The organism is Verrucomicrobiota bacterium, from assembly GCA_027622555.1.
Taxonomy (GTDB): domain Bacteria; phylum Verrucomicrobiota; class Verrucomicrobiia; order Opitutales; family UBA2995; genus UBA2995.
In genome coordinates this window covers 1-57,671 of the sequence record JAQBYJ010000013.1, presented here as the reverse complement: position 1 = coordinate 57,671, position 57,671 = coordinate 1, and the positions used below count along the sequence as shown (strand labels likewise).

General features: G+C 47.3%; 50 protein-coding genes and 1 pseudogene (1 of these 51 running past the window's edge). 17 read left to right on the top strand and 34 right to left on the bottom strand.

The genetic code is table 11. The features are described from left to right. Together O3C43_05645 and O3C43_05640 are read right to left on the bottom strand one after the other, a co-directional pair. Positions 1–406 carry the beginning of a carboxypeptidase regulatory-like domain-containing protein gene (locus O3C43_05645; GenBank protein MDA1065967.1) on the bottom strand. Its footprint begins 947 nt before the window's first position, so 406 of the gene's 1,353 nt are visible here — the first part of the coding sequence; the start codon lies at positions 404–406; its stop codon lies beyond the left edge, outside the window. Positions 407–687: 281 nt separating this feature from the next. Next, the gene (locus tag O3C43_05640) at positions 688–1,554 is read right to left on the bottom strand and encodes a hypothetical protein (protein MDA1065966.1); all 867 of its coding nucleotides are present in this window, start codon (positions 1,552–1,554) and stop codon (positions 688–690) included. A gap of 179 nt (positions 1,555–1,733) precedes the next feature. Between O3C43_05640 and O3C43_05635 the strand changes: the two genes are divergently transcribed. The 4 genes from O3C43_05635 (at position 1,734) to O3C43_05620 (ending at position 4,555) form a co-directional block, all read left to right on the top strand. After that, complete coding sequence (locus tag O3C43_05635; GenBank protein MDA1065965.1) at positions 1,734–2,240, top strand: peptidylprolyl isomerase; 507 nt, start codon at positions 1,734–1,736, stop codon at positions 2,238–2,240. A 68-nt stretch (positions 2,241–2,308) separates the two neighbouring features. Beyond that, the gene (locus tag O3C43_05630) at positions 2,309–3,154 is read left to right on the top strand and encodes a DUF547 domain-containing protein (GenBank protein MDA1065964.1); all 846 of its coding nucleotides are present in this window, start codon (positions 2,309–2,311) and stop codon (positions 3,152–3,154) included. Beyond that, positions 3,147–3,767 carry a hypothetical protein gene (locus tag O3C43_05625; protein ID MDA1065963.1) on the top strand — a complete coding sequence of 207 codons (621 nt, stop codon included), beginning with the start codon at positions 3,147–3,149 and terminating at the stop codon, positions 3,765–3,767. Before O3C43_05630 ends, O3C43_05625 begins: the two co-directional genes overlap by 8 nt. Continuing rightward, a complete protein-coding gene (locus O3C43_05620; protein MDA1065962.1) occupies positions 3,764–4,555 on the top strand; it encodes a TIGR04283 family arsenosugar biosynthesis glycosyltransferase in 792 nt (263 codons plus the stop codon). The genes O3C43_05625 and O3C43_05620 overlap by 4 nt, the downstream gene beginning before the upstream one ends. Here the strand turns inward: O3C43_05620 and O3C43_05615 are convergent. Next, positions 4,447–4,800, bottom strand: a complete 354-nt coding sequence (locus O3C43_05615) for an arsenate reductase family protein (GenBank protein ID MDA1065961.1) — start codon at positions 4,798–4,800, stop codon at positions 4,447–4,449. The genes O3C43_05620 and O3C43_05615 overlap by 109 nt on opposite strands. Positions 4,801–4,862: 62 nt before the next feature. Here O3C43_05615 and O3C43_05610 point away from each other — a divergent pair, with 62 nt between their 5' ends. The 3 genes from O3C43_05610 (at position 4,863) to O3C43_05600 (ending at position 7,106) form a co-directional block, all read left to right on the top strand. After that, positions 4,863–5,540 (top strand): DUF2161 family putative PD-(D/E)XK-type phosphodiesterase, encoded by a 678-nt coding sequence (locus O3C43_05610; GenBank protein ID MDA1065960.1) that lies wholly within the window; start codon positions 4,863–4,865, stop codon positions 5,538–5,540. A 231-nt stretch (positions 5,541–5,771) separates the two neighbouring features. Next, positions 5,772–6,737 carry a glycosyl hydrolase gene (locus tag O3C43_05605; protein ID MDA1065959.1) on the top strand — a complete coding sequence of 322 codons (966 nt, stop codon included), beginning with the start codon at positions 5,772–5,774 and terminating at the stop codon, positions 6,735–6,737. A 51-nt stretch (positions 6,738–6,788) separates the two neighbouring features. Continuing rightward, a complete protein-coding gene (locus O3C43_05600) occupies positions 6,789–7,106 on the top strand; it encodes a hypothetical protein (protein ID MDA1065958.1) in 318 nt (105 codons plus the stop codon). A 44-nt stretch (positions 7,107–7,150) separates the two neighbouring features. On the opposite strand, the gene O3C43_05595 is transcribed toward O3C43_05600, so the two are convergent. From O3C43_05595 to O3C43_05540, 12 genes are all read right to left on the bottom strand, one after another. Beyond that, a complete protein-coding gene (locus O3C43_05595) occupies positions 7,151–7,639 on the bottom strand; it encodes a cell wall hydrolase (protein ID MDA1065957.1) in 489 nt (162 codons plus the stop codon). 206 nt (positions 7,640–7,845) lie between these two features. Beyond that, on the bottom strand, positions 7,846–9,111 hold the full coding sequence (locus O3C43_05590) for a heterodisulfide reductase-related iron-sulfur binding cluster (protein MDA1065956.1): 1,266 nt from the start codon (positions 9,109–9,111) through the stop codon (positions 7,846–7,848). A 5-nt stretch (positions 9,112–9,116) separates the two neighbouring features. Next, positions 9,117–10,226 (bottom strand): FAD-binding protein, encoded by a 1,110-nt coding sequence (locus O3C43_05585; GenBank protein MDA1065955.1) that lies wholly within the window; start codon positions 10,224–10,226, stop codon positions 9,117–9,119. 2 nt (positions 10,227–10,228) lie between these two features. Further along, positions 10,229–11,668, bottom strand: a complete 1,440-nt coding sequence (locus O3C43_05580) for an FAD-binding protein (GenBank protein ID MDA1065954.1) — start codon at positions 11,666–11,668, stop codon at positions 10,229–10,231. Positions 11,669–11,791: 123 nt separating this feature from the next. Further along, the gene (locus tag O3C43_05575) at positions 11,792–12,181 is read right to left on the bottom strand and encodes an RNA-binding protein (GenBank protein ID MDA1065953.1); all 390 of its coding nucleotides are present in this window, start codon (positions 12,179–12,181) and stop codon (positions 11,792–11,794) included. A gap of 186 nt (positions 12,182–12,367) precedes the next feature. Further along, on the bottom strand, positions 12,368–14,704 hold the full coding sequence (locus O3C43_05570; GenBank protein MDA1065952.1) for a PD-(D/E)XK nuclease family protein: 2,337 nt from the start codon (positions 14,702–14,704) through the stop codon (positions 12,368–12,370). Positions 14,705–14,720: 16 nt separating this feature from the next. After that, positions 14,721–15,332 carry a recombination protein O N-terminal domain-containing protein gene (locus O3C43_05565; protein ID MDA1065951.1) on the bottom strand — a complete coding sequence of 204 codons (612 nt, stop codon included), beginning with the start codon at positions 15,330–15,332 and terminating at the stop codon, positions 14,721–14,723. Between the two features lie 3 nt (positions 15,333–15,335). Beyond that, positions 15,336–16,040 carry a DUF502 domain-containing protein gene (locus O3C43_05560; protein MDA1065950.1) on the bottom strand — a complete coding sequence of 235 codons (705 nt, stop codon included), beginning with the start codon at positions 16,038–16,040 and terminating at the stop codon, positions 15,336–15,338. Continuing rightward, positions 16,033–16,419, bottom strand: a complete 387-nt coding sequence (gene ybeY, locus O3C43_05555; protein ID MDA1065949.1) for an rRNA maturation RNase YbeY — start codon at positions 16,417–16,419, stop codon at positions 16,033–16,035. Before ybeY ends, O3C43_05560 begins: the two co-directional genes overlap by 8 nt. A gap of 37 nt (positions 16,420–16,456) precedes the next feature. After that, the gene (locus O3C43_05550; GenBank protein ID MDA1065948.1) at positions 16,457–18,823 is read right to left on the bottom strand and encodes an HDIG domain-containing protein; all 2,367 of its coding nucleotides are present in this window, start codon (positions 18,821–18,823) and stop codon (positions 16,457–16,459) included. A gap of 24 nt (positions 18,824–18,847) precedes the next feature. After that, positions 18,848–19,819 carry a PhoH family protein gene (locus O3C43_05545; protein MDA1065947.1) on the bottom strand — a complete coding sequence of 324 codons (972 nt, stop codon included), beginning with the start codon at positions 19,817–19,819 and terminating at the stop codon, positions 18,848–18,850. 2 nt (positions 19,820–19,821) lie between these two features. Further along, positions 19,822–20,328 (bottom strand): HIT domain-containing protein, encoded by a 507-nt coding sequence (locus O3C43_05540; protein ID MDA1065946.1) that lies wholly within the window; start codon positions 20,326–20,328, stop codon positions 19,822–19,824. A 245-nt stretch (positions 20,329–20,573) separates the two neighbouring features. On the opposite strand from O3C43_05540, the gene O3C43_05535 reads away from it, so the two are divergent. Beyond that, positions 20,574–21,659 (top strand): exosortase/archaeosortase family protein, encoded by a 1,086-nt coding sequence (locus O3C43_05535; protein ID MDA1065945.1) that lies wholly within the window; start codon positions 20,574–20,576, stop codon positions 21,657–21,659. Between the two features lie 72 nt (positions 21,660–21,731). Here the strand turns inward: O3C43_05535 and O3C43_05530 are convergent, their stop codons facing one another. The 6 genes and pseudogenes from O3C43_05530 to O3C43_05505 all read right to left on the bottom strand — a co-directional run bounded on the left by O3C43_05530 (position 21,732) and on the right by O3C43_05505 (position 27,944). Then, complete coding sequence (locus O3C43_05530) at positions 21,732–23,612, bottom strand: FAD-dependent oxidoreductase (GenBank protein MDA1065944.1); 1,881 nt, start codon at positions 23,610–23,612, stop codon at positions 21,732–21,734. A gap of 2 nt (positions 23,613–23,614) precedes the next feature. Continuing rightward, entirely contained in the window at positions 23,615–25,171 is a 1,557-nt protein-coding gene (locus tag O3C43_05525) for a nitrite/sulfite reductase (protein ID MDA1065943.1), read from the bottom strand. Between the two features lie 42 nt (positions 25,172–25,213). Continuing rightward, entirely contained in the window at positions 25,214–26,140 is a 927-nt protein-coding gene (gene cysK, locus O3C43_05520; GenBank protein ID MDA1065942.1) for a cysteine synthase A, read from the bottom strand. 141 nt (positions 26,141–26,281) lie between these two features. Next, complete coding sequence (locus O3C43_05515) at positions 26,282–26,548, bottom strand: hypothetical protein (protein ID MDA1065941.1); 267 nt, start codon at positions 26,546–26,548, stop codon at positions 26,282–26,284. A gap of 46 nt (positions 26,549–26,594) precedes the next feature. Beyond that, positions 26,595–27,623, bottom strand: a complete 1,029-nt coding sequence (locus tag O3C43_05510) for a DUF3500 domain-containing protein (protein ID MDA1065940.1) — start codon at positions 27,621–27,623, stop codon at positions 26,595–26,597. Between the two features lie 114 nt (positions 27,624–27,737). Next, a pseudogene (locus tag O3C43_05505) lies at positions 27,738–27,944 on the bottom strand (YHYH protein). A gap of 192 nt (positions 27,945–28,136) precedes the next feature. Here O3C43_05505 and O3C43_05500 point away from each other — a divergent pair. Next, on the top strand, positions 28,137–30,680 hold the full coding sequence (locus O3C43_05500) for a PQQ-dependent sugar dehydrogenase (GenBank protein MDA1065939.1): 2,544 nt from the start codon (positions 28,137–28,139) through the stop codon (positions 30,678–30,680). Here the strand turns inward: O3C43_05500 and O3C43_05495 are convergent. Beyond that, on the bottom strand, positions 30,662–31,129 hold the full coding sequence (locus O3C43_05495; GenBank protein ID MDA1065938.1) for a hypothetical protein: 468 nt from the start codon (positions 31,127–31,129) through the stop codon (positions 30,662–30,664). The genes O3C43_05500 and O3C43_05495 overlap by 19 nt on opposite strands. Before the next feature lie 119 nt (positions 31,130–31,248). Between O3C43_05495 and O3C43_05490 the strand changes: the two genes are divergently transcribed. Together O3C43_05490 and O3C43_05485 are read left to right on the top strand one after the other, a co-directional pair. Next, on the top strand, positions 31,249–31,617 hold the full coding sequence (locus O3C43_05490) for a VOC family protein (protein MDA1065937.1): 369 nt from the start codon (positions 31,249–31,251) through the stop codon (positions 31,615–31,617). Then, positions 31,610–32,749, top strand: coding sequence for a galactose mutarotase (locus tag O3C43_05485; protein ID MDA1065936.1), 1,140 nt, complete (start codon positions 31,610–31,612; stop codon positions 32,747–32,749). The genes O3C43_05490 and O3C43_05485 overlap by 8 nt, the downstream gene beginning before the upstream one ends. Before the next feature lie 45 nt (positions 32,750–32,794). Here O3C43_05485 and O3C43_05480 read toward each other — a convergent pair whose 3' ends face one another. The 4 genes from O3C43_05480 to O3C43_05465 form a co-directional block, all read right to left on the bottom strand. Further along, positions 32,795–33,748 (bottom strand): sugar phosphate isomerase/epimerase, encoded by a 954-nt coding sequence (locus O3C43_05480; GenBank protein ID MDA1065935.1) that lies wholly within the window; start codon positions 33,746–33,748, stop codon positions 32,795–32,797. A 140-nt stretch (positions 33,749–33,888) separates the two neighbouring features. Further along, complete coding sequence (locus O3C43_05475) at positions 33,889–35,178, bottom strand: Gfo/Idh/MocA family oxidoreductase (GenBank protein ID MDA1065934.1); 1,290 nt, start codon at positions 35,176–35,178, stop codon at positions 33,889–33,891. 128 nt (positions 35,179–35,306) lie between these two features. Next, complete coding sequence (locus tag O3C43_05470) at positions 35,307–36,380, bottom strand: hypothetical protein (protein MDA1065933.1); 1,074 nt, start codon at positions 36,378–36,380, stop codon at positions 35,307–35,309. A gap of 49 nt (positions 36,381–36,429) precedes the next feature. Further along, positions 36,430–39,342, bottom strand: a complete 2,913-nt coding sequence (locus tag O3C43_05465; protein MDA1065932.1) for a plastocyanin/azurin family copper-binding protein — start codon at positions 39,340–39,342, stop codon at positions 36,430–36,432. Between the two features lie 150 nt (positions 39,343–39,492). On the opposite strand from O3C43_05465, the gene O3C43_05460 reads away from it, so the two are divergent. Continuing rightward, positions 39,493–41,997 carry a DEAD/DEAH box helicase gene (locus tag O3C43_05460; GenBank protein MDA1065931.1) on the top strand — a complete coding sequence of 835 codons (2,505 nt, stop codon included), beginning with the start codon at positions 39,493–39,495 and terminating at the stop codon, positions 41,995–41,997. Between the two features lie 318 nt (positions 41,998–42,315). Here O3C43_05460 and O3C43_05455 read toward each other — a convergent pair whose 3' ends face one another. The 3 genes from O3C43_05455 to O3C43_05445 all read right to left on the bottom strand — a co-directional run bounded on the left by O3C43_05455 (position 42,316) and on the right by O3C43_05445 (position 45,350). Next, positions 42,316–42,831: a glycine zipper domain-containing protein gene (locus O3C43_05455; GenBank protein MDA1065930.1), complete on the bottom strand. Its 516-nt coding sequence runs from the start codon at positions 42,829–42,831 to the stop codon at positions 42,316–42,318. An 81-nt stretch (positions 42,832–42,912) separates the two neighbouring features. After that, complete coding sequence (locus tag O3C43_05450) at positions 42,913–43,536, bottom strand: hypothetical protein (GenBank protein MDA1065929.1); 624 nt, start codon at positions 43,534–43,536, stop codon at positions 42,913–42,915. Next, positions 43,521–45,350: a hypothetical protein gene (locus O3C43_05445; protein ID MDA1065928.1), complete on the bottom strand. Its 1,830-nt coding sequence runs from the start codon at positions 45,348–45,350 to the stop codon at positions 43,521–43,523. Before O3C43_05445 ends, O3C43_05450 begins: the two co-directional genes overlap by 16 nt. A 115-nt stretch (positions 45,351–45,465) precedes the next feature. On the opposite strand from O3C43_05445, the gene O3C43_05440 reads away from it, so the two are divergent. Further along, complete coding sequence (locus tag O3C43_05440) at positions 45,466–46,962, top strand: PLP-dependent transferase (GenBank protein MDA1065927.1); 1,497 nt, start codon at positions 45,466–45,468, stop codon at positions 46,960–46,962. Between the two features lie 7 nt (positions 46,963–46,969). On the opposite strand, the gene O3C43_05435 is transcribed toward O3C43_05440, so the two are convergent. Further along, positions 46,970–48,328 carry an MFS transporter gene (locus O3C43_05435; protein ID MDA1065926.1) on the bottom strand — a complete coding sequence of 453 codons (1,359 nt, stop codon included), beginning with the start codon at positions 48,326–48,328 and terminating at the stop codon, positions 46,970–46,972. A 4-nt stretch (positions 48,329–48,332) separates the two neighbouring features. Beyond that, positions 48,333–49,925 (bottom strand): hypothetical protein, encoded by a 1,593-nt coding sequence (locus O3C43_05430; protein ID MDA1065925.1) that lies wholly within the window; start codon positions 49,923–49,925, stop codon positions 48,333–48,335. Positions 49,926–50,037: 112 nt separating this feature from the next. Here O3C43_05430 and O3C43_05425 point away from each other — a divergent pair, with 112 nt between their 5' ends. Further along, a complete protein-coding gene (locus O3C43_05425) occupies positions 50,038–51,204 on the top strand; it encodes a hypothetical protein (GenBank protein ID MDA1065924.1) in 1,167 nt (388 codons plus the stop codon). Between the two features lie 82 nt (positions 51,205–51,286). On the opposite strand, the gene O3C43_05420 is transcribed toward O3C43_05425, so the two are convergent. Then, positions 51,287–52,243, bottom strand: a complete 957-nt coding sequence (locus O3C43_05420; protein MDA1065923.1) for a nuclease-related domain-containing protein — start codon at positions 52,241–52,243, stop codon at positions 51,287–51,289. Positions 52,244–52,512: 269 nt separating this feature from the next. Between O3C43_05420 and O3C43_05415 the strand changes: the two genes are divergently transcribed. Further along, entirely contained in the window at positions 52,513–53,271 is a 759-nt protein-coding gene (locus tag O3C43_05415; protein ID MDA1065922.1) for a hypothetical protein, read from the top strand. Here the strand turns inward: O3C43_05415 and O3C43_05410 are convergent. After that, positions 53,261–53,548, bottom strand: coding sequence for a 4a-hydroxytetrahydrobiopterin dehydratase (locus O3C43_05410; protein MDA1065921.1), 288 nt, complete (start codon positions 53,546–53,548; stop codon positions 53,261–53,263). The genes O3C43_05415 and O3C43_05410 overlap by 11 nt on opposite strands. Positions 53,549–53,615: 67 nt before the next feature. Between O3C43_05410 and O3C43_05405 the strand changes: the two genes are divergently transcribed. Next, positions 53,616–54,434 (top strand): hypothetical protein, encoded by an 819-nt coding sequence (locus O3C43_05405; GenBank protein MDA1065920.1) that lies wholly within the window; start codon positions 53,616–53,618, stop codon positions 54,432–54,434. A 217-nt stretch (positions 54,435–54,651) separates the two neighbouring features. On the opposite strand, the gene O3C43_05400 is transcribed toward O3C43_05405, so the two are convergent. Beyond that, positions 54,652–55,533 carry an SMP-30/gluconolactonase/LRE family protein gene (locus O3C43_05400; protein ID MDA1065919.1) on the bottom strand — a complete coding sequence of 294 codons (882 nt, stop codon included), beginning with the start codon at positions 55,531–55,533 and terminating at the stop codon, positions 54,652–54,654. A 991-nt stretch (positions 55,534–56,524) separates the two neighbouring features. Between O3C43_05400 and O3C43_05395 the strand changes: the two genes are divergently transcribed. Next, positions 56,525–57,553: an adenosine deaminase gene (locus tag O3C43_05395; protein MDA1065918.1), complete on the top strand. Its 1,029-nt coding sequence runs from the start codon at positions 56,525–56,527 to the stop codon at positions 57,551–57,553. Positions 57,554–57,671: the final 118 nt, after the last annotated feature.

The window sequence follows — 57,671 nt, the reverse complement described above, 5'->3', positions numbered from 1 at the left end:
CCCTGGCTTCATCGACCCGGAACTCTTCATTCGGAAAATTGGTATTGGCTTCGCCAACTCTAAAGATGACTCCAGCTTCTCCTGAAATGTGGATTGAACTTCCAAGGGATTGTCGTGGTGGCGCTGATGGAATGTCGAAAGCAGATTCTTGAAGCTCGACGATATGTACGTTTTGACGATCCGTTGCTTCGTTGATCCCTATTAACTGTTTTCTTAGATTATCAATTATCACCTGCTGGTCACTCACGTGCTGGATCAACCGGTTGTTCTGTTTTTCGATGGCCTCAATTCGATCCACGATTTCTGCTAAATCCTGGCCACCTACCTGACAGTTCAATACAAACAAATTTAGGCATACCAAGGCGATGTTCTGAAGTCCAATCAGATGGTGTAAGGGGATAGGCATGATAGATAGGTATTACTTCGAATTCGTCTGTATCCTGGATCTTTTCAACAAGCTTATTGATGAGAAAACCTGACTATTAGACGATCAAACTTGGATATTTTGAGATAGGATTGTCGTACATTTAACCTGATCATCCCATCTCACCCTCATGTCTCGGTCAATGAGGGCACCCGAAGCTTAATACCGATTTTACAAAAAGATTTGTTAAAAAGGGGAATCCGTTACCTTTTCAGGCATAGACGATTTGGTGAATCGCCCATTGAGGTCTTTTCCTGTTAGGGCTAGCCAGCTGGTGCCGGAGTGGATTCAACGCTTTTTTCGCGTTCTTTGCTTTCGAGCAGTTCCTTTAATTGTTTTGTCAGGTCGTTTAAATCCGATGGAGGCTCCATGTCGGCATGCTTGCACAAGGCGTAGACGACATTTAAATTTGTTTCCAAGTCTTCTGCTGCACCTGCTTCAGCGCTTGCCCTTGCGGCCCAGACAGCTTCACCTGCTCTTACTGCAAGATTAAGTGCATATTGCTGTTCTATTCCCAGAGGTGAATATTTTTGAACGAGAGCCTCCCCTTCTTTTTTCAACTCCTCATATATTTCTTCCAGGAACTTCGGGTTGGGACCTGTTTGATCAATGGTACCATCATTCGATCTGTATGCATTTGTGTTTTTGAAAAGTGAAGTAGCATCCTCGGCGTTCATCCGCATAATTTGGATGTGCTGCAAATATCTGAAAATGCGGATGCTGTGAGGTAGCTCAATCAGGACGATAACCATGTAGACAACGTATAAAGTCGTCATAAAAAACGGGGCGCTAAAAAGGAGACTTAGTACGAGAAGGACTCCGTTGAGGGTGATTCCTGAAAAAAGAAGTACAACCGCTAGAACAGCGCGATCGAACTGCATTGAAAAGGGAATTGGAAATGGCTGAAGTCCACTCAATTGGTAAAACCGGGACGGCACATCTCCATACATGATCCCAAGAAAATACAGTATCAACGGGACAAACATCAGGGGCCAGAGCCATAGACCATCGCCATAATTGCCTCTAGCAAAATAGTCGATCGTAGAGAGTATAAACAGGAGAATGCACAGGTAAAACGCCACGTTCTTCCAAGGAGTAATCGCATGCGTCTTTTTGGTTTTCTTGCTCACCTTGTAGATTAAATTAGTTGCCCCTTAATGAGGATGGCCGAAATAGTGCAAAATCGGCGGAGAATTTAAATGTTTTTCTGTTAGCGCAGCTCGAATCGGATTTGAGTCACTTATAAAGAGCAAAACTTTTGTGCACTTTGCTTGATCGGGCGGGGAAATTCTCTTTTGTTTTACGGCTTATGTCAGATTCAACTAATCCAAAGGTCTCAGTTGAGACCAGTAAAGGTACCATCACACTCGAGCTTTATCAGGATAAAGCTCCTATTTCGGTGAAAAATTTTCTTTCCTATGTTGAAAAGAATTTTTTTGCAGAAACCATATTTCACCGAGTTATTCCAAACTTCATGATCCAATGCGGTGGTTTTACGGAAAACATGCGGCAAAAGAATCCTGATTCACCGATCAAAAATGAAGCAGACAATGGAGTATCCAACGATCGTTACACCATTGCCATGGCCCGTACGCAAGTTGTCGATAGCGCGACTTCCCAGTTTTTTATCAACACTTCAGATAATGATTTTCTGAATCATGGCGGGCGTGATTTCGGCTACGCTGTGTTTGGTAAGGTTGTCGATGGCACGGATGTTGTTGATGCCATTGGAGCAGTCGCAACCGGTAACAAGGCCGGGCACGGAGATGTCCCTTTAGAGACGGTTCTGATAAAGTCAGCCTCTCTGGTTTCATAAAGTTTTCAGTGTTGGATGGAATATGAAGATCGGGGTACGCGTCTTGTCTGTGCTGCTCTAATCTTTGTATGACCTCCAAGTTAAAACGTTCATTTGTCCTAAGCCTGACCCTATTCTTGGGACATGGTCTTGTTGCAGGTTTTGATCATTCACATAAAGATTGGGATACGATTCTAGGCACGCATGTACATGGGGCATTGGTTGACTATGCCAGCCTGTCCGATGAAAGCACCTTGCTGTCGAATTATCTCAATCAGTTGAATTCCGTTTCTCTCCAAGAAATGGATGACTGGTCACGCGAACAGCAAATGGCATTTTGGATTAATGCCTACAACGCCTTCACGGTGCAGGCTGTTCTTGATCACTATCCAATCAAGACGAGAACGATCAAAGGGCTGGTAGTTCCAAGGAATAGTATTATCCAGATTCCTGGTGTTTGGAAGAAGCTTCAATGGAAAGTAGCAGGCGAGTTGCTCACGATTGAATACATCGAACATGGAATATTAAGGCCCAAATTTAATGAGCCAAGAATGCACTTTGCGATTGTGTGTGCTTCAATCGGTTGCCCAGACCTGCGACCAGAAGCATTTACCTTTGATCAGCTTGATCGGCAACTGGAGGAACAAACTCGAAAGTATCTAACCAACGCGGAAAAAGGTGTTAAATTCGACTTTGAAAAGACGAGCGTTTGCGTCTCCCAATTATTTAAGTGGTATACGGATGACTTTTTGGTAACACCAGACACCGGATTTAAGGTTGAGAGAAACAATGAAAAGGAACGGATTGCCTTTCAATTCATCAGTTATTTCATAACAGAACCTCGGGCGAGGAGATTACTCCAATCCAAACATACCGATTTAGATTTTCTCAGCTACGACTGGTCACTGAACGAATTTTCCCATCCTGATGGTTAAGCTTATAAAATTGGTCCGATCTATTTACTTAATATTTTTCATTTTGTCGGGCCAGGTCGTTTCTACTCAAGCGGCGGAGTCGTTCACATCCGAACAAAAGGAAACTCTTGCCGCCGGTGAAATTGTTTTTCTTGAACCTGAAGGGTCCTACCTCTTCAAGGCTGCCATTCAAATCGACGCTCCTGCCGCTTCAGTTTGGGCTGTGATGCAGGATCAGGACCGTATTCCCGGATACGTAAAAAGTGTGAAGGAAATTCGAATTATTGAATCAGGCGATCAATGGAAAATCATCGAGCAAAAACTCAAGTTGCACCCGTTGCTTCCCAGGTTTAATTATGTTTTTAAAGAGCAGTACGGTCCTGGATATTCAATCCGGTTTGAAAGAGTTAGCGGCAGTTTTAAGGAGGTTAAAGGATGGTGGCGTATTGATCAAAATGAGTCCGGAAAATCAGTTACCTTAGTCTATTCCACCTATGTTGATATAGGTTGGTTCATTCCTCAGTCCTGGATCAAGAAAGGCATAAACAAAGACGTGCCAGAGTTGCTGGTTGCATTTCGCAACGAGGTTTATTCGGACCTTGAAAAAAAGGAAAAACCCGAGAGTGAATTGTGAGCCCTTCGATCTCTGTCATTATTCCGGTTCTAAACGAGGCATCCTTTATTGGCCCCCTATTGACATCTCTTTTTAACGAAGAAGATTTAGAAGTCGTCGTGGTTGATGGAGGCAGTATCGACGACACCTTTTCCGTTTTAAATAGGTTCCCCTTATTAAAAATCGTAAGCTCCTCTATGGGACGTGGTAACCAGTTAAACCAGGGAGCTAAAATGGCAACTGGTGAAACCTTATGGTTTTTGCATGCAGATAGTACCATTCCCGAAAATTGGCGTGAAGCAATTGAGGAGATAATTTCTGAGCCTGGGGTTGCCGCTGGAAGTTTTCCATTAGAGTTTTCCGAGGATCGGCTGATGTTGAGAATTTTTGGTGCTTTTAGTCGATTGAACCATCCATTGCTCACCTATGGTGACCAGGGGTATTTCATGAGCAGGCATGTGTTTGATAAGGTAGGTGGATTTAGGGATTACCCCTTTCTTGAGGATGTTGAGATTCAATGTCGTTTGAGGAAAGTCGGTCGCTGGAAAAAGACCAATTTATCGTTAGTCACATCCGCAAGGCGATTTATTGCCCGAGGAATCATCCGCCAACAGCTAAAAAATATTGGAATAGTCAGCTTGTTTCTGGCCGGAGCATCGCCTTTTTGGTTAAGTCGGTTTTATTTGCCCGAAGGTTTCGATCAGGCTAACCCATTCTCCCAATCCGCTTCGCGGAAACCAACCATCTTAAACGTTTCAGAAAGTAAAAAGGGACGTTTAACTAAATTACCATTCTCGGTTAAAAGCTGAATGGCCTCACGCTTCTCCAAGCTTGGAAGTTTGTCTTTTAATCCAAGACTCCTGTAGTCCATGCCAGAGGTATTAAACAACTTACGGATATCTCCTCCATAAACGTTTAGCATCGTTTCCAATTCTCGTTTGGTTGGGGGAGTTTCGCGAATGGCAATCTCATCGAAACTCAAGCCTTGGCTCGTCAGCCATTTGGTAGCATTTTTGCAGGTGCTGCAATTTTTGTAGGTGTAGATTTTTATCATCTTCTATTGAGTAGAAAACTTCGAAACCATTTTAAAAGCTTTTTCCGTCTTACATACACTATATGCCCATTCAATTTGAGTCCGACCTTTACGAGCCTATCAAACACTACCTCGAGGAGCGTGGCTATACGGTCAAAGGGGAGATCAAAGGCGTCGATCTGGTCGCTACCCATCAAGACCGGGAGACTGTATTGGTTGAACTTAAAAAATCCTTTAATCTAAAGTTGCTTTTTCAAGGCATCGATCGGTTGGCCATTTCTGATCGCGTTTATCTAGCTGTTCCAGCCTCGGCGTCAGCGGCTAATGTACTCAACCAACAACACAAATCGGTTAAAAAACTTTGTCGAAGATTAGGGCTCGGACTCATGCAAGTGTATTTTGGACCTCGGACTACCAGGGTTGATATTTTAGTAGATCCTGGACCCTTTCAGCCCCGGAAAAATAAGGTCAAATTTCGTGCGCTCCACGACGAGTTTGAAAATCGAAGAGGAGACCCTAATACCGGAGGTGTAACTCGTAAAAGGATAATGACTGCATATCGGCAACAGGTCCTGCGATTGGCCGCTTGTGTTGCTGAACAAGAAAATTGTTCCCTTGCTGAGATGCGTGAAACCACCGGTGTATTAAATGCGGCCAGTATAGTTCAGAATAACCATTATGGGTGGTTCGAACGAGTTTCTCGCGGCAAGTATCGTCTGACAGAATTGGGTGTTTCTGAATTGAACTCATTTTCTGAATAAAAAATGGAAGGATTTCCCTGTTTTAGGAAATAAATTGGAACTCCCCGGCGTCTAAGCTGTATTCAAAGTTTGAATGGTTAGAGAGTTACCTTTTTGGGCGTGGTTGCCCAGATTGGATTTGGTGTCAATTCGACACCTTTTTGACCCCAGGATGTAGGTTCCTGGGGTCATTTTTTTATTCGTAACCTTGTTTATCTTTAAACAGTTTTTCTCATAGTCATCTTTTCATCTATGAATCGCTCTTTCCTAACCAGCCTACTTTTTGCGATTTTCCCCACTGTGCTTCTTGCAAAAGAAGCCAGGGTTCAATCCCCGCCAAAAGTTGAGTGGGGCGTCTACGAGATGCTTACACGTGCCTATTCATGGGAGGATCGCCTGGATCAGGCTGTAAATGATTTTGGAGTTAATCCACAATTCGTTCTTTTCTTTAGAGACTTAAATCCGCAGCGAGGTTTTCCTACTAATCAGGTGGAAAGCGCGAATGCGCGTAACATGACTCCGGTCATAAGTTTGGAAATAAGCCGGTGGGGTCGGGGCAGCGATACGGGTTATCTTCAAGAAGTTGCGGATGGAAGTTTTGATGATTATTTCAGGCAGTGGGCTGAGGATGCAAAAGCGTGTGGGCAGCCGCTTATACTTCGCTTTGGTTTTGAGATGAACGGCGATTGGTTCCCATGGGGATCGCAGCCGGAGACCTTTGTTATCGCTTGGCGCCGCACTCATAAAATTTTTAAAGAGGTCGGTTGCGACAATGTAAAGTGGATGTTCTCGCCCAACGTGCTTTGGGACAAACGGACTGAGAAAAACGATTTCTACAATTATTATCCTGGAGCTTCTTACGTAGATTTGATCGGCCTTGATGGTTACAATTTCGGCGACCATCATGACAAATGGCATAAATGGCAGACGTACGAAGAGGTGTTTGAGCGGACAATCCGAGCCAGCGTGAAATTCAACAAACCCATCTATTTATCTGAGATCGGTTGTGCTGATGATAAGCGAAAACCGGCTTGGATTCTCGACTTCCTGAGCAAAATCTCCAAGGATGATCGCTTGGAAGGATTTATTTATTTCAACCACTTCAATCCTCGAAAAGGCGAACCCAATTGGCGTTTTGATAGCGATCCCGAAACGCTGAAAATCTTCCGGCAATGGGCCTTGGAGAATCAGACAAGTGAAATAAGTTCGGATGGATAGTTTTTTGCGACTTTCCTAAGCTTCCAAGTGTAATAAGGGAAAAATCCCATTATGCTTAAGCTTTTAGTTATTATTGTTTGTTCCTGGATCGGTTTTTTGCTCCTTCCGGGAGTCGTAGCCTTTGTCGCTGGATTTATATTGGTGGCCTCCTGCTTGGCGCTGCTTGTCTATGGAATTGCCTCCTTCGTTTCCTTTATTAGCTCTACCACACTGTCTGTTTTAGGAGGAATGTGTACCTTCCTTCTTTTTTGTGTAGCTGCGGTCATAATAGCGATGACTTTTCCAGTCTTGCTTGTGGTTGCCGTTGCTGCTTTCGCAACTGTATTTATTTGCGGGTGTATTGTTTCGGCTTTTGTTAGCCTCGTCTAATCTGCCTGTCGAAATACCCCTTTACACCAATGGGGTATTTCGAATCAATTTTTTCGAAGAAATTTATGTTTACCAATAACGACGGTCAGGCGCATGGGTTTCATCCAGCTTTCATACTCATTTACCAGAGTAAAATGAGTAGCACCCTGGGTTCCATCCGGTAAGATTCCTGCATACATTCGATCTGTAATTGCCAACGCAATTCTCCAATTTGCATCCCTTGAGGCTTTAGTAACATGTCCGGCATAGCCCTTATTACCTGTCCTGCCGGTGGAAGCGCTATTCAACGAGCTGAAAGCGTATGGTTTTTTAACCACTTTGTAGATACTTCTTGGATTACCTCCTGCGCGGTTGCTGATGACGTTGGCTACAGCACTCATGCCTCGTTCTCCTTGGTTGGAAGCTTCCAGTATTAAACAGGCTGCCACTATCTGCCTCTCCCAAGGATCAGGTGAATAAATTGAAGCCAATGTTGAAGATTGAATACCCCAACTGGCCAAAAGAGCCCAAAAACAAACTTTTACTATTTTCATAACTATTCGATGTTTTTGGGATAACTGATACGAGGATCGAATAAAGAGGACGGCAAGGTGCCTGCATTTGTTTGGAGTGCAACCCCAAAATTATCTTATTTTGGAGCCACCAAACCATTCGATTGTTCCTCATATCCTCTTGTTTGAAGGGCTATTAGAGTATTTCGGCCTTGATTTGGGATCGGCTTTGGCCCGTTCCAAATTTGTTAACCAGCCTTTCTTGCGTACGCTTTTGCCAGGATTTGCACGGTATGCAGTACCGGTGGAGGGGTATCGTAGATTTCCAAATGTTTTTGAATTTGAGTCATGCAACCAATGTTTCCAAGTGCGATGGCATCCGGTTGTGTTGACATGAGATTATTCACTTTTTTCCGGCCAAGTTCTTTTGCTACCCCTGGTTTTTCAATATTGTAGATTCCGGCAGAGCCACAGCAGATTTCCCAATCTGGCGGTTCGAGTAGATTCAAATTGGGAATAGCGCTGAGGATGGCCCGAGGCGCGGCCAGTTCGCGTTGTGCATGGGCAAGGTGACACGCGTCGTGATAGACCACATTCAATTCCCTGGGCAGCTCAGGTGGTGGAATGAGACCCACTTCATGAAGATAGGTACTTATGTCCTTGGTCCTTGAGGCGAGAGCTATTGCTTCTGCTTCGTCTGGTTCACCGGCAAACAGAATTGAGTATTCGTTGATTCCGGATCCGCAACCGGCCGCATTGGTAATCAAGGCGTCTACGTCCGCTGGAATTGACCGAATTAATTGTCTAGCCGTTTTACGGGCTTTCTCCTCTGCGCCTGTGTGTAAAGCTAGAGCTCCGCAACAGCTCTGCTCCCTTGGAATAAGCGTTTCGATTCCGTTGGCGCTCAAGACTTCCAAAGTGGCTCGGTTTATTTCAGGGGCCAGCACTTGTTGTACGCAACCGGTAAGTAACGCGACTCGACCACGTAGTGGTCCACTGGCAGGGTAAACGTCAGGCAGTGATTCTTGTTTGGGAAGCGAAGCTGGTAATAGTTCCAGTGCCGGTTGCAGCTTTTTCGGAAATAAACCTCTTAGTGGACGAAACAATCCTCCAGCGCGAAATGCCCACTTGGCGCGATTTGGGTAAGGGAGTGTATTCAAAATCATGCTGCGCATAATAGTTCTTCCCAGCGTTTTTGGTCTTTCTTTTTCTGCCTTGGCTCGAAAGGCGGTAATCAAATGATCGTATTCCACGCCAGAAGGACATGCCGTTATGCAGGCATCGCAGCCCAGACAGTTGTCGATGGGATCGAGTGCATCTTCAATGGGGATGGCTCCTTCCAACACTTCTTTCATCAGAAATATCCTTCCACGCGGGGAGTTAATCTCTTCACCTAGCTCTTCATAGGTGGGGCAGGTGGGTAAGCAAAATCCACAGTGTACGCAGGCTTCTATTCCCTGAGTAAGCGCTTTTACGTTAGGTCCCAATGATTGCTTATCGATGATGTGCTGCATGATTACTAGGCGGTTTCTTGCACTTTCCCTAGGAATGGTAAAAATATGCCCTTGGGATCCAGGGCTCTTTGCACGCGGTTTATAAAGGCTAAATTGGAAGTGTTTCCGATCAACGAATGGCTGGAGACATCCCCCTTGATTTGAATACCCGTAAGTCGGTGTCCTCTTAGGAGGGCATCCAATGATTCAGTATTTGTGGAATCATCCCCGCTCAGATAGAGCGCCTTTCCTCCATTGGAAAGCTGAGTTTTCCAATGGTTGGTATCGATTGCTTTAAGAAGCTTGAGAGCCGACTCTGGGTGTGTCGCTGTCTTAAAAAGCTTGTTTGCTGGAATGTGCCAATCAAATGCTTTGATTGCCTGCCACGTTTGACTCTCAGATTCTCCGAGAGTCATTTGGAGTTGATTCCCCACGAGAGATTCGAGCCCGCTTTTACGAGTATTCATCGTCGCCTCCTGGTAACCCAGCCTCAATGACAAGTTTAAGTCCGAATCAAGTTCGACTCCTTCGAGGTCGTAGCCTTTCAAGCTGGGAATTATTTTAAGCGCTTCATCCGGACTGTCGCAGGCTAATGTGAGAGTAACGTAGGATTTAGGCTCTGGAAATACTTTGAAGGAAACTTCCGTTAGTAATCCCAATCGTCCCATGCTACCGTTGAACAGTTTCGGGAAATCAAAACCGGCTGCGTTTTTAACAACCTTGCCACCTCCGCGAATCAGATTTCCCAGGCCGTCTACAAACTTTACGCCGATAATAAAATCTTTGAGTGGTCCATAACGATACGCTCCTGGGCCAGATAATCCCGCCGCGACCGTCCCACCAATCGTCGCGTTCTCTGATGCTAAAGGTGGATCAAAGGGAAGGTATTGACCGTTGTCTGCCAATGCCGCAACGACTTCGCTCAGCTTGGTTCCAGCCTGAACAGTAATAGTGTATTCGGAGGATTGGTACTCAAGAATACCGGAAAGATTCCGCATATCTACAAGAGTGGTTGAATCAGCTGACCGCCACAGAGAAGGTTTACTGCCTCCACCGTGTGGGATGATCGATGTTTCCGATTTAACCAAATCGATTATTTCCTGAACGGAAGTGGGAGCTGCTGTTTTTAGACCCATCTTTATTCGCGAAAGATGATGCCGGCTTTTTCCAGAGGGTGCGCTCCATGCGTTGTTAGCGCCGGCGCTTCACCACCGGGAAACATTTTTCCTCGGTTGGCGATTTCTTTCGGGTCAATCGCCCGTCGAACCCGTTTCATGCAGTCCAGGTCGGTTTCGGAAAACATCTCGGTCATGTATTTCTTCTTTTCCACTCCAACTCCATGTTCTCCGGTAATTGAACCGCCCATTTCAACACACATGGATAAAATCTTGCCGGCCAGTTCTTCAGCCTTCTCCAATGCGCCTTCTTCTTTTCCATTGAACATGATCAATGGGTGCAGGTTTCCGTCACCGGCATGAAATACATTAGCAACCGCGATCCCGTAATCTTTGCTGTAATTCTGAATGTTCACGAGTGCTTCGCCAAGTCGCGATCGAGGGACAACTCCATCCTGGACCAGGTAGTCTGGCGAGAGTCGGCCGACTGCAGAGAAGGCACTCTTGCGTCCTTTCCAGATTTTTAGTCGCTGGGCTTCGTTTTCGGCTACGCGGGTTTCGTAGGCTCCGGTTTTGTCAATGAGCGCTAATAGTTGTTTAAACTCCTCCTCCACGGCATCTATCTCACCCTCCAGCTCTACGATTAGAAGTGCTTCCGCATCCTGTGGGTATCCCGCATTTACGGCCATCTCAGCCGCTTTAATAGCTAACTTGTCCATGATTTCCATGGCTCCAGGTAGCATCCCTGAATCGACGACCGCGGAAACGGCATTTCCGGCCTTCTCGAGGGAATCGTAAGCCGCCAGTAGGGTGCAGTAACGTTGCGGCTTGGGAGTTAGCCTCAACGTAACTTCCAGGGCTATGCCAAAGAGGCCTTCATTTCCGCAGAAAAATCCGGCGGCATCGGGCCCTACGGTTTCGCCAGAGTCACCGCCCAGTTCTACTACTTCTCCGTCTGCCAATACTGCCTTGATTCCCAACACATGGTTGGCGGTCATTCCGTATTTCAAGCAATGAGCTCCACCTGAGTTAAAAGCTAAATTCCCTCCTATGGTGCAGATCTGTTGGCTGCTAGGATCCGGAGCGTAGTATAAGCCATGTGGTGCCGCAGCTTGGCTGACTTTTAAATTCACCGTTCCAGCTTCGACTATCGCGTAACGATTTTCTGGATCCAGCTTAAGTATTCGATTCAAACGATTGAGAGTTATAACAACTCCATCCTGCACAGGCATGGATCCTCCTGACAAACTCGTGCCACTACCACGCGCTACGAACGGGATACCTGCCTTATGGCAGAGACGAACCGTTTCGATAACTTCGTCATGCGTCTCGGGGACAACAACTGCAATGGGTTCAGCTCGAAAAGATGTTAGACCATCCGTTTCGTACGCCACCATTTGAGACTTTTTGGTAAAGATACGGCTGGAGGGGTAGAGCTGCTCAAGTTGGTGTATTAAGTTCATTAAGGACTTCCCATTGTTTTGGCAGGTGGAATCCTAATCAAGCCTCTTTGCTGAGCTACCCGACATATAGCCGTTAACGAATAAAATTTATCTTCAGCGACCGCGAAATCCGCCCCGACGATCTCAACTACCACGGTGTCCTCCATCGCGATTGCCACCACTTTCGCCGCCGCGTGGGCCTCTCGAATCGCCTGACCTTCCTCTGTTGCCGCGAAATCCTCCGCGATCTCCACCTCGATTATCGAAATTTCCTTGAGGTCTTGCCTCCCGCTCGAGCGCCAGTTTGATCGATACTTCGCGACCCAATAGTTCTTTGCCGTTCAGTTTCTCGATTGCGTTGAGGGCTTCCGCTTCGCTGGACATGGTTACAAATCCGAATCCACGGGAATTTCCCGTGCCACGATCCGTTACAACGATGGCTTCCAAAACGGTACCACTACCAATAAAGAAATCCGAAAGATCCTGTTGAGTTGCGGCAAAGTTGAGACCGCCCACGTATAGTTTATTATTCATCGATATAAGTTTTGTTTCTCCTCAATAGGTTCTGTGAATTATCCTAATTTAATAAAGAGGGATGCTATCTAATGAGTGATGAGCGTGAGGAGATTTTTGGATAGATTAATAGGACGAGTATGGTGCATAATTTGGAACAAGTATCCTATGATGCGCAACCTGAATCTCCCAAATAATTAAAAAATATCAAGCCTGGGACAACCAACGCTCTAAATGTTCCACATTCTTAATCTGATTTTCAGATTGGAAGTCTTCCATGAGCAGATCCATATAGGATTGTTCTGCGAAACGTTTACAATGAAACAGAACTCGGGCTGTCTGCCCTGGCGCTCGGACAAGTCTTCCCAGTGCCTGATTGATTTTCTGCATTCCCGGGATTTGGTAGACTTCTTCAAAAGCCACATCCCTTCCTAACGCCTTGCGGTCTTCCATACGTTGATTTTGCAAAGCGTTCACCTCAGGCAATGCCGGGCCAACAATCACCGCCAATTCAATGTGTCCTCCAAGGTGGTCGATACCTTCCGCAAAGCCACTTCCCAGAATGAGAAATATCAAGTCGGCTTCCGAGATGGAATCGTCAATAAACTGCGTTTGTTCTTCAGGTGTGCCTCCTCGCTTTTGAAGGGCAATCGACAAATGAGGAAATTCATTCTCCAGCAGCTGTTTTAGTTTGTCCGCATATTTATAAGACGGAAAAAATGTAACCACCGGCGCCTTGCTGGCATGGACGCACTGGACGAGTGTCTCCGCGGTCGTAAACATGTGTTGGTCGCGTGTCTTGTAGCGTGTATCGACCCTTAAATCGACCGCGCAGTCGTAGGCATTGTTTCTCCAGGGAGTATTCGCTTCCACCCAAACAGGCTTAAATGATTTTCCCGGAAGGCCATGTTGCTTTAAGAAGTAAGGCTGTGGCTCGAGGGTTGCCGACATGAGTATTGTGTTTCGGCAGAGGGATAGTATTGACCCGATTTCATGCGAGGCATCCAGGCAACTTAGATTCAAGCTACCAGGCCTTGAGCACCAAACCAGTTTTTCCAAATGATCATTCTTAAAAAATGCCTCAGTATCGCCAAGTTCCCAAATCGCATGAACTGCTTCTTCTGTAAGTAACTTTCCTTGTAATGGAAATTTTTGTAATGCACCTGCCAATTGTTCCGCACAGTCACGGGCTTCATAGTTTATGTAGTCGGCCAAATGATCGGAGGACGTTAACTTTTCCAGCAGATCCAACCACGATTCCAATGCTTTTCGGACCGTAGGATGACCATTGGTAAATTGCAGTTCCGCATGCCATTGTTCCACTTCGTTATGAGAAACCTGGTACGAAAAAACGTCGGCAACCCGACTGGCCAGGTTGTGCGCTTCGTCGAGAATGAGTAAGGTCTTCGATAAATCGAAGCCAGGCTGTTCGAAAAACAAAGATCGGTTGCGTGGCGAAAATAAGTAATTCAAATCGCCCACCCAGAGATCTGCATAGGGTAGAGTAGCCCTCATCAATTCATAAGGACACAGCATTTCCTTTTCCCCAACCTGCCTAAAATGTTTTGGCTGATCTAATGGGCTATCCAGAAAAGCGTAGGGCGACAAACCACACTTGCCCCAGCGATCTCCTGCGTTTAGGCGCTTGTCATCTGGTTCACACCGGCAATTGGGAGAACTGCAGAGCTCGTCTTTGTTGCGAACCTGGAGTCCGGAAAGTTTGGATTTTTCAGGCAACATCGATCCGAATTGTTTCATGACCTGATGTTGCCCGCTGCTCTTACTGGTAAGATACAGGATTTGTCGAAAACCTCCCTCCACGACCTGGTTTAGCGCGTACTCCAGGACAACACCTGTTTTGCCGAATCCAGTAGGTGCCTGGAAATAAACGACCGGGCTTAGCTGGCAGGCATTCTGTAAATCTACCTGAATGGTTTCCTGTCCTTCTCGAAGCTGCTCATAAGCCGTAATCGTGCTTTGGCTCTTGAAGGTGGCTTGGCGGTTTTTTTGAGTGTCAACAAATTGCCAAAGTGCCTCCACCTGCGAGTTAAAAAGATCTATGCAAAGTTGATCGTCAGTGACGTGCTGCCGGATGCCATCCTCAATGTTAATGAAGAGCAGTTCACCTGTATAGGGAAGCGTTTGGTCTCTTCTTTGTTTTAGTAGCGCAAGATAAGTTCCCAATTGCGCAAAATAGGATTGATAAATGTCGGCCAATTCGTCGACTTCGGCCGGTAGCCCAAAACTGGTTGTTTTAATTTCCCGAATGAGAATTTGCTTCTCTTGCTCAATCCATTGGTCGATTCGTCCTTGAATATTGAATATCCATCCCTTGTAAGACCAGGCTCCTCTAAGGCTTACTTCGTATTGACCTTTCTCTCCCGCATGTTTGGAGGCTTTTTCCTGTTCTTGGTGCCACTGAACTCCCACTTGAGTTCGCCATTGTCCTGATCGGCGACTCATCCTGTGAGCGGGTCCCGTACTGAAATCGGCGAGCTCGCCGACGCTCAATGTTACTGTGTTGTTTGGCAGATCAACCTGCATAGCATGTATTTATTTTCTAAAGCAGAATATCTGTATAGTATTGAATGTAATGTTTCAGTTGTGCTATCCAGTGCCGCACCCGATCAGGCTCTATTTCCAGTTCTGCAATGGGTGTGTTAATTATCATGGCTACTTCTGTTCGGTCGCTGTGTGTGAGTTTGTCGAACCAGTCATGTTTTACCGCATAACCCTCGTCACGGGCATAGACAAAAAGGCTCTTAAAAAAAATGGCTTCAGGATGTATCCGATTTTCCCATGCATCAAGTCCTCTGGTGAAAAGTTGGTAGACCCTTTCCATCTCGGTTTCGCGTGGCAGGTTGTTAATCAGGATGGCGGACCATTCACAAGCGAGTTCCAGTGCGATGAACGACTTTGCCAGTCCGCGACGTTGTTTATGGATGGTCAATTCTTTCACAAATCCAAACCCATCCTCTCCTTTTAATTCCAACAGGATTTCAACCAGATCAAAAAGATCTGGCAGAGGTGAACGCGAATTTCGTTTGGGCCTTCGCAACATGGCCAATACGCTTCCGCGGTCGGGGCTTAGGATGGTAAGCTTAAAAAAATGCTCTCCGGAGGTTTCTTTTTTAAGGATAATCCCAGAAATTTGAACCGAATTGCCGGCCATAAATCACGTTTCCACGATCTGTTTCTTGGCGGGGTATTCTATATCCAGCGTTATTTGATCGGCATCTTCTATGGGGGCAGGTGGCACCACTGCTCCGCCAGAAATGATCATTTTCATTCCATCCCCAATGGACATATCCAGTTCATGCACTTCATCTACGGGGATCATGAGAAGAAATCCGCTTGTCGGATTGGGTGTCGTTGGCACGAAAATGTTTCGTAGTTGCTGCTGTGTCCTTACTTGAGTTTCACCCTTTGTCTCGCTTGTGAGGAACCCCAAGACCCAGACTCCTTTCCGAGGATATTCGATCATAACGGTCTTCTTAAAAACGGCACGTTGCTGAGAGCTGAAAGTCTGCACGATTTGTTTTACAGTTTTGTAGACCGTATTTATGAATGGGACTTTATCTAAGATGTTCTCTGTCGCTGATAGGAACCACTTACCAACAAAATACCGGGACATATATCCCAAAAGTGTAACAGCTAGAACCAGTATGATGGTCGCCAGGATATTCCAGATGAGTTGAAGGTCCTCATTCTGCCTCCATAGCGTTGGAATGAAATAAAGTAATCTGTTGCTGAAGCGGCCACCGATGTTGTTCACGAGCCACTCAAAGACAAAAATAGAAACCCCGAGAGGCGTCAGCAGGATCAATCCGGTCAGGAATGCGTTTCTAAGCGATCTTAGAAATGAGTATTTTTCAGTCATTTGAATTATAGTTAAACAAGGGAATTCGCTTATTTGTTTCCAAATTCGATATACATACTTGCTCCTCTTTTTTCATGGCTTGGCGATCTTTTTCGGTCAGGTCATCAAATCCCGCTAAATGCAGCCAGCCATGAATTAAGTATAAGGTGAGTTCTTTTGAAAAATCTTCTCCATGAGATTCTGCATAGGTTCTAGCCATGCAAACAGATACACAAATCTCTCCCGCCATATCTTCGTCCGGGTCGCCTGGGAAAGTAATCACATCAGTCGGACTCGGGTCGTCCAGAAAATCGGCGTGTAGTTTACAGTGTGCTTTTTCATCCAGAAATGCAATCGATAGTTCTCCATCTGGAATTTGATAGGAAGCCGATTCATCCAAAAAATGAAAGAGAGCTACCACCTCGTACTCCCCGAATCTAAACGCTTTGCAAGGACTGAATATCTGAATGGTTCTCTTTTTTTCGATCCGCATTTTGTGCGTCTGCTTGTGCCTTTTCTTTATCGGGATATTCGATGCGGCTGTGTAGAGAGTTTAACAATGAAATGGAAAAGCTCGTTTTAAGTTTTTTGATTTCCTCAAAAGTCAGGGGACATTCACTGAGTTGATCGTCTGCGATTTTACCTTCAAGGATACTGTCAATAAGCTCGTCGATACTTTGAGGAGTTATTTTTTTCAAGGATCTGCTTGCTGCTTCCACCGAGTCGGCGAAAAAGATCACCGCACTTTCCCTGAATTGTGGTTTCGGGCCATCGTACCGGTAGGTGGATTCTTCTACCCGCACCTCGTTCTTGGCTTTTTTGCCCTTGAGTGCTTGCACGTAGAAATAGGTAATCAGGGACGTTCCATGATGTTGCTTGATCACATCGATGATGATTCTTGGCAGCTTGTTCCGTATTGCGAGGTTCACCCCTTCCTTAACGTGGGCTTTGATCACCAACGCTGCCATTGAGGGATTTTGTAGAATAAGGGGATTATCACCATCCCGCTGGTTTTCGGCGAAGTATTCCGGTTTTATGAGTTTGCCGATATCGTGAAAGATGGAACATACCCGACAGACCAGGGGATTGGCCCCAATGGCGGATGCCCCATTTTCCGCGAGGTTGGCTACCATCAAGGAGTGATGGTAACTGCCCGGAGCTTCCAGTTGAAGGCGTCGTAACAACCGGTGATTATAATCGGTTAATTCCAGCAAAGTAATATTGGTCGTGAGCTTAAAGATTCCTTCGAAGAAAGGAAGAAGGCCAATGACAAGGATTCCGGTAGCGGCTCCAACCCCTACAGAAATCAACATTTCCCAACCAATGGTTACCAAATCAACCTCGTTTAGTATACCTAGAATAAAGGTACCTACGGCAAGGGTTATTCCGCCAAAGATACTCGATTGTACGATCTGTCCCCGTTTACGGACGTCTTTGCAAAATAGCACTGCTATGAGGCAGGCCAAAAACATGGCAGACATCAGGATAAATGACTCGCCAAACATCAGACTCGTGATGAAGCAAACGACCGCTGCCACAAATATGGCAGCTCTTTGATTTATAAGCAGCGCAATCAAAATAGGTCCCAAATAAACAGGGATCATATAACGCAAGAGCGCAAACGTTTCAGGATTGCTTGAAGCAGCATTCAGAAGAAGTCGTGTAATCGCGATATTCAGAAGAATCACTATGAATAAAAGACTGACTCTGCGATTATCCGTCAGGCTGGACCATCCTGCTAAGGCCAGGTAAACGACGACTCCAAATCCTAGCAGTAATATGACCATGGCTTTTTCCCAAAAACTTCGTCCGAGTGAGAAGGCATAAACGGTGTCTTCTGCTAACAGAAACTCTTGGTATTTAAGCAGCATTTCATATTTGAAGGGCAGAACTGTTTCACCTGGTTCAATGATGATTTCACCCGAGGCAACACTGACCCTTACCTTTTCTGCATTTTTACCGGCCTTTTCTCGCGCTTTTTCATGTAAATCTTGGTCGTAGCGTAAATTCGGACGTATGGCTTGGCTCATAATCCGAAAGAGCACTATGTTGAGGTCCTGGGAAATATCGAAGTAGGTAAAGTCCCGTTTCATTGCACCGTAGGCGGTGTCCTGACTCTGAATGTCAAGGCGTCGAATTTGTCCAGAGTCTCTTTGGACATTGATAAAATTCAGGTTTTCAGGATCCTTGTCCAAAACGGCGTCGGTAGGATCAAAGATTCCTCCTCCCAAGATGCGCCTTACCGAAACAAGAGAGTCCTCAAACAACGGTTTTCGGTCATCAACTTCTGTGCGGGCCAAAATAACAAAGACATCCTCAACATTCAGACGGATCTTGGTACGTTCCTCAAATGCCAGGGTAAAATCTTCAACTCTCTTGAGTTTTTCATCCGGCTCAAGGTCGGCGATTTCAATTTCAAATGCGTTGATTTCCTCCAGAAGCTCCAGGATTTGGTCTCTAAACGCCTCGTACTGTTTCATATCCAACCGGTAAACGGGTGGGATTCGTTGCATTTCAAGCGCCTTGCGCTGTTCGGAATGTAATTTGCTTTCGTAACTAAAATCCTTTTCCGCCACCACTCGAACGCGCGAGACTTGGTCTCGTTGGACCTGGATCCCCGCCGGTGTTACTCCAGTAAACGCCAATACAATCGTCAGCAGAACCCAGGTAAGGAGTATGACGGTCGTTACTACCGGGCTAGTTGCCAGGAAGGTTTTTGTCCAGGTTTCACGCAGAGTTCTTCGCTTTCGCCGAGAGGGCGAAGGCTTGTCCTTGAGCTGCTTTCTCTTACTGAAAAGTTTCACTGTTTAAGCAGGCAAATAGAAAGATCAACCGGCGTGTCCCTCCGACCGATACATTTCATAAGCCTCAATAATCTTTTGTACAAGTGGGTGACGCACAACATCAAAACTTTCAAAGTAAAAAAGCTCGATTTGTGGGATATGAGCCAGGATTTGTGTGATTTGACGGAGTCCGGACTCTTGTCTCCGCGGTAAATCAACTTGAGTGATGTCTCCAGTAATAATCATGCGGCTGTTGTCTCCCAAGCGTGTGAGGAACATCATCATCTGTGCAGGGGAAGTGTTTTGGGCTTCATCCAGAATAATAAATGCCTTGGACAGTGTGCGGCCTCGCATATAGGCGAGTGGAGCTATTTCAATTACGCCTTTTTCCATTAGCTTCTCTGCGTTTGCTTTGCCGAGCATATCGTGGATAGCATCGTAAAGAGGCCTCAAATACGGGGTGATCTTTTCCTCCAGGTCACCGGGCAAAAAGCCGAGAGCTTCACCGGCTTCCACAGCCGGGCGTGTTAAAATGATTTTTTCAATGTTTCCCTTCAACAATGCGTCGATGGCTGCAGCCATTGCCAGGTACGTTTTTCCGGTACCAGCTGGGCCAATTCCAAATACCACTTCCTTTGCGAATATGGCTTCCAGGTAACGCTTTTGATTCAGCGTTTTTGGGATGACTTTCTTTTTGGGAAATTGTAAAACAAGAGGCTCTTCGATCAGCGCTTTGAGGGCTTTTGTATGGCCGTTAACCACTTGATTCAATATGCCGAAAAAGTCGGATTGTCTGATCTCCATACCTTGAGCACGCGCTTTGTCCAGGTAGTGAAAAAAGCTGTCTGCTTTTTCTACAGCTTCCTCCTCTCCTGTTGCCTGGATCCATGCATCTCGTGCAACCAACTCAACTCCCAGCTGATCTTCGGCTTGATTCAAATATTCTACCTTCCCGCAGTACAATTGACTTGCGACTCGAGGAGTCAGAAATTGAAACGTTTTTTCTATTATCATCATGACTAAGCTTCCAGACGGTTACTGATCTCTTTTAGTCGCTCCCACATGGCTTCGAGGGAAGTTGGAAGAACGCGCGTTTGTCCGAGCACCGGCATAAAGTTAGTGTCGCCGTTCCATCGTGGGACTATGTGCGCGTGCAAGTGCACTGGAATTCCTGCTCCTGCCGCACTTCCCAGATTCATGCCTATGTTAAAACCATCAGGTTTGAGGGCAGTGCTCAGGATTTTTTTCCCGCGAATGATCAGGTCGAAAAATTCAGTTCTTTCTTCAGCTGTCAAATTTTCCAACTCACCAACTTCACGAAAGGGTAAGACAAGTATATGCCCGGCATTGTAAGGAAAGCGGTTCAGGATCAAATAACAGGTGTTGCCACGAAAAAGCATCAAAGACTCCCGCTCGTTTTCGATCTTGGGCAGCTCAACAAACGGATTTTTGCCCTTTAGACCTTCTGGAGTTTCGATGTATTCCATACGCCAATAGGCGTGAAGCTGGTCGTATGGATTAGGCATGTTAGGTCGGGAAATAGAGTTCTCAGAAGTCAGAGAAAATTGCGATCAAGGTGTAAGAATTGTAGAAGCTGGCAATCTCTTTATTTCTTGGCACCATCTTGGGGAAACGCGACTTTATAGGATAAATTCGAGTTCGGAAAAGGATTTTAAGCTATTTAACGGAATCGGGATAAGTTCTAAGTGAGACAGGGTTTCTAGGGCTTGCGTTCAATTAACAACCGGTTTTTTCTCCTCCTTCCTTTCAAATGAGCCTGCTTGATCGATACATTCCCGGTTTTAAGGGATTCCCTTCGCTTTTTTCCTACACCCTCCTGATGGGTTGTGGGTTCGGGGCATTTGTGGCCTGGGATCAATGGTATTGGTGGGGCCGACGTGAGGATTATTCGTTTGGTTATCTTGTCCCTATTTTTGTGGGTGTTGTGATTTGGGATCGTTGGCCTGTGCTGAAAACGCTGCTCGGAGTTCCTTCCAGCAAGTTAACTCCGGATTTGGAAAGTGCGGATCAGAAGTCTGAAGAAAAACCGATAAATTTGCCGAACCTCTACAATTGGGCGACTTCCAGCCTGTATCCATTTCTCAAATGGTTCGTCCCGGGTGGTTTTTATGGGGGACTTATTCTTGGTCTGGCAATCTTTGGGCTGGGAGCGTTTTACAGAGCCGGAGCGGGTCCGTCGCATCCGGGATCCTTGTTTATCGCTGTGGGTGCCGGGATGGTTGTTTTTGCATTAGTGTACATCAACTTGCCGGACTCTGTGGAAGCCTGGAAAGATCAGATCGGCCAACCGTTGGAAGCGCCGGATATGATGAATCGACGCTTAACCATTACACTCATGTTTTGGTTTCCTTGTTTCATTTGGATTATTTCTGCACCGCTTGTTTCCGCCATCGAAAACGCCCTGAGTTTGTTTCTACTCAACAAAGTGGTGACCGTAGTTTTCTTTGTTTTCGAAATGGGCGGTTATGCCTTGGAGCAGGAGGGCAATACGCTTATACTTCCTACCGGTCGCGTCGGAGTTGAAGACGCCTGCTCGGGCATTCGCTCACTAATGGGGTGCCTCTTCGCAGGTACTTTCCTTGGCGCAATATTCTTTAGGAGCACAGTCAAGAAAGTACTACTTGTTGTATTTGCAATGTGCTTTGCATTTGTGACGAACTTAATGCGAAGCGTCTTCCTGACCGCTTGGGCTTACACCTATGGTCCTGATGCTATAAGCGGCTTTGTCCACGACGTGGCAGGTTATTTTGTGCTGGGACTGACCAGTATCATGCTTCTACTTTTGATACCGATTATGAATATTCAGATCGCCGTTGGGAGTGGGAAGGAGCATTAGTGGCGGAACTTACCAAGCTGGCTCCAGCACGTTGGATCAAAAATCTAACAATGTGTACTCCGGCTTTCGAACTTAGTACTTATCGTACTTCACCACGCCGTAAGGCACATTTTCTTTTTGCTTCTCTTCAAGCTCTTCGGATGAACAACCGCAACGTTCTGATTTGCGCATTGTAATAGCGCCGGTTGGACAAATGCGTAAGCACTTGCCACACCGAATGCACTCGTCGCTGTCGATCCAAATGTAAGTTGTTTCACTTGCCAGATTTGATTCGAGGCTTGAAGTCACGGCACCGTCTTCATCAGCGAATAATTGGGAAACTCGATTGATACAATCACGCGGAGCAACAGCAATACACCAGTCACAATGAATACAGGCGTCCTGGTTGATCTCAAATTTGTAATGACAAAAATAACAACGAGTTGCGTGGAGCAATGTCCCGTCGTCATTATGGCCCAACTCTACTTCTGCAGTCCCGTCACGCTCAAACAAAGGTAGCTTTGGCATTTCGACAGGGAACTGAATGTCGTGATCTCTAACACGTCCCGTTTCGCCATTGGTATCCATCATCGTAATACCAATATGCTCTTTCCTTCTTTGCATCCCCATTAATTGGAGGTCGATTTTATCGGCGACAGCCTTTCCGTCTGCAACGGCGGTTATCACATCAAAACTTCCATAATTGAAGTCACCGGCCACGTATACTTTCTCGTGTGACGTTTCGTGTCCTTCAGAATGGGTAACACCTTCAGGAAGAATCTTGAGTTCGCGTGTCTGGCCGATAGCCATGATCAGTAGGTCACAAGGATATTCTTCTTCAGTGCCTTCGATGGCGTGAACCCTTGGCTTGCCTCCGTCGGCCACAGAATCATCGAGTGAGTTTCGTTGGAATGTGACACCAACGAGCTTCCCATTCTCGGTGCGGGCCGAAATAGGATTCATCAAAGATTCGACTTCGATTTCCTCCAGGCGCATCTGATTAATTTCGTCGGGATCGGCCGACATCTGGGCTTCGGTCCTACGATACATGATGGCGACACTTCCTTCTTCGCCCACCAGACGTTTGGCAGCACGTGCGCAAGAACGTCCGCAATCGACCGCTGTAAATCCACCCCCAACGATTATTACGTGTTTGCCCTTCATCTCACCAATATTGCCCATGTTGTAATCGTACATGAACTTTAGCCCGGAGATGGTGTGACCATCGCCGGATAGGCCCGGTAGCTTTAAATTTGATGGGTGGACAGCTCCGACGGCGACAAGAACTGAATCGTAATCGTCGATGATCTCCTGCATCTTCTCCGCATCCACGGAGGTGTTATACTGCACGTCGATCCCACTCTCGATAATTGCGTTTACCTCAGCTTTAACTGTGTCGCGCGGAAGTCGGAAAATGGGAATACCTTGAACCATCATTCCGCCGAGCATGCTGTCACGCTCAAATATAGTCACGCTGTGGCCGTAGCGTTTAAGTTCGCGGGCCGCTGTCAATCCTGCTGGTCCACCACCGATGATTGCAATTCGTTTACCTGTTTCTTCAAACCAACCTGGTAATGGTTTTGGTGGATTCTCCTTATTATCGGATGCGGAACGCTTGAGGTGACAAATGTGAACAGGGCCTGATGTTCCCGTCCAATTATGACGGCACGCATCTTCACATGGACGTGAGCATACGCGACCTAGAACTCCGGAAAATACGTTGTCTTCCTGATTAATCAGGTACGCCTTGTCTGGATCGCCTTTCGCGATGGCTTCGATATAAGCGGGGACGTTTGTTTTGGCAGGGCAAGCCTCTTGGCAGGGGACGTCTTTCGCATACGTCTTGAAATCCAACGGCTCGTTGGCAGCTCCCGTGAATACCGAATGCTCCTGAGGATTCGGCGCCATGTCATAGGAAATATTAAGGTCTTCGATGGCCTTAATAAATTCGTTGAGTGATTTGTCGTCGTCCATGATTAGAATCCCATGCGTTGAACGCATGCGGCTAAAGTTTCATCTCCTTGGCGCACCCTTAAAAAGGTATCAAGAATCTTTTCCAATACCCTTGGGCAATCGTCTTTCTTAAATTCTCCAAGCTTTTTCGCCAGTCGATCGTGTTCTCCACCGATTCTCATTTCGTACGCTTCGGTTGATCCCAGTCGTTCGCGAATTCGCATTCCGCGGAAACCGATATCAGCTATGCGGTACGGTGAGCAGCTGTTTGGGCATCCGGTTATGTTGATAATAGCCTTGTCCCAGATTTCGCTGTATTTCTCCTGGCTGACTATGGGCATCAACGTATCGTAAAGAGAGCGGGTTTCTGTTACCGCTTTGGGGCAATAGGTGGTTCCGACGCAGGGAACAATGTCTCGCAATCCGAAGAAACCATCGGTGCTGAACCCAATTTTCTGAATTTCCGCAATAATTTCATCGACCTTCGCGGGCTTCACCCGGTGGATTTCGATGTTTTGACGATTGGTTAAGTAAATACGTTTGTTACCATAGATCTCAGCGAGCTCGGCCATCCTTTTAAATTTCGAATGAGTCAGCTCACCTTTGGGGATCATCGCGCGGACGGTCACTCTTCCATCCGTTCCGACTGGGTTTTGCTCAAGCAGGGGTCGTTCTGGGTATTCAAGTCCTGTTTCTTCAAATTCGCCAGTTTCAATGCCTGCGGTGGAAACGCCTTCCTTTTCCAGGTTCTCAAGGACTATTCGACGGCACTCGTCGATTCCTTGGCGGAAAACGACGAATTTCAGGCGAGACATCGTACGGTCTCGGCGATCGCCGTGATCACGGAAGAGTAGGGCGATAGCTCGGTTGACCTTTACTATCCTTTCAGGCGGGACAAACGAGAACAGCTCTTTACCGATAAATGGTGCCCAGCCCATTCCTCCACCGATAATTACTTTAAATCCGTTCTCATTCTGGCCGTCTGCTCCTTTTCGCACGACTGAAACGATACCTATGCAATTGATGTAGGGTTGGGCACAGCCTGCTCCACATCCTGAAAAGGTGATCTTGAATTTGCGTGGCAAGTTGTCCAAATCACGCATTTCCGTGAGGACGCGGGCGGTTTCTTTTGCGTAAGGCAAAACGTTGAAACGTTTGTATTTACAGGTCTCGGCCAGTGGACAAGCAGCTACGTTTCGACTGACATCGCCACAGCCGTGGAATGTGGATAGTGAATCTGAAGCCAGACCACGAATCATATCTGAAAGCGAAGGGGTTTTTAGCCAATGTAACTGAATGCATTGGCGGGTCGTGATCGCCAGCTTTCCCTGCGCATAATTTTCGGCGGTCTTACAAATCCTGCGCGCCTGACTGGTAGTCATTACTCCACCCGGGACGACAATGCGTGCCATGTGGTTACCTGCCTGACGGGAGCTGTAGATCCCATACCATTTGGAGATATTTTTCTCTTCAGCCGTCATCGTCCCTTTTCGGGCGATTTCGTCATAATCCAGGAAGAGTCCTGTTTCCTTGATGATTTCGTCTTCGCTGACGAGTCGTTTACCTAAGGTCCACTGCATAATTTAAAATGGTATTCCGCGATTCTCGCGGAGGATTGTGGTTTAGTCGTGGTAAAATAGTAGAGTTGAAATGTAGCGCTCACCTGTGTCCGGTTGCATGACTACAATGTTTTTGCCTTTGTTTTCCGGGCGGCTTGCTACCCGGTAAGCTGCGAGGGCTGCTGCTCCCGATGAGATGCCGACCAACAAACCTTCAGTGAGGCCAAGTTTTTGTGCGGTTTTGATAGCTTCGTGGCTGTCGATTGCGATAACCTCGTCGACCACCTCACCATCGTAAACCCCAGGTATGAATCCTGCACCGATCCCCTGAATCATGTGCGGTCCTTTTTTGCCTCCGCTGAGAACCTGCGATTCTTCCGGTTCGACAGCAATTACCTTAATGTCTGGGTTTTGCTCTTTTAAATATCTGCCGGCACCCGAAATGGTCCCACCGGTTCCGACACCTGCTATAAATATATCCACCTTGCCATCGGAGTCGCGCCAGATTTCGGGTCCGGTGGTTTCGTAATGGATTCTTGGGTTCGCTGGATTGTCAAATTGTTGCGGCATGTAGGCACCGGGAATTTTTTCGGTTAGCGATGCTGCTTCGTTGATCGCCCCATGCATTCCCAGGTCGGCATCTGTTAGAACCAGTTGTGCGCCCAGATTGATAAGCATTTTGCGGCGCTCAACACTCATTGAGGATGGCATCGTCAGAATGATTTTGTACCCCTTAACTGCCGCGGTCAAAGCCAGCCCGATTCCGGTGTTTCCGGAGGTTGGTTCGACGATGGTTCCACCTTGTTTCAGGCTTCCATCTTTCTCGGCCGTTTCAATCATGGACAGCCCAATCCGGTCTTTTACGCACCAGCCGGGATTGTAACCCTCTAATTTACCAATGATATGACCCGGTAAACCTTCGCTGAACTTGGACAAATGAACCATCGACGTATTGCCGATCATTTCACATAAATTGTTGTAAATAGGCATCTTAAAAATCCTTTTGTGGTTTAGGACCCAATTTACATAGAATAGTCTTACTCCCAAAAGCGACTAAAATGCCTATCGTCTAGGTAATATCAAGTAGAAATCCCGATTTTCAATTATCCAATCGAATCGGGATTTGAGGTATCACTCCTTGGTCAGCCAGGTGCCGGTTGCCTGGATCGGAGTCTGGGAACCTTGTTCAGTCACAAACAGAGCGACGGCGTAACGCCCGCCCTCAATTCTTTCAAAATCGGGGAGACTTGTTGTCCAATCATTGTTGTTTGCTTTGAAAGTCTCATGGGCTTGTTCTTCAGTGCTTTGAAACTCGATGGATTCCTCGCCACGTAGGCCAGCAAAGGTGGAAAAAATAATGGACCCAAGTATGAGTAAATGAAGGCAGAATCGTCGCATGCAATTGGGACGATTCTGCGCTTAGACTATTCCAAATCAGCGGCTGCTAATGGCTGTGTCCGTGATGTTCTCTAAGAATGTCTCTTCCGAAATCTCCATCGAAATCACGCCAAACAGCATGGATGTGATTTCCCTCATTCTGAACATTATCGTATTCGATGAGGAAGGTCGGCCCTTGAACGCGGTAGTAGTGTTTGTTTTCCGGCTCGGTGGTTCCTGCCCATGCAAAAGTGATATTCTCGAGACCTGCTTTGCTAAGCTTCTGCCACCGGTCGGAAGCCACATCAGCTGGCATGTTGGAAAGGTATTCCTGAATAATTCGTGTAAGTCCAAAAATTTGTGACTTCTCCAACTGAGAAACCTTGATTCCCGGAGGGCTGAGTGGACTGATCTCTTTTTCAGCACCGCTGTAAATGTCCTTGGGGGCGTCATCTGCGATGATCGCGATTGCTTGCTGCTTTTTGCTAAGCGACCGAACAAAAGAACGTGCGGTATCTTCTTCACCCTTAAGTGTGCGTTGACCGGTGGTAGGACCAACAGGGACTTTAGCGGGATTGGCTCCCCAGAAACTCGGTGAATTGGCTAGGAGTTTTCCGTGCGAGACGGTGAAGTTCTGAGAAAGATGATGCCCTTCAAACCTCCAACCCCAGCTTCCGGTGGCAGAAGGTGTTCCAAATATTGTCGTGTAGTAGAGTTCGGGGTCTCGATGATCCGCCTTCTCCATAACGTAGAGCACCGACTCAAGTCCTTGAATCTTTTGAACCTTTTCGTGTCCGAGCGCACTGAAACTGGCAGCCAGCAGTTCAGCCAATTTCAATTCCTGAACCATGTTCAGATCTCGGAGATCCACCCCTTTCCGTTCACCTGTCTTGGGCACGAAATGCCAATTCATCCGTTCTGCATCCTCGAGCGGATAGGTGGCTTTTAACCGGAGCTCATCGGACAATGAATCAAGAAATTCATTAGCGGCTTTTTGCATGTCTTGCACGACAGCGTCGACAGCTGCAAAAGATACCGTCGATGAAATAGTTATAATTAAGGCGAGAACGATCGGGAGGTAGATTTTATTTTTCATAGGGAAAGTAGAAATCCTACGTTTCCCAACTTAGAACGCAAGGAATGAAACTTCTGTTTTTGACGCTGCTGTTTTTCGGAAGGGAACTAAAAAAATAGGCAACCACAGATGTGATTACCGCAATCCGCTGACCCGACCATGTTGAGTTCTGCGATCAAAACTTGGATCTGGACTCCCTTTTGTAAAACGCGGAATGAACGGATAGGTGTCGGTTAGATAATAGTGGTAGATGCCTTCGGGATATTCAAGGGTTACCCCGAAGCGGCCGTTGCATTCATCAAGGTCCCCATGACCTTCGACATAATCAAAATCCTGTATAAATGCGCAAAACATAGAATCTGAGCAATGTGTCTATGTAAACGATTTGCAAATGTTGTGCCATTGGACGTAAACCATTCAGCTTGCCCGTCACATCCGCTGAATTGTCGTATTCGTATGCAAAATCAACTCAAAGGTCCCTTGTTGCTAATAGGGCTGTGTTTAGTGCTTGTGTACGAAGTGGCTGGCCAAAGATTGATAAATTCCACACTTTCATTCCCGACCAGTCTACCCACAGGTGACTATCAGCTCGAGCTGGCTTGGAGTCAGTTTAACGGACCTATTGCGTTGGCGAGTCCTCCGGGGGAGACGAATCAGCTTTTTGTGAATGAGAGGGCAGGGCGGATTCGAGTGATCACTGATTTGGGAAACAATATTATTCAGCCTGAATTTGTACTGGATATTCGAAATAGTCGGTCGGTAAATTCGGGTGGGGAAAACGGTTTGCTTGGACTGGCTTTTCATCCTGACTATCCGGAGAATAAACGGATCTTTGTTTTCTACTGCCATAATCAACTTGGCGGACTCCGCAATCGCGTATCCAGTTTCCTCATAACAAGTGATGATCCCATTACTGCCGATCCGGCCTCGGAAATTATTTATTTCGATCAGGTGGATGATGCGAGTAACCACAATGGAGGTGATGTACATTTTGGGCCGGATGGTTATCTTTATGTTTCTTTGGGTGATGAAGGGGGAGCAAACGATACATACGATAACAGCCAGAAGGTAGATAAAGATTTTTTCGCTGGGATTGTCAGAATCGATGTGGACAAATTGGATGGAAACGTTGAGCCAACGAATCATCCTGCGGTTCCCAGAGGTAACGATGGTAAGGCGTTTTATAGCGTGCCGTTCGACAATCCTTTGGTTTCACAATGGCAGCAGGCTGGATCCAATCCAGACTCGAATCTTCGCACTGAATTTTACGCCATCGGACTACGGAACCCCTGGCGAATGGCCTTCGACAATCCTACGGGTCGACTCTTTGTCGGAGATGTCGGGCAGGGTAGTCGTGAAGAAGTGGATATCATAGTCAAAGGAGGCAATTATGGTTGGGCCATTCGTGAAGGATTTATTGCGTTTAATAACGGCCCTGGAAACTTAACCCCTCCGCCTGCATTTGGTGAATTACTCGATCCGATCCACGATTATCCGAGAAGTGATGGTCAGTCGATTACCGGAGGCGTGGTTTATAGAGGAACGCGACTTCCTGAACTGGATGGTGCCTATATTTTTGGGGATTATGGGAGTGGGCGGATATGGGCATTGATCGAGGATCCTAAAGATGGCAGCTACGATCGAATTCAAATCACCTCTTATGGGAGTCATTACGAATACGGGATCGATCCTTCAAACGGAGATGTTCTGATTTCGGGTGGTGATGGAAGCATACGCCGGCTGATCCGTGGCAATGGCGGTGAACAACCCAGCTTTCCTGCGACGCTTTCTGAAACAGGTGCCTTTAAATCTCTTTCAACGCTTGAGCCTGAGGATGGTATTTTTCCCTATGAGCCGAATGTTTCATTTTGGTCCGACCACGCTGACAAATCCCGATGGGTGTCGGTGCCAGATGCTCAGATAGCTTACAGCCTGAACAACAACTGGGGATTGCCCCAAGGAACGATCTGGATAAAACATTTTGAGTTGCCTCTTGAACGCGGGAATCCTGAGTCAGTCGTTCGTGTCGAAACTCGTTTTTTGGTAAAAACCGCCCAGAGCGTTTACGGACTTAGTTATCGCTGGAACGAATCCGGAACGGAAGCGACCCTGGTCGAAGAAGCAGGTATTGATATCGACTATGAGGTTGAGGTGGACGGGCAAACAGTATCTCAAACCTGGCGTATTCCCAGTCGGCAGGAATGTCTTCAATGCCACACGGCCGCCGCCGGATACGCGCTCAGCTTCAACGCACGTCAATTAAATCGTGAACAAGAAATAGAAGGACAAGAGCGAAACTTGTTACAGTATTTGAGCGACATCCAAATTCTGGATACCCAGTTGGATGATATCGATGGACTTCCCGTTTATTTTTCCGCTGATAATTCTGCAGCATCGCAATTGGCACGCGTCCGATCCTACCTGGCGGTTAATTGTATATCCTGCCATCAACCGGGAGCAGTTGCTTCCACCTCGTGGGACGCGCGCCCACACATCGGCCTGTTGGAGACGGGCTTAATAAATGGTGTTCCGCTCAATGACGGCGGAAACGACGATCGCCGCCTGGTTGTTCCGGGCGATTCAAATTTATCTGTTCTTTTGAGTCGGATCAGCGAAACCCATGGGTTTTTACGCATGCCGAATATAGGGACCAACGAAATCGACCAGTCAGGGATCGACTTAATCAGAGAATGGATTGATTCCGTGTCCACCGGCTTTCTTAACTGGCAAAACGACACCTTTACGAACCCGGAGTCGTTGGATGCCAGCGGCAATTCGGATCCGGATCGCGACGGAGCATCTAATGACTTTGAATTCCTGGTTTCGACTGATGCGTTGGACCCGGAAAGCTTTTGGAAAATGGAAGCTAAGGTAGAGAACCATCAGGTAAGTCTTCAAATCCCCGTTACCCAAAATCGAACTTATAAGGTTGAAATAAGCACTGATCTGAAATCCTGGGAAATCTGGCCTGTCGGCGGAAATCCATTTTCAATTGGTGAAGAACTTATTGCCTCCATTCATCTTACCGGATCTATCAGCACCGATACTTTTTTCAGGCTTCAAGTCACCGAGCAGTGATCGGGATTCAAAAGGAGTTCTATTTCATCTCCGTATTTTAACGAAACGATTCGAGGGGCCAGGATTTCCACGATGTTGGCATTGTGAAAGTTCTCCACTTTGGTTTCCGGGGACGGGTAATACACCAACCCATTTATCAGAGTGTTGTGGTGGTTAATTTTACAGTGACTGAAAAGAAAATCTTCGGGTGGAATGAAGTCGGTCCAACTGATCTGGCGGGCTTCATAATCCCAGTCAATTAATTTGAAGGAGTTTGGTGACAGGTCCACGTTGATGGACCCGAGAAAAAATCCGGCCAGAGGTATTTTCAGCTTTTCAAAAAAAGGTAGTTGCATGCGCAAGGATCCACCCTCGTAAGGACTTGTTTTTGACTGACCCGATACGACGCCATGGCCCCGAACTATCTTTCCGGAAACCGTCATAAAATTGTTGTTGGGTTTTTTTTGCATAAATCCTGGAACAAGTTGTTACTTTGTTTTTGCCTGGGAGGAAATAACCGTCTTTTCTCTGGATCGCAGCAAATGCTTCAATTTTAATCCTTCAACCTTGAACTTTCTCTACTTCTGGAATGATTAGCATCAATCAACTCAATCACACTGCCATTCATGTGGCCGATGTCGAACGTAGTGTCGCGTTTTACCGCGACGTGCTTCAGCTTAAAGAAATCGGAAGACCCAATTTTAATTTCGCTGGAGCCTGGTTTCAAATTGGTCCGGATCAGGAGCTGCATTTGATCTGTAAAGAAGGTGGTTCTTATACAGTACCTTTGGAGCGCCATACCGCCTACCGCGTCCCCGATATGGCACAAGCCAAGGCTCACCTCGATTCTTTGGGGATAACTTACGAAGGTCCGAGGTTTCGACCGGATGGCCCGCTCCAGTTGTTTTTAAACGATCCCGATGGCCATGTAGTCGAGCTGACTCAGTTAGATGTTTAGGATACTCACCTTGCTCTTCGTATTTGGCTTGGTATGGGCTAGCCAATCCGCTTGCATGCCGCCAGGAGAAGTCAGTGAAAAAGTATGGGGCTCTTTGCCCAGTGGAGAAGAAGTGACACTTTATACTTTGACTAACAGCTCCGGGATGCAGGCGCAAATTACGAACTACGGCGGGATTGTTGTTTCTTTGACTACTCCTGATCGGGATGGGGTTTTGGAGGATGTTGTTCTGGGTTATTCTTCACTTGATAAGTATGTGGAACGCAACCCGCTCTTCGGGGCTATCGTTGGACTCTATGCCAACCGGATTGAAACCGGACTGGTCGAATTGGATGGTAAGCACGTGCAATTATTTGTGCGAGAACAGCCCGGACAAGTTCCCGTGCATATGCATGGTGGTTCGGTGGGTTTAGACCAGGTTGTATGGAAAGGTGAATCCGGAGTGGAGCAGGGCACGGCGTATCTGAAGCTCGATTACATTCATGCCGATGGAATGGATGGTTATCCTGGTCCGGTTAACGTTTCGGTCACCTACCGATTGACGAACGATAACGCCCTGAAGATCGATTATTTTGCCACAACCGAAAAGACCACAGTCATAAACCTCACCAATCACTCCTATTTCAATCTTATCGGGGGAGGCGATGGTAACGTGCTTAATCACGAGATGCAGTTGGAGGCCGATACCTTAACCGAAGTTAAACCCGGGCTAATACCAACCGGTAGATTTGTGCCTGTCGCTGGATCGCCTTTTGACTTTAATACTCCCAAACGTATCGGTGAGCGCATTGACGATGAAAATGCGCAACTCAGATTGGGACGCGGGTATGACCATAATTATGTCATCAAGAAAACAACCGATCGAGTGGAGCTTTTCGCTACTGTCTATGAACCTACCAGTGGCCGTGTTATGGAAGCGTTTACCGACCAGCCAGGTGTTCAGTTTTATACCGCCAACGGCATGAGGAATATTATCGGTAAGGGTGATGTTGCCTACCAGCCAAGGAGTGGATTTTGCCTGGAAACTCAACATTATCCTGATTCGCCTAATCACCCGGATTTTCCTTCAACGGTCTTAAGAGCAGGAGACGTTTTTAAATCTACAACGGTTTTCAAATTTAGCGCACGCTGAGGAAATACAAAGCTGGAGATGAAGTAGGAGGACGAGGAGGATTCGTTACCCTAGCGCTTTGGCGACTTGCTCTTTCATTTTTATCAGTCCGGTTTTGGCAACTTCGAGTGCGTCTTGCTCCCAATAAACGGGATTAAACAGTTCTAATGAGAAAACCATGTCAGGGTTGATAGTGGCCAAAGTCCTCATAATTTCACCCATCGGGGCGATCCCATCTCCCGGGTAGACACGGTCTTTGTCTCCAATCGTTTCCCAGGGAGGATTACCTGGATAGTCGTTGATGTGAAAGGCGTGCACGGAAGATTTGCTCAGCATCTTCAGCCCGGTAAAATCGGAGCCTCCTTTGTAAATGTGATAAATATCCGGCAAGACACAGGCTTTGGGATGCCCACTTTCGATGGCGACGAACACGGCTTGCCCCAGTCGATGTAAGTTCTTGGAGAAACCCCAAACTTCGACTTGTGGTACGACGCCCATTTCATCTCCGAGTTCAAGAAGCACCCGATAACGTTCAGCGGCTGATATTAAATCGAGTCCCGCTTCCTTGGTTGCTCCTTTGGGAGGAGCCGCAAGTCGTTTCCCGCCAATTTGTGCAAGCAGGTCCATATCGCTCTTGGCCTCTTCCAAGCCTTTGGCACGTTCCGTTGGATCGTCGACGATCCAGCCAGCGAATCCGATTGCACTTTCTACGGTGAGTCCCAGGTCATCTATGCGTTTCTTGAGGTCTTTCAACGAGCCTCCTTCATCGACGTATGTGCGAATGGTTCGTATCCAGGGTTCGACGGCTGAATAACCGGCTTTGGCTGCTACTTCTATTTCTTTAACCAACCCGAGATTTTGGCCACGGATGGTGCTCATGTTTAGGCAGTATTTAAAGTTGGACATGGGAGTTTCGTGGTGCATGGCTGAAGCTGATTGAGTTGTATTCAAAATACCGGCACCAATGGCTGCTGTGGTGACCGTTCCGATGAAATGTCTTCGAGAGGTGGTTTTGATCATAGGGTGAATGTGATTCAGGGTAAAATTTCAGCGTTTCTATTTGTTTCCCTGGTGTCCAGATTCTTTGGCTATCAGGGAACACTCACATACAAAAAACCGCCGATCCGGAGATCGACGGTTTCAAAGTTTCAAAAAACGAATCAGGCGAATTTTCTGCGAACGGCGATTCCGTCTCCTGGAACCGCCACCACGTTTTCGCGTGGCGCGCTTACATTACCCTTTTCAAAATCTTTTGCGGATGGACCCGAAGTCAGATTGTAGAATTTTGATTTTGGATTCTGCATCAAGTCGGACCACTGAACCAATTGGCCGGTGTAGGCAGAGTAGCGTCCCATGATGGCAGTCGCCGTGGATTCCGCTATACTTTGGGCTTCATTCAAGGGCTTATCATTGTAAACACCTCGAATGAGTTCGACCATTTCCTGAACAGAACCATCGTCCGAATCGACCACGATTTCTGGGATTTTCACATCTTTGCCTTTCATTTTTCCGTCGCCGTAGGTCTCACCTTCGGTTCCTCGGAAGAACTCGCCAACCCGATTGAAACAACCGGATAATTGACGGCATTGGCTGTGAATGTGGACGCCGTCACCGTAATCCAAATCCAGGCTGAAAAAGTCATATTGATTACCAGATTCTCGTCTGGCGCGGCCTCCAAAACCTACGCAACTTTCTGGGTGACGTCCCAGGAACCAGTTCGCCACATCTAGATTATGTACGTGTTGTTCAGTGATGTGATCGCCTGACATCTCACTCCAGTTCAACCAGTTGCGGGTCAAGTATTCGCGGTCGTCCCACGTTTGCTCGCGACCCCAGATCCAGGGAACGGTGCCATTCCAAGCTACGGTTCCTCCAAGAATGGTGCCGATAGCGCCTGCATCGATTTTTGCTTTATTGGTCAGCCATTTAATATCGTGGCGTCGTTGCACTCCGGCGACGATTGCGAGTCCTTTTTCTTTCGCTTTTTTACCAAGCTCGATGACCTTGCGGCAACCGGGTGCATCCACCGCAATCGGTTTTTCGATCATTGCGTTTTTCCCGGATTTGATAACCGCTTCCAAATGAGTCGCACGGAAATTGGGTGGTGTGGCCATGATTACAAACTCGGCGTCGGTCTCCAGCACTTGTTTATAGGCTTCGAAGCCGACAAAACATTTCGCCTTATCGACCCCATATTTTTGAGCGGCTGTATCCAGTCGATCCTGGTAGGCATCGGCCAGGCCGACGACCTCAGCTTTTTTGCCTAGCAATTCACAGGCTGTAATGAAGTTGGGCATATCCCGGTTGGAGCGACCTCCGCAACCAATCAAGGCTACCTTTACGGTCGCAGTTTTGTGACTAGCCGCACCTGCGATATTATAGATGCTTGTAGCTGCTAAGGCGGTAGCCGTGCTCTTTACGAAGTTTCGTCGTGAAACAATTTTTTCCATAGTGTTATCTCCTTATTTTTGAAACCTTAGGGTTGGTTGAGATTTAATATTAATAGGTGAAGTCTTACTGAACATTTTTTGAGTGGGCGATGTTATTTTTTAGGTCTGGTCTATCCTTCGTTTCCGGATTAAGGACTATTTCTGAGCCTATCATAGATGAGGAAATCGCTCATCATCCGGCGGGCTTCCTCGATGAGTTGCTCTTTGCGTTCTGCACTTACTTTTGGCAGGTCTTTTACGCGTGGAAGAGTTGCGAGAAAACTTTTCGCTCCCGCTGATTTACTATTGGCAATTTGTTCAATTGCTTTGCTAAAAGCTTCTTGCCTTTCCAGATCAGTCGGTAGTTCTAACATGGCTGCTATAAACTCGAGGAGACGTGGATGAAGAGTTATATCCGGGTCACCTACAAAGTTCCAGAATGCTCCGGTTTTTGCTGTGTGCGCTTGAGCTTCCCATTCGGCATTCGAAAATTGCTGTATGGGATTGAGAATAACCACTGGGAGTTGTTGTGGGTGATTTTGGGCCTGCGGTATTTCTGGTATTGGATGAACTTCGGGATACTTCAGCCAAGGTAGAGAAAGCGCTACGAATGCGTATTGATCGCGGAAGGTTTCTCTGGTGATGGGCGGTATCTGATTTACCTCTTTGAGTTCCAGACTTCCCGGAAACTGATTCATGTCCATCAACTGGTTGATACGGTTTTGCCTGTCCATCCAATTGAGTGCATCGGCCCATAAGGTTGGGTTATCAATCGCATACCCATCCTGATTCCAAAAGTTAATGCAAATAGACAGCCACTCTTTTGGTTTTCTTTGGAATTGATCGGCCGAATGCACATAGGTGTTGAGTAGTTCACCAAAGACTTCTGACCGTTTCATTTCATCGTCATGGGAAAGGGTTGCGGCCACCAAAATCTGAGCTAGAGGACGATCTTCCTTCTTATAAGTACTGAAGTTTACCAACCCGATATTCTTTGGATCATTTTCGAAGGCTGACTTTAATTCTTCGATACATCCAGGACAGCTCAATTTGTAAACGTGCAGGTCGTCACGATTTTCATCGTTAGCCAGCCAGGAAAATGAATTGGCGATTAGTTCATCCTTAGTAAAGGAGGTCCGCGTATGCGCTTGGCTAAATCCGCTCGTTGTGGCCGTCAGGGCGACCAAGGTGGAAAACAAAAAACCGGTTCTGGGAAATTTCATAAGTGGGGACTAAACAATAAGTTCTATACTGTGATGACAGATTCCAGTTCTAGTAGACAATTAAATAACCGCGCATGACCTTCCAATGGCCAGGAAAGGTGCAGAGAAACGGATAATGTCCCGGAGCGATGGGAGCATTAAAGTGAATCGTTTGCTTCTCCCCTGGATTCAGCAGTCGGGTGAAGTGCATGACGTCCTTGTCCTCAGGAATATACTGCTTCGCTGCCGCATCCGGGTCGCTCACCATCAGGTCCGCTTTCTCGCCTACGTTCACATAGCCTTCGTAACTGACCATGACCCAATTGTGAGGCATGACGTCTGTGTTTTCCAAGGTGAGTGAGATGCGTTCGCCCGGACTCGCTGAAATGCGTGTCTTGTCGTACATCAGACCAGTTAGTGCCTTCAAGTGAATCGGGCGTCCCGGCTCGTCGCTGCCGGGCTCCACATCGGGAATCGGCGGTGGCATCTTTATCGTCAGTTCAATTTCCTGAGGTTTGCCGGGCACGATGGGCAAGGGATTAGGAAAGTCCTTAAACGCTTTTCCCAAATGAAGGGCGGTGGCGAACAGGTCGGTCTTGAAAGGAGTACCGTCTGCAAATTGGAGATGCATGCGCAGGTAAACTACCATGGCTGGAACCAGATCCGGAATTTCCACAAATATGGATTTCCCGTCATTTGAAACATGGGTGGAAGTGATGTTTAAACGGTCGTGTCCCAACTTCCCTTTGTTTCGAATGGAAAACTCGGGTGAGCCATAACCCATGGTGTAGATGTACTCCCACTGCTGCGCAAAAATGGCTTTAACGGATTCGGAGCTTTCTGAAGAGAGCTTATGGTCAAAATCGACCCGTACCCCATTTTGGAAAACCTGGAATCCCATGGGGTGATAAACCGGTTTTCCCGTATAGCGAATACGCTCAAAGGATCCGTGCGTTTGGGAATAGTTGCCCCAACCTTGAAGCCCTACGGTGTAGACTTGTTCATCGATAGGGTGCACGCGGGCTCGGTGAATGCTGGATATAAAATCTCCTTTCAAAGGAACTATGGCCCCCTGAGCGCGCGGTCCACTCGTGTCTTCCAACGCAAGGTAGTGAGTGTTGGTCCCATAGGATAAGGAAATGAGCTTGTCCTTCATGGGCCCCCACTTCTCGGTCGTTATGTAAAGCTGTCCTCCGGTTGAATTATCAATGCCGCGAGGAACGTAGACCGTCGCAGGCTCAATCATCTTGTCCTGGGTGTGATAGGAATGCCCGTAAAAGTCGCCTTGTTTTACGTGGAAAATCATAGACGTTGGATTCCATTGCCCCTCCTGTGGCGTGACCCAGATACGGCCGTCTGGCGCCACTCCTATCCCGTTCGGATTCCTTAAACCATCCGCGATGATCTTTATCTTTTTCCCATCCGGAGATACCTGGTAGATACCAGCGTGTTTGGTCGCGAAATAGAAATTTCCTTCTGAGTCACGTTGCAGACCTGTATTGTAATCGTGGCCACCTGGAGAAGTGATGAAGCTGTTGCAGAAGTTTTCAAAGTAGTCGATTTCCTCGTCATTGTTCAGATCGTGGAAAATGGTAATCTGGTCTTTGCAGATGGCGTAAATCTTTCCATCAACAACTTCGAGACCGAGTGGCTGATTGGTTCCTTGAGCGATTCGCCTCCATGTCACTTTCTCAAGATTGTCGTTGATACCTTTTACCAGCCAGATATCGCCGAAGAAGGTGGCTACTGCCGCATCGCCATTTTCAAAGAAACTGAATCCGCTCAGGTACATGGGTGATGCAAACGGGTTCTCGAGTGGAACAGGAATGGTGTCTATTACATAGGGATCGTCTCCTTCGCCTAACTCGCCCGACATGGTAAACTCTTCTGGCCAGTGTGTAGGTCCACCTCGTATGTAGTCGTTCAGATCCACTGGAGCATGGGCCTGTATGGCTGGTTGGATTTGAGAAAGCTCTTGTTCTGCATTCCACGAATAGGTGGTAAGTGTGGTTCCAGCTTCGAGGTCTGAAATAGCCAGATAAAGGTATCCATCGTCTGACTGCTCGATCCTCAGTCCATCGAGTTCGGTGGATGACTTTACCGCCAGACCATAACTTCCGGGCAGAGTCCTTATCGCCGTGAGCAGAATCCCGTTCTTTTTTTCAACGGAGGAGAGACTCTGTCCATTTGGAATTTTGAAAAACTTCAGATTCAGTTGTTGGGCTCCTTCCGGAAAATGAAGCGTGCGAATAAAAATGGCGTCCTTGCCAGCCCTGATCGCATCCGGGTTTTCCAGGACTGCTGTTCCGTGTACTTTATAATTGAATATGGCCTTCTTCCCATAACGAAAGAATCCCTTGTAATCCAACTCAGCTGTTTCGTAATTCTTTTCCCACTGGGTAGTCTTCGACCAGGCGTTGCTCCAGGATTGAAGCAATGGATCGGTTGCCGGTTGAACCAGCCCCATCATGCCCCAACGAACTTCAGGGTAGGTGAGGAATTCATCCTTCCAAACCATGCGGTAACTCATCTGGAGTTGGTCAAAAGTGGCGAAAACGGATTGATCCTCACCCAACTTTAAATTGATGGCTTTTACCAGTTGATCTCCGCCTTGCCTGATGACTGAGGTCACGATCGGACCGTTATCCATTCGGCTCCAGATATCGTCGTAGAGGTCGAACTGGTTGTATTTTCCCCAATGGCCGTTTAGACCCGCTTCCATTCCCGGGTAGGCAGGAATAATCTTGGGAACTTCCCCGGATTCGATATAATAATCAGCTTGGCGTTGGTAAAAGTCGTACAGGCGAAACTCATTGATGGGATGATCAGAGTAGCGGTGCTCTTCACGCCCTCTCGCTGGATCAGCGTATGAATAAATTAATGGATCCGCTACATTCAGCCCCTCTGTTTGCGCCAAAAGTGGGATCTGGGCGAGGAACACCACAAAAAATGTAAAAATGGGGTACGAGCGGTTTGTTTCCATATATGGGACTTATTTCTATGATTGTGAACCTTCTACTAAACGACTCCTCCATTTTTTTGCACGATCAAAGCCAGAAAGGGTTTTTACGGCCGATTTTTTCAAAAAGGGATTGCCCTGCCTTAGCTCAATCGGCGATGATCAAAGGTTTATATGTACGCCCGTTACGCCAAACGTTTATTTACCAGGCAAGCCATCGAAAAGTGGTTTGATCGGCTTACGCAGGACTGGGAACGTGCGTTTTCAAAGGAGGAAATTGAGGCGGGTCGTCGTCTTTATAGAAGTGGGGAAATACGGGAAGTTGAACTGACCGAGGAAGACGCAATCATCCATTGCAAATTCGATAAAAAAGAGTCCTACGCCATGATCGATTGGAAAAATGGGACCTTTGAAGTACGCTCCTCAAGTAATCATCGACCCTTTGGTCGAGCCATAGCGGTCGCCGGATTCTATGAGATTGAAGAGATCGTTGTCGAAGAGGCGGCTCCGTCGTATCAGGTTTTCAAAAAAAAAGTCCAACCTGTTGAGGGGGACGAGCCTGAGCTTATTGAAGTCATCAAGCCACCCAGTAAACCGGTTGAACCGACTCGTGTTCTGGATTTGTTCCTGGTGCTTGATCAACAAGGGCTCACTTTAAATGCATCCTGGGTTAACGACGATGGCTCGATGACTCCTGCACTTAAGACCGCACCCAAAAACATGGAGCCGACGAGCAAAGAACGTGAACAGGTTATTCGCCTGGCCGGTTTGGCCCATCGCAGTGAATTTCAGTTTGTTAAGAACAAAGCAGTCTATCGATTACACAATTTAGCACTGGTGCCTCCCTTCATTTCGAGTGCATTGCGTGGCTGGAGACAGCACTTCGATATTCGCATGGATAAGGCGATGGAAAAACGTTCTCAAGCGATACACGAAGTGGATCTTGAGGTTGTCGCGGAATCATTCGAAGGCCAACATGCCTCGCTCGATTGGCGCTTTTCCATAGAAGGAAAAACGCTTGTCCGTGAAGAAGGTCGTGCTCTTTTCAAACATGGAAACCTCCTCCATTTCATCCCGAATATTGGAATTGTAAGAGTAGGGGAAAGGCAGGGGAAAATCATCCGTGAGTATAGGGAGGTTGAGTCCACTTTTGCTGGGGATGCTATACCGCGCTATTTACTACTTTCTTTGTTTGGCCGGTCCCACTTGAAGGTTTCCTTGTCCAGCGAGTTAAGGAAGTGGCATCAAGATCTCATAGGTGCCGGGAAAGAGAATTCGCTCCAACTGCCGGATTTTCTTCGCGACTATCAACGCTATGGAGTGGAGTGGTTTTCTCAACTGCGCAAGGCGGGCTGCCACGGTCTTTTAGCGGATGAAATGGGTCTGGGGAAAACACTCCAGGTCGTTTCCTTACTTAAACAAGACTCACTCAAAGACCAATCTCATCTGATTGTATGTCCGGCGAGTGTTGTGCCGGTTTGGCAGCATGAATTCAGTCGTTGGTTTCCGGGCTCCGAATTGGAAGTTTTGCGTAGCGGAAACCAATTTAAAGAGGATGGAAAACCGACGATCTGGTTGTCGAGTTACACGCAATTGCGCCGACATAAACACCTCCTCGGAGATGTTAAATTTGGGTATGTGGTTCTCGATGAAGCTCAATCGATCAAGAACCCTGATGCCAAGGTAAGTCAGGCCTGTTTTTCGGTTGAAGCTGAATTCCGCCTGGCTCTAACGGGAACACCCCTCGAAAATAAACAGCAGGATCTTTGGTCCATATTCCGGTTTTTAATGCCTGGATTATTGGGAGGAAAAAAAGCATTTCAGGAAAATCTTGATAATGATCCAGCCACCTTTTTACCCAGGTTGAACAGACAGATTTCGCCGTTCGTTTTGCGGAGAACCAAAAAGGAAGTTGCTAAAGAATTACCTGACAAGGTGGAGACTGATTTACTCTGTCCAATGACTGATGTTCAGAAACGGGAGTATGCAAAACTGACCTCTGAAGGGATTCAGGAATTGGGTAACGATATTGACAATATCGTAAGGAGTAAAAACTTCAACCTTCTGTCTCTGCTTACTCGTTTGCGGCAGGTTGCCTGTGATCCTGACCTGACACCCTGGGGAAAGCATCCTTATACGGACAGTGGAAAAATTGTTATTCTGTTGGAGCGTTTGAATGATGTTCTTTTAAGCGGGCACAAGGTCGTGATCTTCAGTCAGTTTGTTTCTTTTCTCAACCGTGTTAAATCGGCGATCCGCAAAAACCTGAAAGGTTATCCCATATACGAACTCAAGGGTAGTACCACCAATCGGCAAAAACCGGTAGCTGAGTTTCAAGATATACCAGGGCCAGGAATTATTCTGGTAAGTCTAAAAGCCGGAGGAACGGGTATCACCTTACACTCCGCCGATTATGTTTTCTTGATGGATCCCTGGTGGAACCCAGCGGTTGAAGACCAGGCCATTGATCGGGTTCACCGTATAGGGCAGGACAAGACGGTTTTTGTCTACCGGCTAATCACCCAAGGCACCATCGAAGAACGCATCATGGATCTAAAGGCCTCCAAGCGGAACCTTTTCGATCAGGTCATTGGAAACTTGTCAGAAATGAAAGATTTCAAGTCCTACTTCACCAAGCTGAGCGACCTGATTTTGTTGTCCTCCTCCAAGGACGATTAGTATCTGACGTTTTGCCACAAAATTATTGTGGGATTTCTGCTGGTCTCTGAATCTCTGATGAGATCGCCAGCAAGCTGGCTCCTACATTTTGACCCGCGAAAGTAGCTGTAGGAGTGACCTTGGTCGCGAATCGAATACCAACGATGTCTGCTGGAATCTTGCGAGCAAAAGAGAAAAGAGCTTGTTCTTGTATTTCAGATACCCAGATGCTTGCGTCGGGGAGTTTTATAAAAATGTGAGAGCGGTTTTCACCGCTCTCACACCATCCTCAACTGTAGCGTTAAATTATCCTGTAGAGGAGATTTTGCGCTTTTTTTATCAGCTGCCTTGCAAATTTTTGATCTGTTCTTGGGCTTCTTTCTGTCTTTGTTCGTAGCTTTCTAATGCTTTAGCCTTGGCGATGGCGTCTTCCCGTTCTTTCAGAAGGCGGGCAAGCTCGGCTTCTGCCGCCTCCGCTTTCTGTTTTGCTGCAAGAATTTCGGCATCCTCAGCCTTCATTCCGGTAACAATAAGGCGCTCCTTTTTGGCATCGGCTTCCGCCTTCGCTTGTCTGGCGCGCGCAATTTCAAGGTCGGTTTGATTACGTCGCTGCTGTGCTACTTTCCCGTCATTGTCATCGCCAACGGCATGGCCAATCAGTGCCCCTCCGGCCGCGCCAATAGCCGCGCCTGCTCCTCGTTCACCGCTTTGGTGACCCACTATGGCTCCAAGTACCGCTCCGGTTGCCGCTCCCCAGGCGACTCCTTGCTTTGCCTTTTGGCCGCTTTCACAGCCTGAAAATGAAATGAGGGAAATACTTCCGCCTAATAGAATACTAAGTAGTTTAATTTTCATTGGAATGATTTAGATTCTAGGTATGGAACCCCGAAATATCCACTGGGTTTCATCAAATAATTTTTAATTTAGGGGCTCGATTTACCGAGTGATTACAAAAACAATAATCACAATAAGAAGTCCACCTGCGAACCACCAACCCAGGCGGTTTCTTTTAGGCTTACGCTCATAATAAATACCGCTTCTCGGCCTGGGTACGGGTCGCTTCGTTTCGGCGGTCGAGTCTAAGCGGAACGTTGGCCCGGTTGACTGCCCGACCGGTTGAGCTTCCTTTAATGGTGGGTCATTTCGAACGCGTTGAAAACCACCCAAATCGATTTCTTTCTCTTCTCCAAATACCTCGGGCATTTTTGGAATCTCAGTAATCCAACCTGTGAAATTGTTCAGGAAGGATTCCGAGTGTGTACCAGTGGAAAAGTTATCAGCCCGTTCGGCAATTACATGGGTAACGCCACTCAAACGACCGGTGTAGTCTTTGATATTGATCGTTTGATGGATGAAGAGGTGCCATTCTTTATCTCCAACCATTCTGGTTTTATGACAGGGTGGAACCACCTCAACTCCTTCAGGGAAAACACTTGTTTCCTGTTCCAACTGGCGAATGAGGGAATTAGGTAAATCGGTATGACCAGCTACCAAGCAATATCCGCTGCGTCCGGGCTGAAGTCCGTGAGGAACACTTCCGAAAATCAGCTGTTTTGCCATTTGTTGTTATTTTGGTTGTTAAACACGGTCGACCAGCTGCTAAGCCACCAGAAAATGGGTATCTCGACGCCACTCGGTTTGATCTTCTTGGGGATCGGGCTTAGTTCGCCGGTTTTAATCTGTCTCGGCGAGTGACCTAATGAAGAAGAGGCGAAATAAATTACTTTTTCAGAAAGCGATTCTGCCCGGGCAACGATGGTCGGCACCCGTTCGCGCAATCCTTCCCGCAGGATTTGTGAATTATCTTCAACAATCAGTGAATTGAAATGTCTGCCGTTCCATGGATCCTTCAGTTTTCCCATGGGTTCCCAGTCGTGTATCATGTCGGACTTGTTGACTATAAATGCCAGGGGGGTATTTAGCTTTCCTAACGGGGAGAGTTGATGAAGCACACGGATCCTATTTTCTAGCTCCGACAACAACAGCTCCTGGCTTTCGGTTGGATAGCGTCTGGTCAATTGAGGATCTTTGGATGACTTCAAATGCTTGCGGAAAGAAGCATCTTTGGACGGATCGAAAAGAAAGCACCATAGGTCGGCATGAGCCAAGTGGTGAGTTACCGGGTTGGACGTGCCGTCGGAGCCAGGCTGAAAATGTTCACCCGCGTTGTCATAAAATGTCAGGCTCTGCGATTGTCTGTTCTCTCCCTCGAGTATGTAGGTGAATGGTTTGGGCAAAAGGGTGGGGCGACCGTTTAGATTCACTCTTGAATACAGATGGCCATCCAAACTGGTTTTCGCCAGGTAAGCGTCCGCTGCGTTTTGTGCGCTGAATAGTCGATGCCGCATGCTGTTCAGCGGTGCGTTGGCCGTCGGATCAGCATCCTTCCAATGAAAGTTCCATTTCTCGAAAGCTTTCTTCTGTAGTTCATCGGTTATTACCGCTAAAAAATAGCTTTTCCCGGCACCGGGGGATCCGAGCACAGATATGAAGGCTTGAGGGATATCTCCGAGGCCATGAGGGACTTTCAATCGGCACTGAGGGCAAGCCTTTTCCAGGCAAGGGGTGCCGGTTGCATCTAAAGGTGCGCCCTTATCATTAAACGAATCCGCTTCAAAGCGGAGCATGTCGTCCTCACCCAAAAGGGGATCGCCTCTGAGCGTTTCATGCATGGCAATGGTGAGAAGCTCACCATCGATGTATGGGCTCCAGCAATGAGGACATTTTGCCTGGTGTGGGTTTGTACCTGGTGTGCGGATTGAGTAAGGGCGGTGTTCTTTTAGCCGCTCTTTCAGGATTTCCTTTTGAGATTTAGCTGCTGGCAGTTCCATGTCGACGACCTGGCTGATGTAGAACCCTTTTGCAGATCCTTCCGGGTAATAAATTAATTCTTCGGGATCTTTTCGCTCAGCGATTACCCAAGGCTCCAGCTGGAGTTTATCCAACGGTCCAAAGATCTCTCCGGTAGCGGGCTCGAAGACCAACCATCGATCGAGTTGTATCCGTTTTAGCCAGGCTTTGGGTTGTTCGGTATGACAAAGTAGAAACTGTTCTCCCCTTAACTGTAGGGTGTAATCCGTTTCTTTGACCAGGATTTCGCCCATCCAGGGTTTGCCATCCAGAAGGAGCGTGTCGTCCGGGTTTGCCGGCGTCACCCCTACCGAGGACTTCGTTTTCTGGAATAATAAGAGACTGGCATGTGGCTTTTCTGTATCAAGGTTCCAGGTGTTGACTGAGCCAAAACCGATGGTGAACTTCTTTTTGCGAAATACCTGTTTGCGACCCGATCCCAGGTGGATGACTACCGTAGCGCTAGGGATAAACCATTGTTTTAATTGCTCAATCATGCTCTCTGACCCAAAGAAAAGAGACATCTAGGTAGAGCGATTGAGGTATCGATACAAGACAAACTCCGAAAGCCATTCGAAAACGGTTGAATTTCTGTGATCGGGTGCTTGGCTTCCAACCTTTTCCAAATCCTATAACTTTGTGGATATTCCAAGTAAGCAGATTTCCTTCGCAACACCGATCCCCGATCTTCCGCACGCAATTTCGGTAAGCTTTCCTACCTTGGACGATGTGATTCGTTACGAGGAGCGGAATCCAGAGGCACATGCGCAGCTAAAAATCGCCTATCCTCGATTTGTTGCTCATCATCGTGTTGTGGAATGGGAAGCGTTTCTACAAACCAAATTTGGACTCGAAGAAATGCACGTGCATTGTTTGTGCTCGACCCACGCCGCGAAGGACCTGCAACGCTATGTGGGCTTTCAGCATGTGAAGGTGATTGCCGATGAGGCTTACGCCGTTGTTGGTGTTGAAAAAGATGAGGCCGCTGAAATCAAAGCACGGAAATTTTTGCAGCACACCGGGTGTCGGATTTCTTCCCGACAAGCAGAAGATCTTCTCATTGAGGCATCCGTACTCATTTCAAGTGAGGTCTCTGTTCCAGATGAGAATGCCTTTGAGAACGTCCAGGACAGCCTGACCGAAAAGATAGGTGCTCGAACCAATGAAGATGTTTTTTTAGCCAATTCCGGCATGGGCGCTGTCTATGCCGCCTTTCGGGCCATTCAGGAAATCCAGTCCAAGAAAGATCGCACCTACTGGATTCAACTCGGCTGGATGTATGTCGATACCTACGAAATTCTGAACAAGTTCGCTGGGGACGATGAAAACAAAATTTTTATTCAGGATCCGACCAACCTCGATGCGCTGGAATCCATTTTGGAATCACGAGGATTTGAGGTTGCTGGCATCATTTCAGAGATGCCGACCAACCCGTTGGTTCAAACACCCGACGTTGAGCGTCTCTTAAAACTTGCTCGTACCTACGGTGTAGCCTTGGTGGTCGATCCAACCGTTGCTTCAATCGTCAATGTAGACGTTTTGCCTTTTACGGATGTGTTGGTTACGAGTCTTACCAAATACGTTTCCCATGAAGGCGACGTGATGATGGGAGCGGTGGCACTTCAAGCTGATTCTCCTTTCTACAATGAGCTCAAGACCTTAATCAGGAAACACATCGAGCCTCCTTACCATCGAGATGTAAAACGCGTTGCCGATCAGTTACCCAATGTGGAAAGCGTGGCCAAAACCGTGAACGCAAACACCCTAAAACTGGCTGCTTTTTTTGAAGGGCACCCTGGAGTTCGTGCTACCCATTGGGCCTACGGAGCCGACAACGCCGAGCGTTACCAAAAGATTGAGAAAGACGCTGATTGTCCGGGCAGTATGATAACCATCGATCTGGTAAAGCCTTTGGCTGAGTTCTACGATGTTTGTCGAATAAGTAAGGGCCCAAGTTTCGGTATGGAAATTACTTTGATGAGTCCTTTTATGTATATGGCTCACTACGATCTGGTATCGCAAGCGCAGGGACGCGAAGACCTGAATGCTTATGGTATTAATCCGGACTTGGTCAGGATCTCTGTCGGGACAGAACCGATCGAGCAGATCATTGCTGCTTTTGGCGAGGCGCTGTAAATTCGAGCTATGCTTCTTCGGGTTGTTCGATCGAATGAAATGATTTTGTCGGCCTTGGACATTTCCAGAGTGCGAATAAAATTACTCCGATTGAACCAACGATAAAGTAGCCGGGAAAATAGCCAAAGCCTGCCATGAAATGGGCATCCTTATCGTCAGCCAAACTCGGGTTCCCTCTCAGGTAATAGCCGAGCATCGCATAGAGCCAGCCGATCAGTCCATAGCCGAGATTGAAAGCCAGGCCCTTGAAGCTCAGGACCGTGGCCCTCATCGTTTTATCCGTTATGTGATTCAGGTAATAGGATACGGCAAACATGGTGATTGAAAACGCCATGAAGAGCATGACTGAGAAAATCAGCCCATAGTAGGGAATGAAAAATTTAGCTCCAAAAAATGCGACTAACGCGATGGTTGTGATGACAAAGAAATTGAAGGTTGGACTGTGTTTGTCGACGAGCCACTTGCTGAAACTGGCCGTGAAAATACTTATCCCTGAGATACCGGCCGCAATAAATCCCAGATACAGCGGAGAAAATTCAATCAAGCGGTAGTACTCGCTCCCCAATGTAACAAACATCCGGATCACACTGTCCGCGAATGCTCCCGCCACGATTACGATAAGCGCAAAAGGAGTCCGTCCAATCCATTTCGCTGCCAGCCAGGTTTGCTTAAATGTTTCTCCTATTTTTGGTGCGTCGTTTGATTCTCTGTGAGATTTCGGTTCGGTAAATCGGGCAGCTACATAAAGCGTCCCCAGGGAGGTCAATAAGGTCAGGTAAATGGGCCAACGTAAAATCGTGGCTTTGGTCACTTCCAATGACATCCCAAGTAAGTCGCTTGCTTTTTGCACAAACCCGACGTCGTAGATAACACCACCCGTTATCATTACGACCATGAATCCGAAGGATTGGAACCGCTGAGTTTGCGCAAGAACGTTGGACCACTGATCTTTCATTCCGGCCTGTTCGAGGGAGTCATAGACCAGCGCTTCGTCGGATCCGCTCGCCGAAGCTTCGCCAAGACCACTGAGCACCCGGTTTGCGGCGAGAACCCAAAAGAGAACGGTGGGATCACTGTTCGGGGCAAATGCCCATATCGCCATTTCACCCACCATCAGAATGGAGGTGAACAGGAGCAGTTTCTTTCGTCCGAATAGGTCCGAGAGTGCTCCGGATGGTACTTCCGCCAATATGATGGTGATTGCCCAAATGACGTTCAACAATGCGAACTGTTCTATGCTTAGCCCGAAGTCTAAAAATATAATCGCGAATATGGGGTAGTAGAATCGTGCGTTAAAGAGCGTCCGAAATGCGATGAAAAGTCTTACATTGCGCCTGGCAATTATTTGGGGTGTCGGATGGGACATTCGATCAGGACGTTTTAAAGACTTTAGGCAGAGCAATCAGGAACGAAAAACCAATAATCAAGCTGACCCAGCTCGGTAATCCGAACCCACTCGGAACAAAACCAACCAGTAACGCCACACCAGCTGCGATGAGCGCATAGGGAATTTGAGTTCGTACGTGATCCAGTGGTTCAATGTCGCAGGCGATCGACGATACAATGGTTGTGTCACTTAGTGGAGAGCAATGGTCGCCAAAAACCGCGCCACTAAAAACCGCCGCGACCGTTGCCGGAATCAATATCGAGTCCAGGCCGCCTTGACCGCCTGCCAGGTTAATTGCAACGGGCAAGGCCAGCGGCATGAGAACTCCCATCGTTCCCCAGGATGAGCCGGTTGTAAATGAGATGAGAGTTCCTACCAGAAAAACGGTGGCCGGAAAAAGTCCAACGGGTAAATTTCCTTCCAATAGGCCGGACAATACTTCCGATGCTCCGAGCTCTCTAATGGTGCTGCTGAGTATCCAAACGCTAATCAGTATCAGGCAGGGCTTAAACAGGTGAAGAACTCCTCCCATAAATACTTCTCCGGCATCTTCATTTTTGAGGGCAGACCAATTTGTCAAATAGGCTACAAGGCAAGCTAAGGCGCTAAGGCTTACTAAAAGTTTTGCAGCATCCGCCGCTCCAAAAGCTTGCGCAATCTTGGTGAAAGATATCGGAAAGATTCCTCCTTCAACGCCGTCCAGGTAAAGTCCCACAATTAATCCGAAAATCAGGAGGGCTAACGGGACGATTGCGCGCCAGGCTCCGGTTGAAAGTGTCGAATTGTTAACGGGGATCTGTTTAATGGATTCCAATCGGGCTTCCGCTTCTCGCATTGGCCCGATATTCCAGTTTCGAGCGATGACCACAGCCAGCAGACCCAGAGTGAACCAGCAGTAAAAATTGAGCGGGATAGAGCGAAAAAATAGTCCGAAGGTATTTAGGTTCTGTATTCCAACGGCTTCATATCCCTGTTGAATCATGGATAGCTGATAAGCAATCCAGGTCGAAATAACCGCCACGCACGCGACGGCTGCGCTGGTGGAATCCACAATGTAGGACAATTTTTCCCGGGATACTCCGGCCTGTTTAGCCACCGGTGTCAGGGATTTCCCCACCAGGAGGCTGTTTGCCAAGCCATCGAAAAAACAAACCAGGCCCAGTCCATAAGCGGACCACTGTACCCGTTTCTTTAGAGAACCCGATTTCTTGAGCCAACGTTGCACCAACGCCTGAATACCACCGCCTTTCTCAATCAGGGCGACAAATCCACCCAAGAGGAGGGTGAAAATAAGTACGCTCAGATTCCATCCACTTTGAAGCGATGGAATCAGGTGTTCGGTGAAAAAGGCAAGAAACGCCTTTATGGGATTTCCATTGGCCAGAAGGATTGCACCAGCGGAACCGCCCACCAATAGTCCTCCGATCACTTTTCTTAACAACAGGACCGAGACTAACGCCAGGACGCTGGGCCAAAGTGCCAGTATCGGCAGGTCGATCCAGGCAAAGATCCATGTCAGTAGCCAAAGGCCAAAAACGACATTTTTCTTGTAAGGATATGGAAACGATGGCGACATAAATTCCAATTAGTTAGTGGGTGGACGCAATTATTGCACGAATTTACTTTGGAACTATCGTTTTGCAGCACGCGACAATTTACAAATCAAGTACATAAAATAAAAATACGACATGTTAGAAACACTTACCACAGAAGAAGATCTTAAAGCATTTCCTCCTTTCAACTTGGGACGCCTACTCAAAACGGTTTTCGATCCTGAACCAGGTGAAAAGGTCTGTATACTGATCGACCTTGAAGACCCCCGTGACATTAAAGACTTCGCCTTTTTGAAAGACGAGTCCCTCACGATTCAGCGTCACGCTTATGAAAAATTCTACCTCGGCCTGAAGAACGGGGTTGCTGAAGAATTCGGATTTTCCGGAGGCGAAATGTTCGCTTACAAGCGCACGGGAGGCTCCAATCTTGATTTGCCGGAGGACTGTTATGACATCGAAGGCAACCAGCTCAGCCTGGTTGAGGACGTCTACAAGCCGTACGATTTAATTCTTTGTATTTCGACGGAGTCAGCCACTGCACCCTTGACCGCTTCTGCAAAAGTGATCGGTTTCCGCGGAGCTACCATGCATGGCATGAACGACATCATTCTGCGCTCCGGTCTTGCGGTAGATTATAATGAAGTTTCGGCTCAGGCGGAGAAACTTCGGTTGGGCATGACAAAATCCGACTTCGCTGAAATTGATTTCACCGTGGGTGATGAGACCTACACATTGAAGCTCATTTTGAACGGACAAGAAGCGCAAAAGAGTCACGGACTTTGCCTTGGGAAAAAACCGGACATAGCTAATCTTCCAGCTGGCGAAGTTTACTTTGTTCCTGACGGTGCTGAGGGACAATTTCCCATGCTTTATGATGACGGCACTATCGGAATCATGAATGTGTCGGAAGGCCGTATCCAGGCGGCTGAGCTCTTGGAAGGTAACCAAACTACCATCGATACCCACAACGCGAAAATGACCCGCGATCCCGTTACTGGAGAAATCGGCGAGCTTGGCTTTGGCACCCAGGTGCTCCCTGTTTCAGGCCGCGATATTCAAGATGAGAAAGTTTTAGGAACCGTCCATGTTGCTACTGGCCGCAGCGACCATCTGGGTGGTCATCTTACTCCCGATCTGTTTGCCGAACGCCAAAACGCGACGCACGACGATATTCTGTTTGCTCCGCATAAGACCCCAATGATCAATGTGCCTGAAGTAAGGATTCACAAAAATGGTGAAACCATCGTCGTGATACAAAATTTTAAAGCCGCGGAATACCTGCAAGACTGTTTAAGCAGTTAATTGTGAGAAAGTGCACCTGTGTTCGAAAACAGGGTGGCCGCTCTGCCCATCGACGGAGAAATGTAGGGGATAGTACCGATTCCTAGGAGTTAACCGGGATCTCCAGGGAAGATGGATTGCTTGTCAGTGCTTCGTCCTTCTCCGTCTTATCCTCCTGCTTTTGACTCATCGGTTCCGGGTACCCCGCTTTCTCGGCTATATGACGACTGATGCGATTAATCAGTCTTTCAGAAACCACTTCATCGTACTCTTCAACTCCTTTAAGGAAGGTACGGACCTGTTTGGGATTGAGGACACTCACTTTACCTGTTTGCTCGGTTTCGACATTCCAGCCGGGTAATAGCAGAAGTGGCTTTACTTCAACGGTTCCGCCCAAAGCGTTGCTGAGGAATTGTTTTAAAATAACCGACCGATCAAAAGCGTCCTGAATGCTAATAGTGTTAACCCGTTTTTTGGACCAATGCAGTTTCTCTCCATCGAAGCGAACGACCGGATCCTTGAGCGACTTCCGCTTTTTTCGCAGTTTGGTTTCTACCGCGAATACGCCCGCTGGGCCAACCAAGGCGTGGTCGATATTTATATCCTCAAACTGCAAATCGTGAAAAACGCGATACCCGTCCAGCATGAGAACGCTGAGTTGATTCCCGGTGATGCACTCACCATGATACCCATCAGAGCAGCGACTTCGTTTTAACATCAGGAGCGTTGTCTTGATCAGGTACCAAAGCGTAAACGATACAGTCGTCACGCTAACGATTCCTAAAAGGTAGCTCAGAATGGTGCCGCTTAAAGTGCTTGTCAGAAAAGTGAAGCCGATGATTTGAACGGCTACTCCGATACCGATAAACACGAGACAATTGTTGATTTTCGCGTCAATTGTCTCGATTTCTGTTCGTCGGCTATCGCCGGCTGACCGAAGCAGTTTTTCGTCATGGATTTTTGATCTTCGGTGGTCGTCGCCCCACTTTTTGGCGAAGAGTAGGAGTGCGAAAATGGCAAATATAAGTAGCGGGAGAAATGCAAAGTAGTACTGAAACATAGCCGGGTGGTGTTGATTTCAAAATGGTTATCCAACTGTTGGATTAATAACTACTAAAGCCGCGGCCTGCGAGGGAGACAACGCGTGGAGGAATTTCGGATTATTTTAATCCTTATTAGCGAAATCTTCAATCACCCACCTGCGCCCCAAAAGTTAGCGAAATCAGTTTTGCATTCTGAATCGAATGATGATACCTCTAATTTCTTTTCAAATGATCCTCGTAAACACCTTTGTTTATAAGGATATTTAACCCTGGTCTCGTAATCTTTATGAAAACTTTCTCAAAAACTTTTTGCTCCCTAACCTTCGTTCTGGCCGTTTCTGCCCCTTTTACGATTTTAGCAAATCACCATAAGGGAGGGCTTTCTTTCCCAGATAACGTAAAGCCTCACAACGCGGTGGTGGCTTCGGTGAATTACAAAGGGAAGGAAGCGCTCAAGGCCGAGATTTCCGAGGAGGCGAAAGCGAAGCTGGCCGAGGCCGCAAAGCAAAGAGCCGCTGGCGGGAATCAGGGTGGACCCGCCGCGGGTGAAGCTGGTCGAGTGGACCACCTCATCGTTGTTGCTGAAGATTTTCAAAACGGAACGATCGAGCTGCAAGTTGCCGGTGAACCTGCACCCGGGGCTTCTGGAGGAGCACGTGGATTTGTGGGGGTCGCATTTCGGGTTCAGCCCGACATGAAGCACTACGATTGTTTTTACCTGCGACCTACGAATGGCCGAGCCGACGATCAGGAACGTCGCAATCATTCGGCCCAATATATTTCACATCCAGAGTATCCCTGGTTTCGTCTGCGCGAGGAAACGCCTGGTAAATACGAAGCGTATGTCGACCTTCAGCCAGCCACGTGGACCAAAGTGAAAATTGTCATCGATGGAGAAACCGCAAAACTGTTTGTGCATGGTAACGACCAGCCGACTCTCATTGTAAACGACCTTAAATCTGGTGCAAATGGTAAGGGCTCGGTCGCGCTTTGGTTCGAAGGCTCCACCGTCGCTCATTACAGCGACTTGAAAATTACGAAGTAATTAGCTGTTCGACCATCGCAGCCATCTTAAGGTCATTTTCTGTGACACCGTTCGCAGAATGGGACCACCAATTCAGTGTTACCTTTCCCCATTCGGTTAATATGGCTGGATGGTGATCCTCTTTTTCGGCTAAGGCACCTACCTGATTGGTAAATGCAAGTGCCTCCACAAAGTTCTTAAAGCTATAGGCCTTCTCAAGCTGTGGCACTTGGTTATTCTCTACCAACTTCCATCCTGGCAAATTCTCCAGAGCCGTTTTTATTTCTTCCGAAGTCATCTTTTGTTTCCAATCTGTCGTTCCTTCGTCTTATTTGAAAGCAATAATTTGGGCCACAATTCACCACATGAAAAATCTCTCTCTAACCCTTCTATTCATTCTTTTGTTTCAAACGGTTCAGGCAGTGGACGAGATCCAATTCAGGTCTATTAATTTTCAGGACAATGTGGTCGAACTGTTTAATTTTGGAAATGCGCCGATTAGCTTGGATGGTTGGCGTTTTTGCACCCACGATGAGAATCAAATCCGCCAGTATTCGAGTCCAGGTGGATTGAATGGTGTTACCATCGCAGCAGGTGCCTCATTGTTTATTTATTGGGATAATAATGCTCCGATGGTGGATGCTAATAATATCAACCTCATTTCCATCGGTGGCGGTGGTGGCTTTGCCGGGCCCTTCGACCGCGGACCCTTCGGGATGCAGCTTTATTTCGAGAGTTTTTTTGGTAATGGCGCTTCCATTGCGGATCACGCTCAGTGGAGTCAAGGGGGTGTGGACAACGAGAGTGCTGATGAACGTTCCGACGAGGCCGAGGTAGGGGGAGTGTGGACTGATCAACGTCTGTGGATTCCAACTACGGCTTTTACCAGACGTATTGAGCTGATTGATCCAACGGGTGCACGTTTGCATGGGCCGGCCGATTATCGCGTACTCGAACCCATTCCACTTCCGCCCGAGTTTGAGCTTACCAGTTTTGTCTACAATCCAGACGGGAGCATAAATCTGACCTGGGAGAACTTGTCGGAGTTTGGTGTCGATAATGATACCGTTCAATCCAGCACCGATCTTAAACAATGGGACGAGCTCGATATGAGCGGCACCAATATGCTCACCTTTGCTAATGCTCCCGCCGCTCCCATTTTCTTTCGTGTGGTGGTAGAATAGGAACCCTTCCGTCCATTAGAGCATTATGAGTAGTCGCTACTATTCTGATTTAGATAGGGTTCGATTCAGCTTCGTTTGAAAACTTCGCTGGACTCATCGCCGACTTGTCCGGCGAAGCTCGGATGAGCGTAGCAGGAGCGAGCTGTCGCGGAAACGGCGGTTTAGGCCTGTACAAACCGCCCTACCATTTTCGCCAACCGAATAAGTTTAGTTTGCTCTAAGGTTGTCCAAACCCAGGCTTCAATTTTCGGCGAAGGACATCTTTGGCGTAAGCCGTATACATCCACTGATTGTCTGGACTAATCCGCACGTAGTTACAGCGGGGCCTTCCTTCGGGCGATGGAATAATAATGAGTGGAGCTGCACCTGAACCGGCATAGACCGGGGAGGCGATTTGAGTTCCCAGGTTGGTTCCGCTGAGTAATCTCCCATCCGGCAGAACCACCATGCCGTCGAGTCTCCCCAGCTTGTCGGATGGCATCCCGAGCCGGTAGGCGGGAAAGCTTGTTCCAGTCAGTCGGGAATCTTCACCGATTGGAAAACCGTGAATCGTGTCTGAATCAAATTCCGCAACCAGTAACGTTTTTTGATCCAGTGAAAGAGCGATACCATTGGGTTTCCAGGGCAGGGTCGCTGCCTGGTTTCGCTCGAACGATCCGGCGGCAAGTCGCCAGACCAACTTTGAATTGGGGTCGGTATAAAAGATGGTTCCGTTTTTGAGAATCGCGATGTCGTTGGAAGGCGTCCCTGAATTCACCGCCGTTTTTTTGCCGGTTTTAAGGTCCCAGGCGTTGATGGCATTGTTGCCACTCGCACAACCATAAAGCCTTCCATCGGGACCTACCGCTATCCCGTTTGCGCGTCCCGTCTCTCCATCTATTAAGGTTTTCTCACCTGTGTTTTTATCGACCCGGAACAACTGGTTTCGCGGAACGTCGGTGAAAAGGAAATGACCATTTGAATCCCAGGCCATACCTTCCGCAAACTGATGATCGTCGGATACTATTTCCCATTCTGAACCTTCGGCAAAAACGAGGTCCTGAGCGGACAAGAAGCACGGGAGAGTGAGGAGTAGAGAAATAAGAAATATACGAATCATGAAGTGGGGTGTAGCTAGAAATTCGTTAGCATGCAAACGATAATCATTCGTTCTTTATTGAAGAAATATTGAGGCCCCTTCCGTAGACTCGGCGACTTTGAAATAAAGTAGCCCAGGCCTCCTGCCTGGATATTTACAGTGACCCCAATAGTCCAAATAATGAAAAACAATTTATTTGACTGTGGATACTCTTCAAAAACGAACTGGCAGGACGCTTGACCCTTATACAGATTTAGTGGACCAACGAAGTAAGTTGAACTACCGAGGCGTGATCTTATGAACCGCTGATTGCTCTGACTTACCAGGAGCGAAAAAGAAACTACGAAACACGCAAAATAACGCGAAAGAAAGATTACGGCTCCTTCAGCAAGCATTGATTTGCTCTTATGTTTTAGCGTTTTTTAGCGCCTTTCGTAGTTATTGATATTGATTCTGGTATTAAAATAAATTCGAAGAACAAAAGTTTAACTACGAAAAGCACTGAATTACGCGAAACACTGAAAACAGGCTCCCTTTGAAAAGTAATAACTAACCACGAATGGACGAATAGTTTGGTTGTTTCTCATCAGTGAAAATCATCCCAGCCTTGCCGTAGACTGGTGGTTAAAATCTGTATCTTTTTTCCGTCGTTTAGAAAAATGCTTTGAACCATTCGACATTGCTCAGGCTAAGACAGGAGGCAACCGAGGAAACAGAGTTGTATGGCAATTTTCCCCTCCGTTCCCTCCGTTAGCTTGTAGGTCCAAATATTTTAAAAATGCACGAACCAACCGTTCAACATATCGGACCGCTCAGCGATCGTTCCCTACCTTCTAATTCGTCCATTCGTGGTTAGGAATCTACTACAACATCTGAGCAATCAGTGGCCGTGCTCAACATTGGTTGCGGCTTTGCTGCTCTAAGTGATCAGTGGTTGGTATTATTTCATCCCGAAGATTAGGATACATCATAACTCTTGCCCCGTTGAGGTGGCGTTGGCTTGATTATTTTCATGCCTTACACCGCTGATCCCGCTCTTGAACGTTTTGTTCGCCATCTACCTAAAACAGAAACGCACCTACACATGGAGGGTGCCTGTCCCTTCGAGTTATTACAGAAATTGGACCCGGTGAAGTACGCGAATCCACCTGCCTTTTGGGATGATGATTTTCGTTATGACAGTTTCGACCAGTTTATGCACCTGTATGAAGATTACTGTTCCACCTTCTTCACCTCGGCCCAACGATATGGCGAAGCCGCCAAAATCGTTCTTGGCAATTGTGCCGCTCAGGGTTGCCGCTACGTTGAAACCAGTTTCCATCTGCCGGTATTGTTATTCATGGAAGACAAAGGACCCACGTTGTTGGATGCTATTCGCAGCGCCGCGCCGCCTGATCTGGAGTTAAGGATTTTTGCCGGTATGTGTCACGACGATTACAAGGAAGCGGGCAGGGAACTCATTGAAGAATGTCTTACCTGGGAGGGCCTGGACGGTATCGATCTGCATGGCCCCGAATACATACCAGTAGAACCCTGGACGGCCGATGTCTGGGAGCGTGCCCGGCAAGCTGGAAAATTTACCAAAGCCCATGCCGGAGAATTTATGGGTGCAGGTTTTGTAGATCTTATCCTGGATGATCTTAAAGCTCAACGAATCGAGCACGGCGTTCGCTCGATTGAAAACCCTGCTACCGTCCAGCGTCTCGTTGAGAAAAATATTACCCTGGATGTTTGCCCCATAAGTAACGTCAAACTGGCAGTCGATGGTGTCACCTCCATGACCGCACATCCCATTCGCCAACTCTTTGATGCCGGTGTTTCGGTGACCATCAATTCCGACGACCCCTTCTTTTTTGGCAATCGCCTGAGTGAAGAGTATTTCGCGCTTCACCAGGACCTAGGCTTCTCGCTTGAGGAGCTCGCGCAAATCGCTTGTAACGGATTCTCAGCCGCACTGCTCGATGAACCCAAACGACAGGCGTTCCAAGAAGAGCTGAAAGCTTACTGTGAGGAGAATCTAGAGGTCGATAGAAAGTTATGAAATACGGAATTGGCTTCTAATGATGTCTTCAAGGGAAAGAGTATTTTGTTGTGAGCCTGCCCCGAAAAATGGGAGACATGTTGTGCTAAACAATGCATAAAATGAGAACAATGAGTCA

Coding starts and splice junctions, on each gene's coding strand:
- O3C43_05530 (MDA1065944.1), bottom strand. CDS start 23,612: ATGGACGACGACAAATCACTCAACGAATTTATTAAGGCCATCGAAGAC.
- O3C43_05495 (MDA1065938.1), bottom strand. CDS start 31,129: ATGCAAAAAAAACCCAACAACAATTTTATGACGGTTTCCGGAAAGATA.
- O3C43_05535 (MDA1065945.1), top strand. CDS start 20,574: ATGAGCCTGCTTGATCGATACATTCCCGGTTTTAAGGGATTCCCTTCG.
- O3C43_05480 (MDA1065935.1), bottom strand. CDS start 33,748: ATGATCAAAACCACCTCTCGAAGACATTTCATCGGAACGGTCACCACA.
- O3C43_05400 (MDA1065919.1), bottom strand. CDS start 55,533: ATGATTCGTATATTTCTTATTTCTCTACTCCTCACTCTCCCGTGCTTC.
- O3C43_05445 (MDA1065928.1), bottom strand. CDS start 45,350: ATGTCTCTTTTCTTTGGGTCAGAGAGCATGATTGAGCAATTAAAACAA.
- O3C43_05455 (MDA1065930.1), bottom strand. CDS start 42,831: ATGAAAATTAAACTACTTAGTATTCTATTAGGCGGAAGTATTTCCCTC.
- O3C43_05565 (MDA1065951.1), bottom strand. CDS start 15,332: ATGGCCGGCAATTCGGTTCAAATTTCTGGGATTATCCTTAAAAAAGAA.
- O3C43_05510 (MDA1065940.1), bottom strand. CDS start 27,623: ATGAAAAATAAAATCTACCTCCCGATCGTTCTCGCCTTAATTATAACT.
- O3C43_05470 (MDA1065933.1), bottom strand. CDS start 36,380: ATGAAATTTCCCAGAACCGGTTTTTTGTTTTCCACCTTGGTCGCCCTG.
- O3C43_05580 (MDA1065954.1), bottom strand. CDS start 11,668: ATGAACTTAATACACCAACTTGAGCAGCTCTACCCCTCCAGCCGTATC.
- O3C43_05545 (MDA1065947.1), bottom strand. CDS start 19,819: ATGATGATAATAGAAAAAACGTTTCAATTTCTGACTCCTCGAGTCGCA.
- O3C43_05430 (MDA1065925.1), bottom strand. CDS start 49,925: ATGTCGCCATCGTTTCCATATCCTTACAAGAAAAATGTCGTTTTTGGC.
- O3C43_05595 (MDA1065957.1), bottom strand. CDS start 7,639: ATGAAAATAGTAAAAGTTTGTTTTTGGGCTCTTTTGGCCAGTTGGGGT.
- O3C43_05405 (MDA1065920.1), top strand. CDS start 53,616: ATGAAAAATCTCTCTCTAACCCTTCTATTCATTCTTTTGTTTCAAACG.
- O3C43_05590 (MDA1065956.1), bottom strand. CDS start 9,111: ATGCAGCACATCATCGATAAGCAATCATTGGGACCTAACGTAAAAGCG.
- O3C43_05635 (MDA1065965.1), top strand. CDS start 1,734: ATGTCAGATTCAACTAATCCAAAGGTCTCAGTTGAGACCAGTAAAGGT.
- O3C43_05540 (MDA1065946.1), bottom strand. CDS start 20,328: ATGCCTAATCCATACGACCAGCTTCACGCCTATTGGCGTATGGAATAC.
- O3C43_05610 (MDA1065960.1), top strand. CDS start 4,863: ATGCCCATTCAATTTGAGTCCGACCTTTACGAGCCTATCAAACACTAC.
- O3C43_05420 (MDA1065923.1), bottom strand. CDS start 52,243: ATGTTTCAGTACTACTTTGCATTTCTCCCGCTACTTATATTTGCCATT.
- O3C43_05415 (MDA1065922.1), top strand. CDS start 52,513: ATGAAAACTTTCTCAAAAACTTTTTGCTCCCTAACCTTCGTTCTGGCC.
- O3C43_05560 (MDA1065950.1), bottom strand. CDS start 16,040: ATGACTGAAAAATACTCATTTCTAAGATCGCTTAGAAACGCATTCCTG.
- O3C43_05490 (MDA1065937.1), top strand. CDS start 31,249: ATGATTAGCATCAATCAACTCAATCACACTGCCATTCATGTGGCCGAT.
- O3C43_05410 (MDA1065921.1), bottom strand. CDS start 53,548: ATGACTTCGGAAGAAATAAAAACGGCTCTGGAGAATTTGCCAGGATGG.
- O3C43_05605 (MDA1065959.1), top strand. CDS start 5,772: ATGAATCGCTCTTTCCTAACCAGCCTACTTTTTGCGATTTTCCCCACT.
- cysK (MDA1065942.1), bottom strand. CDS start 26,140: ATGCCTATTTACAACAATTTATGTGAAATGATCGGCAATACGTCGATG.
- O3C43_05435 (MDA1065926.1), bottom strand. CDS start 48,328: ATGTCCCATCCGACACCCCAAATAATTGCCAGGCGCAATGTAAGACTT.
- O3C43_05450 (MDA1065929.1), bottom strand. CDS start 43,536: ATGGCAAAACAGCTGATTTTCGGAAGTGTTCCTCACGGACTTCAGCCC.
- O3C43_05525 (MDA1065943.1), bottom strand. CDS start 25,171: ATGCAGTGGACCTTAGGTAAACGACTCGTCAGCGAAGACGAAATCATC.
- O3C43_05465 (MDA1065932.1), bottom strand. CDS start 39,342: ATGGAAACAAACCGCTCGTACCCCATTTTTACATTTTTTGTGGTGTTC.
- O3C43_05425 (MDA1065924.1), top strand. CDS start 50,038: ATGTTAGAAACACTTACCACAGAAGAAGATCTTAAAGCATTTCCTCCT.
- O3C43_05630 (MDA1065964.1), top strand. CDS start 2,309: ATGACCTCCAAGTTAAAACGTTCATTTGTCCTAAGCCTGACCCTATTC.
- O3C43_05575 (MDA1065953.1), bottom strand. CDS start 12,181: ATGAATAATAAACTATACGTGGGCGGTCTCAACTTTGCCGCAACTCAA.
- O3C43_05600 (MDA1065958.1), top strand. CDS start 6,789: ATGCTTAAGCTTTTAGTTATTATTGTTTGTTCCTGGATCGGTTTTTTG.
- O3C43_05615 (MDA1065961.1), bottom strand. CDS start 4,800: ATGATAAAAATCTACACCTACAAAAATTGCAGCACCTGCAAAAATGCT.
- O3C43_05585 (MDA1065955.1), bottom strand. CDS start 10,226: ATGGGTCTAAAAACAGCAGCTCCCACTTCCGTTCAGGAAATAATCGAT.
- O3C43_05485 (MDA1065936.1), top strand. CDS start 31,610: ATGTTTAGGATACTCACCTTGCTCTTCGTATTTGGCTTGGTATGGGCT.
- O3C43_05570 (MDA1065952.1), bottom strand. CDS start 14,704: ATGCAGGTTGATCTGCCAAACAACACAGTAACATTGAGCGTCGGCGAG.
- O3C43_05460 (MDA1065931.1), top strand. CDS start 39,493: ATGTACGCCCGTTACGCCAAACGTTTATTTACCAGGCAAGCCATCGAA.
- O3C43_05625 (MDA1065963.1), top strand. CDS start 3,147: ATGGTTAAGCTTATAAAATTGGTCCGATCTATTTACTTAATATTTTTC.
- O3C43_05475 (MDA1065934.1), bottom strand. CDS start 35,178: ATGGAAAAAATTGTTTCACGACGAAACTTCGTAAAGAGCACGGCTACC.
- O3C43_05515 (MDA1065941.1), bottom strand. CDS start 26,548: ATGCGACGATTCTGCCTTCATTTACTCATACTTGGGTCCATTATTTTT.
- O3C43_05395 (MDA1065918.1), top strand. CDS start 56,525: ATGCCTTACACCGCTGATCCCGCTCTTGAACGTTTTGTTCGCCATCTA.